55 protein-coding genes (2 of these 55 cut by a window edge) are annotated in these 57,671 nt (G+C 35.6%); 34 read left to right on the forward strand and 21 right to left on the reverse strand.

The features are described 5' to 3' along the window. Nucleotides 1-257, forward strand: the 3' portion of a protein-coding gene (locus tag HCX49_RS22540; RefSeq protein WP_132773465.1) for an ABC transporter permease. Its footprint begins 2,149 nt before the window's first position; the window shows 257 of its 2,406 coding nt (coding positions 2,150-2,406); its start codon lies off the left edge, out of view; the stop codon is at nt 255-257. A gap of 157 nt (nt 258-414) precedes the next feature. Here HCX49_RS22540 and HCX49_RS22545 read toward each other — a convergent pair whose 3' ends face one another. Next, the gene (locus HCX49_RS22545; RefSeq protein ID WP_132773463.1) at nt 415-1,098 is read right to left on the reverse strand and encodes a hypothetical protein; all 684 of its coding nucleotides are present in this window, start codon (nt 1,096-1,098) and stop codon (nt 415-417) included. 509 nt (nt 1,099-1,607) lie between these two features. Between HCX49_RS22545 and HCX49_RS22550 the strand changes: the two genes are divergently transcribed. The 7 genes from HCX49_RS22550 (at nt 1,608) to HCX49_RS22580 (ending at nt 12,984) form a co-directional block, all read left to right on the forward strand. After that, entirely contained in the window at nt 1,608-4,049 is a 2,442-nt protein-coding gene (locus HCX49_RS22550; protein WP_168128217.1) for an ABC transporter permease, read from the forward strand. Nucleotides 4,050-4,395: 346 nt separating this feature from the next. Next, entirely contained in the window at nt 4,396-4,617 is a 222-nt protein-coding gene (locus tag HCX49_RS22555; RefSeq protein WP_031289462.1) for a helix-turn-helix domain-containing protein, read from the forward strand. A gap of 243 nt (nt 4,618-4,860) precedes the next feature. Continuing rightward, a complete protein-coding gene (locus HCX49_RS22560; protein WP_168128218.1) occupies nt 4,861-7,305 on the forward strand; it encodes an ABC transporter permease in 2,445 nt (814 codons plus the stop codon). 221 nt (nt 7,306-7,526) lie between these two features. Beyond that, nucleotides 7,527-8,435: a DUF4097 family beta strand repeat-containing protein gene (locus HCX49_RS22565; protein ID WP_168128219.1), complete on the forward strand. Its 909-nt coding sequence runs from the start codon at nt 7,527-7,529 to the stop codon at nt 8,433-8,435. A gap of 496 nt (nt 8,436-8,931) precedes the next feature. Then, on the forward strand, nt 8,932-11,328 hold the full coding sequence (locus HCX49_RS22570; protein WP_168128220.1) for an ABC transporter permease: 2,397 nt from the start codon (nt 8,932-8,934) through the stop codon (nt 11,326-11,328). 69 nt (nt 11,329-11,397) lie between these two features. Continuing rightward, on the forward strand, nt 11,398-12,057 hold the full coding sequence (locus tag HCX49_RS22575; RefSeq protein ID WP_132773453.1) for an ABC transporter ATP-binding protein: 660 nt from the start codon (nt 11,398-11,400) through the stop codon (nt 12,055-12,057). Nucleotides 12,058-12,135: 78 nt separating this feature from the next. Beyond that, nucleotides 12,136-12,984, forward strand: a complete 849-nt coding sequence (locus tag HCX49_RS22580; protein ID WP_132773451.1) for a transglutaminase-like domain-containing protein — start codon at nt 12,136-12,138, stop codon at nt 12,982-12,984. A gap of 7 nt (nt 12,985-12,991) precedes the next feature. Here the strand turns inward: HCX49_RS22580 and HCX49_RS22585 are convergent, their stop codons facing one another. Continuing rightward, a complete protein-coding gene (locus tag HCX49_RS22585) occupies nt 12,992-14,119 on the reverse strand; it encodes a hypothetical protein (RefSeq protein WP_132773449.1) in 1,128 nt (375 codons plus the stop codon). Nucleotides 14,120-14,274: 155 nt separating this feature from the next. Between HCX49_RS22585 and HCX49_RS22590 the strand changes: the two genes are divergently transcribed. The 13 genes from HCX49_RS22590 (at nt 14,275) to HCX49_RS22650 (ending at nt 27,036) form a co-directional block, all read left to right on the forward strand. Then, nucleotides 14,275-14,925 carry an epoxyqueuosine reductase QueH gene (locus HCX49_RS22590; RefSeq protein ID WP_021192033.1) on the forward strand — a complete coding sequence of 217 codons (651 nt, stop codon included), beginning with the start codon at nt 14,275-14,277 and terminating at the stop codon, nt 14,923-14,925. A gap of 108 nt (nt 14,926-15,033) precedes the next feature. Continuing rightward, nucleotides 15,034-15,570, forward strand: a complete 537-nt coding sequence (locus HCX49_RS25630; RefSeq protein ID WP_132843715.1) for a YceD family protein — start codon at nt 15,034-15,036, stop codon at nt 15,568-15,570. A 14-nt stretch (nt 15,571-15,584) separates the two neighbouring features. Beyond that, nucleotides 15,585-15,776 (forward strand): 50S ribosomal protein L32, encoded by a 192-nt coding sequence (gene rpmF / locus HCX49_RS22600; protein WP_021192035.1) that lies wholly within the window; start codon nt 15,585-15,587, stop codon nt 15,774-15,776. 106 nt (nt 15,777-15,882) lie between these two features. Beyond that, nucleotides 15,883-16,821 carry a phosphate acyltransferase PlsX gene (gene plsX / locus HCX49_RS22605; RefSeq protein WP_168128221.1) on the forward strand — a complete coding sequence of 313 codons (939 nt, stop codon included), beginning with the start codon at nt 15,883-15,885 and terminating at the stop codon, nt 16,819-16,821. Between the two features lie 5 nt (nt 16,822-16,826). Beyond that, nucleotides 16,827-17,816 carry a beta-ketoacyl-ACP synthase III gene (locus tag HCX49_RS22610; protein ID WP_021192037.1) on the forward strand — a complete coding sequence of 330 codons (990 nt, stop codon included), beginning with the start codon at nt 16,827-16,829 and terminating at the stop codon, nt 17,814-17,816. 80 nt (nt 17,817-17,896) lie between these two features. Next, nucleotides 17,897-18,370, forward strand: a complete 474-nt coding sequence (gene accB, locus HCX49_RS22615) for an acetyl-CoA carboxylase biotin carboxyl carrier protein (protein WP_168128222.1) — start codon at nt 17,897-17,899, stop codon at nt 18,368-18,370. 82 nt (nt 18,371-18,452) lie between these two features. Then, on the forward strand, nt 18,453-19,802 hold the full coding sequence (gene accC, locus HCX49_RS22620; protein ID WP_031289467.1) for an acetyl-CoA carboxylase biotin carboxylase subunit: 1,350 nt from the start codon (nt 18,453-18,455) through the stop codon (nt 19,800-19,802). 75 nt (nt 19,803-19,877) lie between these two features. Continuing rightward, entirely contained in the window at nt 19,878-20,747 is an 870-nt protein-coding gene (gene tatC, locus HCX49_RS22625; protein WP_021192040.1) for a twin-arginine translocase subunit TatC, read from the forward strand. Continuing rightward, a complete protein-coding gene (gene rpiB / locus HCX49_RS22630) occupies nt 20,747-21,193 on the forward strand; it encodes a ribose 5-phosphate isomerase B (RefSeq protein WP_021192041.1) in 447 nt (148 codons plus the stop codon). Before tatC ends, rpiB begins: the two co-directional genes overlap by 1 nt. 87 nt (nt 21,194-21,280) lie before the next feature. Beyond that, nucleotides 21,281-22,855, forward strand: a complete 1,575-nt coding sequence (locus HCX49_RS22635; RefSeq protein ID WP_132773441.1) for a M28 family peptidase — start codon at nt 21,281-21,283, stop codon at nt 22,853-22,855. 256 nt (nt 22,856-23,111) lie between these two features. Then, nucleotides 23,112-25,799, forward strand: coding sequence for a carboxypeptidase regulatory-like domain-containing protein (locus tag HCX49_RS22640; protein ID WP_168128223.1), 2,688 nt, complete (start codon nt 23,112-23,114; stop codon nt 25,797-25,799). A gap of 45 nt (nt 25,800-25,844) precedes the next feature. Beyond that, nucleotides 25,845-26,741 carry a DnaJ C-terminal domain-containing protein gene (locus tag HCX49_RS22645; RefSeq protein ID WP_132843720.1) on the forward strand — a complete coding sequence of 299 codons (897 nt, stop codon included), beginning with the start codon at nt 25,845-25,847 and terminating at the stop codon, nt 26,739-26,741. 4 nt (nt 26,742-26,745) lie between these two features. Next, nucleotides 26,746-27,036: a chaperone modulator CbpM gene (locus HCX49_RS22650; RefSeq protein ID WP_132773437.1), complete on the forward strand. Its 291-nt coding sequence runs from the start codon at nt 26,746-26,748 to the stop codon at nt 27,034-27,036. Nucleotides 27,037-27,070: 34 nt separating this feature from the next. Here the strand turns inward: HCX49_RS22650 and HCX49_RS22655 are convergent, their stop codons facing one another. The 5 genes from HCX49_RS22655 to HCX49_RS22675 form a co-directional block, all read right to left on the reverse strand. Continuing rightward, nucleotides 27,071-27,952: a hypothetical protein gene (locus tag HCX49_RS22655; RefSeq protein WP_168128224.1), complete on the reverse strand. Its 882-nt coding sequence runs from the start codon at nt 27,950-27,952 to the stop codon at nt 27,071-27,073. A gap of 44 nt (nt 27,953-27,996) precedes the next feature. Beyond that, complete coding sequence (locus HCX49_RS22660; RefSeq protein ID WP_168128225.1) at nt 27,997-29,817, reverse strand: energy transducer TonB; 1,821 nt, start codon at nt 29,815-29,817, stop codon at nt 27,997-27,999. A gap of 27 nt (nt 29,818-29,844) precedes the next feature. Beyond that, nucleotides 29,845-30,219 carry a BlaI/MecI/CopY family transcriptional regulator gene (locus tag HCX49_RS22665; protein ID WP_021189331.1) on the reverse strand — a complete coding sequence of 125 codons (375 nt, stop codon included), beginning with the start codon at nt 30,217-30,219 and terminating at the stop codon, nt 29,845-29,847. A gap of 324 nt (nt 30,220-30,543) precedes the next feature. Further along, the gene (gene arfB, locus HCX49_RS22670; RefSeq protein WP_021189332.1) at nt 30,544-30,948 is read right to left on the reverse strand and encodes an alternative ribosome rescue aminoacyl-tRNA hydrolase ArfB; all 405 of its coding nucleotides are present in this window, start codon (nt 30,946-30,948) and stop codon (nt 30,544-30,546) included. Then, on the reverse strand, nt 30,938-31,654 hold the full coding sequence (locus tag HCX49_RS22675) for a DUF1003 domain-containing protein (protein WP_132773431.1): 717 nt from the start codon (nt 31,652-31,654) through the stop codon (nt 30,938-30,940). The genes arfB and HCX49_RS22675 overlap by 11 nt, the downstream gene beginning before the upstream one ends. A 159-nt stretch (nt 31,655-31,813) precedes the next feature. On the opposite strand from HCX49_RS22675, the gene bshA reads away from it, so the two are divergent. The 4 genes from bshA (at nt 31,814) to HCX49_RS22695 (ending at nt 35,437) form a co-directional block, all read left to right on the forward strand. After that, a complete protein-coding gene (gene bshA, locus HCX49_RS22680) occupies nt 31,814-32,950 on the forward strand; it encodes an N-acetyl-alpha-D-glucosaminyl L-malate synthase BshA (RefSeq protein WP_021189334.1) in 1,137 nt (378 codons plus the stop codon). A gap of 77 nt (nt 32,951-33,027) precedes the next feature. Further along, a complete protein-coding gene (pyrH, locus tag HCX49_RS22685; RefSeq protein WP_021189335.1) occupies nt 33,028-33,732 on the forward strand; it encodes a UMP kinase in 705 nt (234 codons plus the stop codon). A 30-nt stretch (nt 33,733-33,762) separates the two neighbouring features. Beyond that, nucleotides 33,763-34,326 (forward strand): ribosome recycling factor, encoded by a 564-nt coding sequence (gene frr, locus HCX49_RS22690; RefSeq protein WP_132773429.1) that lies wholly within the window; start codon nt 33,763-33,765, stop codon nt 34,324-34,326. 130 nt (nt 34,327-34,456) lie between these two features. Next, on the forward strand, nt 34,457-35,437 hold the full coding sequence (locus HCX49_RS22695; protein WP_132773427.1) for a sugar phosphate isomerase/epimerase family protein: 981 nt from the start codon (nt 34,457-34,459) through the stop codon (nt 35,435-35,437). 54 nt (nt 35,438-35,491) lie between these two features. Here the strand turns inward: HCX49_RS22695 and purE are convergent, their stop codons facing one another. From purE to glyA, 8 genes are all read right to left on the reverse strand, one after another. Then, nucleotides 35,492-36,001, reverse strand: coding sequence for a 5-(carboxyamino)imidazole ribonucleotide mutase (gene purE, locus HCX49_RS22700; protein ID WP_021188838.1), 510 nt, complete (start codon nt 35,999-36,001; stop codon nt 35,492-35,494). A 6-nt stretch (nt 36,002-36,007) separates the two neighbouring features. Further along, nucleotides 36,008-37,150 carry a 5-(carboxyamino)imidazole ribonucleotide synthase gene (locus HCX49_RS22705; RefSeq protein WP_132843726.1) on the reverse strand — a complete coding sequence of 381 codons (1,143 nt, stop codon included), beginning with the start codon at nt 37,148-37,150 and terminating at the stop codon, nt 36,008-36,010. A 24-nt stretch (nt 37,151-37,174) separates the two neighbouring features. Continuing rightward, entirely contained in the window at nt 37,175-37,678 is a 504-nt protein-coding gene (locus HCX49_RS22710; protein ID WP_021188837.1) for an NADH-quinone oxidoreductase subunit B, read from the reverse strand. Next, nucleotides 37,675-38,274 (reverse strand): NADH-quinone oxidoreductase subunit A, encoded by a 600-nt coding sequence (locus HCX49_RS22715; protein WP_168128226.1) that lies wholly within the window; start codon nt 38,272-38,274, stop codon nt 37,675-37,677. Before HCX49_RS22715 ends, HCX49_RS22710 begins: the two co-directional genes overlap by 4 nt. Before the next feature lie 259 nt (nt 38,275-38,533). Then, nucleotides 38,534-39,871 carry a signal recognition particle protein gene (gene ffh / locus HCX49_RS22720; RefSeq protein WP_132773420.1) on the reverse strand — a complete coding sequence of 446 codons (1,338 nt, stop codon included), beginning with the start codon at nt 39,869-39,871 and terminating at the stop codon, nt 38,534-38,536. A gap of 155 nt (nt 39,872-40,026) precedes the next feature. Further along, on the reverse strand, nt 40,027-40,710 hold the full coding sequence (locus HCX49_RS22725; RefSeq protein ID WP_132773418.1) for a zinc metallopeptidase: 684 nt from the start codon (nt 40,708-40,710) through the stop codon (nt 40,027-40,029). A 215-nt stretch (nt 40,711-40,925) separates the two neighbouring features. Then, on the reverse strand, nt 40,926-41,516 hold the full coding sequence (locus HCX49_RS22730; protein ID WP_132773416.1) for an RNA polymerase sigma factor: 591 nt from the start codon (nt 41,514-41,516) through the stop codon (nt 40,926-40,928). A 242-nt stretch (nt 41,517-41,758) separates the two neighbouring features. Continuing rightward, nucleotides 41,759-43,030 carry a serine hydroxymethyltransferase gene (gene glyA, locus HCX49_RS22735; RefSeq protein WP_132773414.1) on the reverse strand — a complete coding sequence of 424 codons (1,272 nt, stop codon included), beginning with the start codon at nt 43,028-43,030 and terminating at the stop codon, nt 41,759-41,761. A gap of 409 nt (nt 43,031-43,439) precedes the next feature. On the opposite strand from glyA, the gene HCX49_RS22740 reads away from it, so the two are divergent. The 7 genes from HCX49_RS22740 to HCX49_RS22770 all read left to right on the forward strand — a co-directional run bounded on the left by HCX49_RS22740 (nt 43,440) and on the right by HCX49_RS22770 (nt 51,008). Beyond that, a complete protein-coding gene (locus HCX49_RS22740) occupies nt 43,440-43,793 on the forward strand; it encodes a HesB/IscA family protein (RefSeq protein ID WP_021188834.1) in 354 nt (117 codons plus the stop codon). 235 nt (nt 43,794-44,028) lie between these two features. Next, entirely contained in the window at nt 44,029-47,442 is a 3,414-nt protein-coding gene (gene ileS, locus HCX49_RS22745) for an isoleucine--tRNA ligase (protein ID WP_168128227.1), read from the forward strand. A 3-nt stretch (nt 47,443-47,445) separates the two neighbouring features. After that, nucleotides 47,446-47,832, forward strand: a complete 387-nt coding sequence (locus tag HCX49_RS22750) for a TraR/DksA family transcriptional regulator (protein WP_021188833.1) — start codon at nt 47,446-47,448, stop codon at nt 47,830-47,832. A gap of 60 nt (nt 47,833-47,892) precedes the next feature. After that, complete coding sequence (locus tag HCX49_RS22755) at nt 47,893-48,543, forward strand: lipoprotein signal peptidase (RefSeq protein WP_021188832.1); 651 nt, start codon at nt 47,893-47,895, stop codon at nt 48,541-48,543. A 55-nt stretch (nt 48,544-48,598) separates the two neighbouring features. Beyond that, the gene (locus HCX49_RS22760) at nt 48,599-49,549 is read left to right on the forward strand and encodes a M20/M25/M40 family metallo-hydrolase (protein ID WP_168128228.1); all 951 of its coding nucleotides are present in this window, start codon (nt 48,599-48,601) and stop codon (nt 49,547-49,549) included. Beyond that, nucleotides 49,549-50,466, forward strand: a complete 918-nt coding sequence (locus HCX49_RS22765) for an SDR family oxidoreductase (RefSeq protein ID WP_237682877.1) — start codon at nt 49,549-49,551, stop codon at nt 50,464-50,466. Before HCX49_RS22760 ends, HCX49_RS22765 begins: the two co-directional genes overlap by 1 nt. Before the next feature lie 14 nt (nt 50,467-50,480). Continuing rightward, nucleotides 50,481-51,008 (forward strand): acyl-CoA thioesterase, encoded by a 528-nt coding sequence (locus HCX49_RS22770; RefSeq protein ID WP_021188831.1) that lies wholly within the window; start codon nt 50,481-50,483, stop codon nt 51,006-51,008. 60 nt (nt 51,009-51,068) lie between these two features. On the opposite strand, the gene HCX49_RS22775 is transcribed toward HCX49_RS22770, so the two are convergent. From HCX49_RS22775 to HCX49_RS22790, 4 genes are all read right to left on the reverse strand, one after another. After that, the gene (locus HCX49_RS22775) at nt 51,069-51,476 is read right to left on the reverse strand and encodes an EVE domain-containing protein (protein ID WP_021188830.1); all 408 of its coding nucleotides are present in this window, start codon (nt 51,474-51,476) and stop codon (nt 51,069-51,071) included. A gap of 10 nt (nt 51,477-51,486) precedes the next feature. Beyond that, a complete protein-coding gene (gene gldC, locus HCX49_RS22780; protein ID WP_021188829.1) occupies nt 51,487-51,837 on the reverse strand; it encodes a gliding motility protein GldC in 351 nt (116 codons plus the stop codon). Nucleotides 51,838-51,994: 157 nt separating this feature from the next. Next, nucleotides 51,995-52,234: a hypothetical protein gene (locus HCX49_RS22785; RefSeq protein WP_132843735.1), complete on the reverse strand. Its 240-nt coding sequence runs from the start codon at nt 52,232-52,234 to the stop codon at nt 51,995-51,997. Then, nucleotides 52,234-53,583 carry a DEAD/DEAH box helicase gene (locus HCX49_RS22790; RefSeq protein WP_168128229.1) on the reverse strand — a complete coding sequence of 450 codons (1,350 nt, stop codon included), beginning with the start codon at nt 53,581-53,583 and terminating at the stop codon, nt 52,234-52,236. The genes HCX49_RS22785 and HCX49_RS22790 overlap by 1 nt, the downstream gene beginning before the upstream one ends. A gap of 186 nt (nt 53,584-53,769) precedes the next feature. Here HCX49_RS22790 and HCX49_RS22795 point away from each other — a divergent pair, with 186 nt between their 5' ends. Together HCX49_RS22795 and HCX49_RS22800 are read left to right on the forward strand one after the other, a co-directional pair. Next, on the forward strand, nt 53,770-55,908 hold the full coding sequence (locus HCX49_RS22795; protein WP_168128230.1) for a S46 family peptidase: 2,139 nt from the start codon (nt 53,770-53,772) through the stop codon (nt 55,906-55,908). Between the two features lie 127 nt (nt 55,909-56,035). Beyond that, nucleotides 56,036-56,215, forward strand: a complete 180-nt coding sequence (locus tag HCX49_RS22800; protein WP_021188827.1) for a hypothetical protein — start codon at nt 56,036-56,038, stop codon at nt 56,213-56,215. A 134-nt stretch (nt 56,216-56,349) separates the two neighbouring features. Here HCX49_RS22800 and HCX49_RS22805 read toward each other — a convergent pair whose 3' ends face one another. Then, the gene (locus HCX49_RS22805; protein ID WP_031287608.1) at nt 56,350-57,144 is read right to left on the reverse strand and encodes a GLPGLI family protein; all 795 of its coding nucleotides are present in this window, start codon (nt 57,142-57,144) and stop codon (nt 56,350-56,352) included. A 10-nt stretch (nt 57,145-57,154) separates the two neighbouring features. Further along, on the reverse strand, nt 57,155-57,671 hold the final stretch of the coding sequence (locus HCX49_RS22810) for an outer membrane beta-barrel protein (protein WP_168128231.1). Its footprint extends 2,210 nt past the window's final position; only the last 517 of its 2,727 coding nucleotides appear in the window; the start codon falls outside the window, past its right edge — the gene reads right to left on this strand; its stop codon occupies nt 57,155-57,157.

Here is a 57,671-nt window from a genome sequence, read left to right on the forward strand (position 1 = left end):
CTTCTTTGATGCATTTAATTTTACTTTTTTCGAAAGAGTTTTATCTAATTTTTGTTATGGCTTTATTGGTAACTATACCTGCCAGTTATGTGATGATGAATGTCTGGCTACAGAATTATAACAATCGTATTGTTATCGATGTAGTGACATACCTGCTCCCATTGGGGTTTTTAGCATTATTGCTGGGTACACTGATTATCGGTATTATATACCGAGCTACGAAATTCAATCCAATTGAGAAGTTAAGGGATGAATAAAAAACAAAGCCGTAGGAGGTGCAAATAAGAAAAGTAAGCCGACTGAGAGATGGACGGTTTATAATTGGTGTGCTCCTACGGCTTAAGGTTTTAAAATGCTAATCTAAATTGTCATAAGCTTAGCTTACTCCTATTTTTCATAGTTTCTTGCTTCTATTTAAGATTTCACCTTATTTATCTGTAAATACGCAAATCCAGAAAAGTTCTTTTTACTGGATATCTTTTGCTCTAAATGATAGTCTTCCTTCTTATCTAAATAATCTTGTAAAACCAACATCAAATTTTTAGGAGATATAGATGTATCGATAGAATTTTGACATTTATTAAGTATTTCATAAGCGATTCTTTCTTCTGTAAAATAACCTTCTACAAACAACTGTCGCATAAGACTTCTTAATTGTTCAATTTTTGTAGCTGTTGAATTATTAAAGCAATCAATATCATGTCTTGAATCTATTAACAAGAAGATGGTTTTGATAGCTTTCTTGTTTTCATCCAACTGTTTGAGCTCATAAATTACACGATCACTACAAATAGTTACAAACATGTCATAGTCAAACTTTTGATGATCAACATCAACAGATTTAGGGTAAGCTGCTCCGGCATTATAATCTAACACCTGTGTAAATATGTAAAGATCATGCGCATAGACACTCTTTATTTTAAAAGTCTCTATTTTTTCAATAAAATCATGCTCTTTACCCATTAAAAATGAAACTTCTTCTGTTGATAAATGTTTTGCTGTCCGTAGTAGCATCATGCGGTAGATAATGGTGATTTCAATCTCACTACAGTGGATTGAATACACTTTGATTATTGGTTTGAATTCCTTCTTTTCCATAATTAAATAAATTTATATAGTTATTCTATACAAATAAACATAACAATAAGCAATATTCAAAACGATTGTATAGATAAATAATTCATTCTATATTTTTTTCTATACATAATAATATATTAAAAGATGTTTATAGCAACAACCCTCCATGTATTTTTAGTAAATAGGTAAAATCAATGACTACAGTTCTATTTACCACGCTAAAACACTCATTAACAAACTAATGACAAGTACTGATCAGGTTAAATCTAGACATCTCATTGAAAAATTTTGATCAACATAATAATCTCATAATCGATATTTACAATGGACATAGCCTAGGAATATTTTAAAATCTTAAAGCGCATTCGTACGAAAACGAACGAAAACTGTTCATTTTCGTACAAACCTCAACTGCGAAAAAACAACTAAACAACTACAAATCAAATACATAAATATTTGGCAATGCAATTGTTTTCAGATGTATGTCCAATACTATATTGATAGGACCCTGTGAAATAAAAACAATTATTATGTTGATCAATAATCTTAAAATCGCCTGGCGGAATATCACAAAGAATAAACTGTATTCCAGTATTAAGATTGGCGGCTTTGCCTTTGGTATTGCCATCTGCATTTTAATTGTTTTATATATTAAACATGAGACGAGCTATAATAAGTTTTATCCAGATGTAAGCCGGATCTATCGTATTGTATCAGAAATTCCGGATGGGGATGATGTGATGAGAGGACTATCTTTGACCGCACCAGCGGCAAAAGTAATTAAAGAGGAAGTCCCGTCAGTGGAACAATCCGGTCGGATATTGCCCAATCCGCTTTTTGGGGCTGGAGGTAATCAATTAACATTGGGATCTGGACCAGAAAACTATTATGACGATGGATTTGTGTACGTGGATCAGTCTATTTTGGAAATGTTTCCTTCACCCATGATCTATGGACAATTGGAGCATGCTCTGGATAATCCAAATTCTATCGTCCTGACCAAAAGTAAAGCTTCAAAATATTTTAAGGATAATCCTGTAGGTCAACAGATTTATCTGAACAATGATAAATCGAAGGCTTATACGATTAGCGCTGTTATCGATGATATCCCAAGCAATTCGACACTGTATGGCTACACATTTTTTATGTCTTTAGCAGGTGATCCTTTATATCCAGGGGAACAAAATAGTTGGATGGCTACAAATTACACTGTGTACGTCAAACTGAAAGAAAATAGTGATCCAAAGCAAACGCAAAGTATTATTCAGAAAGTATATATAGATGGTCATCTGATCCCTGAGACGCAAAAAGCAGGTGGAAGCATTAAACCTTGGTTTCGTCAGGTAAAGATGTATTTACAAAATGCTTCTGATATACATCTTTACTCAACGGGTATCCGTGATGACAAAGTCTCGATCTTAAATCGGGGAGATATTAAAATGATATGGGCATTTGCATCTATCGCGGCCTTTATCTTACTGATCGCCTGTATCAATTTCATCAATCTTTCTACCGCAAATGCGGCGACAAGAGCTAAAGAAATTGGTATTCGTAAAACCATTGGCTCAAACCGAAAATCTTTAATTGGTCAGTTTATGGTAGAAGCTATCTGTTATAGTTTAATATCACTGATCATAGGCCTTTTGTTAGCTTGGATCTTATTACCATTATTTAACAATCTGGCTAATAAAAGTTTAGAGATTCCAATATTTAGCTGGTATTTTATTCCGACGCTCCTTGTTTCTTTGCTGTTTATTGGAAGTTTAGCTGGTATTTATCCGGCACTTTATCTATCGGGATTCAAACCTATTTCAGCATTAAAAAATAAACAGGATTCTAATCCAAAAACTTCTTTATTACGCAATGGTCTTGTTACGTTTCAATTTGCAACTTCTATTATTCTAATCGTGAGTGCACTTATTGCAAATCAACAGGTCAATTTTATTTTAAACAAAGATCTGGGTTTCAGTAAAGATCAGGTGATTGTAGTACGTGGCATCACAACTTTATCTCAGGATCTAGCTAGTCTAAAGAATGAATTAAAATCACTTCCTTACGTTTCTGATGTTTCTGTGGGAGACTACCTTCCTGTACCTATTGATGGTGTGAAACGAAATGGAAATTCCTTTGCACTTGATGATAATAAAGATGTACAACTTGGTAGAGGAGCACAATTCTGGCTTGTTGACGATACTTATTTATCTACATTTGAGTTGCGCTTGTCTGAAGGCCGCAATTTCAATCCCAAATTGGCTTCTGACAGTTCGGCTACTATTGTTAACAAAACGCTTGTGGAACAATTGGGACTCACACATCCGATCGGTGCCAAAATCAATAACGGTCAGTCCTGGACTATCATTGGAGTGGTGGACGACTTTATATTTGAATCGCTAAAAGAGGAGTCTGGGCCAGTTTCTTTAGCTCTTGGAAACAGCCCTTCCCTCCTATCTATAAAAGTTAAAACTGGTCATATAGATCAATCTCTTGCACAGATTACTAAAGTCTGGGATAAATTTTCTCCCAATCAAAAGATCAATTATAGTTTTTTAGATGAAGGTTTTGAAAGTTTATATCAGGATGTTGAGCGTACAAAAAATATTTTTACAAGCTTTGCCTTTATCGCTATTTTCATTGCCTCATTAGGTTTATTTGGCCTTGCTACATACATCACCCAACAGCGTACAAAAGAAATCGGTATCCGAAAAGTACTTGGAGCGAGTAGCATTAGTCTTATCAAACTACTTTCCAGCAACTTTATCAAACTAGTATTCATCGCTATCGTAATTGCTGTTCCTATTTCCTGGTGGTCTATGAATACATGGCTACAGGACTTCAACTATCGCATCGAAATAAATTGGCTGTACTTTTTATTGGCAGGCTTCTCTGCCATTCTAATTGCTATCATTACAATCAGTTTCCAAACGTTAAAGGTTATTCGAACCAATCCTGTAGATAGCCTGCGCGATGAGTAAGATTCGTAATAAATATAATAAAGGATTTTAGTGTTTGTTTAAAATCTCTTTTTAAGAGATTAATATGTTTATGTTATGCCGGTTGTTCGATGATTGACAGCCGGCATTTTTTAATATAACGTCTAGTATGTACATTCTTCTTATGTAGAAATTTTCCTTCTTGTCAACATAAGTTTTTTTTAATTATCAGTTTTTCCTTTAAGTTTTTCTCATTTATAAATTTATTTATATACATATTCTATACAAACAAACCGAATAACTGGCAATATTCGCAATGATTGTATATTTAAATACAACATTTTGTATTTTTATCTATACAGATGAGCAGACAGTAAATAGTATTATAATGACAAAACTTGGAGAGATTTTAGCAAAGAAATCCGTCAATAAATCTATGGTGGCACGCAAGACGGGACTAAGTAAAGCACGTATCAATGAACTAACGATGAATGATACAGCAAAATTGCGGTTAGATGAAATGTATCTTATTGCTCTTGCAACGGATAGTGATCCAAATGAGATGATGCTTAAGTTATGTGAAGACCTACGCTTGAAAGAGCCTGAATAATAAAAATAAAATGATCGGTCATGTCCAATGACAATATAACCGATCGGTTTTTAGATCCTGACTAAAGTATTTGTACGGAAGCGAACGGAAACTGTTCATTTCCGTACAAATACAACCTACCAAAAACACACACAACAAACTAATTAACAGTGATATAACTATTTGGCAACACAATTGTCTCTATCAGTTACGCCCCCACTATTATCATGATAGGATATGGCTATGTAAATAAATACTGTTGTTATGTTGGTAAATAACCTTAAAATTGCCCTGCGCAATATTTCAAAGAATAAGTTTTATTCCAGTATTAAAATTGGCGGATTTGCTTTTAGTATTGCAATTTGTGTACTGATCGTTCTCTACATCAAACATGAAATAAGTTACAACAAGTCTTATCCGTCAATGGATCGTGTTTATCGTCTCATTGTCCAAGCTCCAGAGGGAAATAAAATCAATCGCTGGGTATCGCTTTCTGCTCCAGGAGCTAAAACATTAAAAGAAGAAATTCCTGCCATAGAGACCTCCGGGAGAATACTCCCAAATCCGCAATTAGGTGCAGGTAGTAATCAGCTATCGATTAATAATTTGCCCGATAGTCATTATGATGATGGATTTGTTTATATCGACCAATCCATATTGGATATGTTTCCATCCTCGATGCAATATGGTCAGTTACAGCATGCTCTAGATAAACCGAATACCATAGTGCTGACCAAAAGTAAAGCGCTTAAATACTTTAAGGGTAATCCTATTGGTCAACAGATCTATCTCAATAACAATAAGTCAAAGGCTTTTACCATTACAGGGGTCATCGATGATATTCCCAATAATTCGACCTTATCTGGATATAGTTTCTTTATGTCCTTGGCCGGAGAACCATTTCATCCCGGTGAACAGAACAAATGGACAAGCAATAATTACACGATTTATATCAAACTGACTCCACAGGCAAATATAGATCTTGTTGAAAAAGAGATTAATAAAATTTACATCACTGGCCATTACATTCCGGAACTGATAAAAGCGGGAAGAAAAATAGGACCTATTGTCCATCAAATTAAGATCAGTCTTCAAAATGCTTTGGACATTCATTTACATTCATCTGATATCGAAGATGATCAAGTATCGACACTAAATCGCGGTGATATTCGCATGGTGTGGACTTTTGCATCGGTGGCTCTGTTTATCCTAATGATAGCTTGCATCAATTTTGTAAACTTATCGACTGCCAATGCCACGACTAGAGCAAAGGAAATCGGTATCCGAAAAACAATTGGATCTAACCGAAAAAGTCTAATCAGTCAGTTTATGACGGAGGCATTAAGCTATAGCTTTATTTCTCTATTTTTAGCGATACTCATTGCCCACCTATTACTGCCTGTCTTTAATAATATCGCTCATAAATCAATTGAAATTCCGTGGTTCACGTGGTATTTTATACCCTGTTTATTCATGTCGGCTATTCTGATCGGGAGCATCGCAGGGACGTATCCGGCACTTTATCTTTCTGGTTTTAGACCTATCACGGCATTAAAAAATAAACTGGTTAACAATGCAAACCCTTCGTTGCTACGAAATGGTTTAGTCATTTTTCAATTTTCAACATCGATTATTTTAATCGTTGGGGCATTGATCAGTCATCAGCAAATTCAATACATGCTGCAAAAAGATCTAGGATTTAACAAGGATCAGGTTATTGTACTGCGAGGCCTAAATGTAATAGGCGATCAGCTTGGTCCATTTAAAAATGAACTAATTTCCATTCCCTCCGTGAGTCATATTTCCGTTAGCGACTATCTTCCAGTTCCAATAGATGGTGCAAAAAGAAATGGTAACGCTTTTTGGCTAGATGGAAGGCGCGAACTTGATCTTGCAACTCAAGGTCAGTTTTGGAGAGTGGATCAAGAGTATCTGGCTACTTTTGAAATTGAAATGGCTGAAGGACGTAACTTCAATGCGCAGATAGCCTCGGACAGCATGGGAATCATCGTTAACAAACAGATGGTTAAAGAAATGGGAATTAAGAATCCAATCGGCACAAAGATTACGAATGGTGAAACATGGACGGTTTTAGGGGTAGTCGATGATTTTATTTTCGAATCGCTCAAAGGTGAAGGTACTGCTCCAGTTGGTCTGGTGCTCCGGGATAGCCCCTCTTTGTTGTCAATTAAGGTAAAACCGCAACATATGGATGAGACACTGAATGCCATAGCAAAAGTCTGGGATCAGTTTAGTCCAAATCAAGAGATCAATTATAGCTTTATGGATGAGAGTTTTAAAATCTTATATCAAGATGTGGAGCGAACAAAAAATATTTTTACCTGCTTTGCAGTTGTCGCCATCTTTATCGCTTCATTGGGTCTTTTTGGACTGGTCACCTATATCACGCAACAGCGAACTAAAGAAATAGGTGTTAGAAAGGTTTTAGGGGCAAGTGATATACGCTTATTGAAATTATTATCGGAAGATTTTATGAAACTTGTCTTTGTCGCTATTGTCATTGCCACACCTATTGGCTGGTGGGCCATGAACACATGGCTTGCGGACTTTAATTATCGTATCGACATCGGTTGGATATATTTTATTATTGCTGGTGGATGTGCTATTCTGATTGCTTTGGCAACAATCAGCTTGCAAACGTTAAAGGTAATCCATACTAACCCTGTGGATAGCTTAAGAAATGAATAGGAATTTTCTGATCACCAGCTGTATTTGTTGCGGGATTGAGATTCATTATTGTTCAAAACCGAACGTAAACTGTTCGATAGCGAACAGGTAATTTTTAAATTAAAAACAACAAATCACTGACTACTAATTGATAAGGAGAATGGCAAAATGATTGTGTGTTTTAGTGAATACATTGTGATTGAACCTTAATAAGGTACGCTAATTAATATCTTAATAAAAATATGAAAAGATTTATTCAAACCACATTATTACTATTGTTGGTACAGGTTTCTTTCGGTCAAAAAATGGTATGGAAAGAAACTTTTCAGAACAGCAAAATTAAAGATCTCGAAGTCAGCACATCGGCAGGGGCAATCAAAGTAACCGGGTCTAATAACCAACCTGGTTCGGTTGAAGTCTGGGTGTCTCGCAACGGAAACTTACTCAATTCATCAGCGGACTTAGAAAAATTACTGCATGAAGAGTATGACGTTGTCATCCAGTTAGAAAGTGGAAAATTGACCGCATCTGCTAAACGTAAAAAAGGAAACAATGGTAACAGTTCGGTTTCTGTCGCTTTTTATGTAACAGTTCCTGAGTCTGTCAACAGCAATCTGAGCACTTCAGGAGGCAGTATACAGCTGAGTGCACTAAATGGCAAGCAGACATTCCGAACGTCGGGTGGAAGTTTACAAATTAAATCGTTAGCTGGAAATATTTCAGGTAAGACTTCAGGTGGCAGTATCACTGCTAGCAACAGTCAGGGCGATATACAGCTCAACACTTCTGGAGGATCTATAAATCTGGATAATTGTTCTGGAAATATCCGTATTGCTACAAGTGGCGGATCAATTAATGGTAAGAATGTAGAAGGATTAGTTGATGCACATACAAGTGGCGGAAGTATTACTATGGATATGAAGCGGATGTCGGATGACATTACATTAGCTACATCTGGTGGCAGCGTGAAGATTAAAGTACCAGAAGGAAAATATAACGTCGACCTAAAAGGTTCACGGGTCAATCTTCCGTCCGCTCAAAATTTTTCTGGCAAATCTAACAGATCTTTAGCTCAGGGTGCAATTAATGGAGGTGGCAAAAAAATAGATGCCCGTACTTCTTCAGGTTCTGTATCGTTAGATTTCTATTAACTAAATCTAAACCATAATTTTAACATATAAAAGTCAATAGATTACATGTTAATAAGAGTGTTGAATTTTTCGCTTGCTTTTCTAACGAAGCAAGCGAAAAATTACTGACATATCTTATGAAGTCCCCCTACAAATTGAAATGTCCCGCCTCCCCTATTTCCATCCTAATCACGCATTAGTACTGTCTAACGAACTAATTGATTTAACATACTCATTAAAATAAGCATAATAAAAATACACGGCAGTTTGATTAAGCTAGATGCTCGTCCTTACTGACAATGCATAATTTGTTTTAATATTCTGCTATTAACAAATGATGAGGATTTCTTGTCCAATACTGAACGGTTACTGTTCGATATTGAACAGTAATATAAATTCAGAATAAAATAACATACTGATAATCAAATATAAACCAAAATGGCAACGCAATTGCATCTTCCGCTTTTGTAATGACTTCATACATTTCATTTTTAACAACGAACTAAACAGGCGACATATGATCTTAAACGAAATCAAAATTGCATGGCGAAGCCTATTGAAAAATAAGTTCTTTTCATTGTTGAACGTATTCGGACTGATGTTGGGATTTACAGGTTTTATCCTGTCGTACCAATACATCAATAGAGAAACAAGCTATGATAAATGGAACCCCAATTATGATCGGATCTATCAGGTTGGACTGACCTCTTCAGAAGAATTTACTGATGCAACAAATGCCATGCTTGCGCCCTTATTGAAAAGAAGTTTACCCGAAATAGAAACTGCCGGCAGAAAAATAATTTATAGTTTTGGTACTTATCCAGTTTTCGGAGAAAATACGGTATTAATTAAAAATGCTGCGGTAATAGATTCTTCTGCAGCACATATTTTTCAAATTGAAAGTAAGACCGGTAACCTTTATAAGAGTAAAATTCAAAATGAGGCCACTCTAGTAAAGCAAGGTATCGCCGAGAAAATTTTCAAAAAGGGGGATTTAAATTTTGACACCCCTAAGTCTGTTCCAGTGCTTAGTTTACTATTAGATCACCATGAACGTATTTATGGAATTAGTAAGAATAATGGTTTATCTCTTATTGACCATGACTTACTCTTTATAAAAGAACCTGAGGATTTATTTACAGGAGAAATTCCATTTTCATATCAAACATACATTCAAGTAAAGCCCGGAACTAATATCGATGTTTTGACCCGTAAAATAGATAAACTCTACCACGATAAAATTGTTCCTCTATCTCAAACAGCAGCTTTATCGCAAGGAAAAATTTATTTAGATCCATTAACCAATCTACATTTAAGACCAAAAAATGGAAGTAATACGCCTTATCTCATGTTATGGATAATTGGCATCGTATCGATTATTATACTTGTATTAGCATCAGCAAATTTTGCCAACATGATCATGGCACAAGCTGACAAACGCATTAAAGAGTTAGCATTAAAGAAAATACTGGGAAGCTCGCGCTGGACGATCATTCGTCAATTACTTTTGGAAGTCTTTATTTTGACATTTACTGCAGCTGTGTTTAGTTTTTTTATGCTAAGTATTACCGGAAATGTATTGCAAAAGTGGTTCAATGATGACCTCAAACAGTACATTTTAAATCAAGATACGGTAATGTATCTTTTTCTAGGTGTAATTGGCACAACCTGTCTATCCGGAATTTACCCAGCCTTCGTACTTTCGGGATTCAAATCTGTTAGTTTATTGAGGGGCGGACTTGGTAAGACGCAACGAAAAAATACACTCCGTAATGGTTTACTGGTTTTTCAAATTGGTATTGCTTTACTATTTATGACAGGGATGCTCGTTATACATGAGCAAATCCGGTATATTCAAACCACAGACAAAGGATTTGAACCGGCACAGGTAATTACATATAAGGGCTTAGGAATGTATTATGATGGCACATTAAATGGTACATACTACAATCTTAAGGAACGACTGCAACAAGATCCCAGTATTTTATCGGTTGCTTCTGCAACAAATATGCCTGGAGATGGGGAGCTTCCTCCCAAAAAACAGTTTTCTCATAACCAAAAACAATTGGAATTCGATCACGTTGGGATCGATAAAAGCTATTTCAGCACACTGAATATAGCGGTATTAAAGGGAAATATTCCCACATCAATCAAGCAATTGCTACAAGATTCTACTTCGCATTATGCGGTTATCAATGAATCTGCGGCTATGGCATTAGATCTAGGACAGCCTATCGGAGCTAAGTTAGCCGGTTGTGATGTCAATTTTGAAATTATCGCTGTGGTAAAAGATAGTAAAGCTTATGGTTTTGAAAATGCCGTGAAGCCAACGGTCTATTCTTATAAAAATGAATGTGGATCTGCAAGACCCCAGGCAACATTAATTGTAAAAGCTGCTCAAGGAAAAGCAGCACAAGCTATCGAAACTGTAAAAAAAGAATGGCAACAAAATTCATCAACAAAATCATTGCCTCTGGAATATGCTTTTATGGATCAACAATATGCTTTGTTGCATAAAAAACAACAGGAGATGCAGACTGCTTTCAATAGCTTTACATTTTTAGCAGTTATTATTGCGGCTCTTGGTCTTTTTAGTATGGCCGCTTATCAAGTGACAATTCGTAAAAAAGAAATGAGTGTACGTAAAGTATTAGGTGCTTCTGTACAATCTATTTTCATGCAACTCAACAAACCGTTTTTCCGACTGTTTTTAACTGCTACTCTAATCTCTCTTCCTCTGACTTACTTTATACTCAATAGATGGTTGGACAATTTTGCTTACCGCATTGACTTGCAGTGGTGGTATTTTCTAATTGCAATCATGATAATTTTCATCATCATCTGCGTTTCGATCAGCTATCAGACTGTACGTGCAGCAAAAGTTAATCCGGTAGATAGTCTGAGAAATGAGTAAATTAGGATAACAACAGTTTAAAAAATTATATATTACATACAGTTAAAATAACCAACAAAAATAGATAAAATGATACAGTTAAAACACTTATTTAAATGGTATAATGTTGGAAGTACACGTTCATTTGTACTAAAAGATGTCAGTCTAAATATTGAAGAGGGGGATTTTATTTCAATCATGGGACCTTCTGGATCTGGAAAGTCAACACTATTGAACATCATTGGAATGCTTGATGAACCCGATGAGGGTGAATACCTATTTCAAGGTGAAAATGTGTTGGAGCTAAAGCCTAAAAAAAGAACGCAGCTTTTTCAGTCCCACATGGGCTATGTCTTTCAATCTTATCATCTGCTTGATGAAATGACTGTGTATGAAAACATTGAAACACCATTGATCTATAAGAATAAATCTTCGTCGGAGCGTAAGTCCATTGTCAGTGATCTATTGGACCGTTTTAACATTGTCGGTAAAAAAGATCTGTTTCCTTCACAGCTATCGGGCGGTCAACAGCAGATTGTAGGGATTGCAAGAGCTTTAGCCGGTTCTCCGTCGCTGCTATTGGCTGATGAGCCAACGGGAAACCTGAATTCTAAACAAGGAGAAGAAATCATGGAATTGTTTCAACAGCTCAACACGGAAGGTGTCACGATTATACAGGTGACCCACTCGGACAAAAACGCCACTTACGGAAAAAGAACGGTCCACATGCTGGATGGTCAATTAAAGTAACTCCATAACCATATACCTAGATATATCCCTGCATATGCTTCATTTGGCATATCGCGGGGATTTTTGTTAAATTTGTATATGGATGAAAAAGAATTACATGCTTTGGTTACTTTACTCGATGATCCGGATCAATTGATTTCTGAAGAAATCGAAAATAAATTATTGAGTTTAGGACCAGAGATCATACCTTCTTTAGAAGAGTATTGGGAATCTGCTTTTGATCCCTTCATACAGGAACGCCTGGAGAAAATTATCCATGCAATACAGTTTGATCAAATTAAAAGTGAACTTCTGATCTGGAAGATGAGCAACTCATTTAACCTCTTAGATGGCCTCATCATCATCAATAGCTATCAATACCCTTCTTACGACAATAACCTCATAAGGATGAGCTTAGAAGAGCTAAAGCGCGATATATGGATGGAGTTGCGGTATGAAATGACACCCTACGAAAAAGTATCACTGATGAATTATGTTCTATTTGATAAGTTTGGTCTTTCCGGAAATACAAATGATTATCATAATCCGCAGAATTCGTTTATCGGTAGGGTTTTGGAAACAAAAAAGGGAAATCCCCTGACCCTTTCATGTATCTACAGTATCGTTGCTCAAAAACTGGATATCCCGATCTTCGGCATTAATCTTCCTAAGCATTTTATTTTATCTTATCTGGATGAGGATCAGAACGCTGATCATTTATTGTTCTATCTAAATGCGTTTAATAAAGGTCAAGTGATGCAAAAAGCAGATGTTATTTCATTCTTAAAACAACTGAACCTCCCGCTCTCAAAAGAATTTATGTTGCCCTGTGATAATGTGACGATACTAAAAAGAGTATTACGTAATCTTGTTACAGCTTACGAACAAAATGAAAGTGTCAATAAGAAACAAGAAATCGAAATACTCTTTAAACTCTTAGAGGAATAATATAATCTTAATCGTTCTCACTTGGCCCTCTCGCATCTAAAGATAATGCAACAGGTGTTAAGGTATATTGTTTTTTCTTGTTGGGTTCTACATTATCTTTATCGGTAATCAAAAAACGGGAAACAATCTTAGTATCGGCATCGGCGACATATAAATATTTCGCTCCATCACGATTGTCAATAGCAACATCTAGTGGTCTTTTTAATCCTGTTAATGCCCCTGTAATGATACGTGTTGGTTGAATAGCACGGTCTCCTGAGACTGCTAATAATGCTCCTGCTCCTTCAAATAATAAAATTCTTCCGACACTAGTGCCGCCGGTAGAGGTATAACTAGCAACAGCAAGTAAGTCCTGACGGGCGGAATAACTAAATCCTCTGATTTCCCCCTGATCTGCTATAGTTAGAACAGCTTTGGGTGGAAATGCTGTCTCACTCAAAACTGAATCTGCGGGTTGATTTTTTCTTAAGATATCCTTAAATATCGCAATACCTTTCTTTTCTCCATTGACAGCGACATATAAGTCTGAATTATCTTCAGCGTTTTTAAAAGCCATTGTCCATGGGACTAATTTCCCTAGGGATATCTGTTGATTTCTTTTTGCTTTTCCTCTGTAACTTCCTGGTCGTTGAAACAGATAGATACTCGGAGGTCTAGTACCTTCACCAAGATCTGCTACATATAAATTTTCTGTACCCTTATTATAATGGTAGGCTAATCCTCTGACACGGGTTAACAATCCATTTGAAATTAAACCATTAGATGCGGGAGCTCCTGTTACAGGATTTACAGACATTACCTGAATGCTTGTATCTTTTACAATACCACCATCATTAGCACTGCTTTGAAAAATATATTTTGCGATTGGGTTAAATAATATTGCTGCCCCACCTTTTGTACTTGAATTATAGGATAAAGAAGGTTCAAAATGAGTCAATGAGTCAGCAGGATCAATAATATCGACATTGTTATAAGGTGTCTGCCCCTCATCCAATTGATAATCCGAAAAAGAAACATACAGCCTCGAGATTGCTACCTTAGCCAATGCTGGCTCATCATCCTCTCGTACACATGAAGTCAAGCATGTTACAATAGCCAATAAAAGTAAAGTTATATACGTTGTTAGTGATTTCATTTTTAATCTGATATAGGTACAAATCTACAAATATGATCCAATATAAAGATAAAAAAAGAGAGATTGGCGAGGGTACAATAAATTCTGTTTATCAAATATTTGCTAGTTCAGTACTTTTTGAGTAAAATTGCCAAACTTTTATCAGTAAAATAGCAATGGAAGAGAAGGAGTTCATCAGAGAAAAGTTAACATTACCTAACGAAGGCAAAAATCTGCTTTTACATTCGTGCTGTGCACCCTGTGCTGGTGAAGTAATGGAGGCTTTGATCAGCTCGGATATCAAATTTACAATCTATTTCTACAATCCTAACATTCATCCTCGTAAAGAATACGATTTACGAAAAGAGGAGAATATCCGTTTTGCAGAAAAACATAATATTCCTTTTATTGATGCCGACTATGATGTAGATCATTGGTTCGACTTAGCAAAGGGAATGGAAAACGAACCTGAGAAGGGAATTCGTTGTACGATGTGCTTTGACATGCGCTTTGAGAAAACAGCAGAATATGCTGCTGCGAATGGATTTGATGTTATATCAAGTTCTTTAGGAATCTCAAGGTGGAAAAACATGGATCAAATCAATGATTGTGGTGTACGTGCCGCCTCCCGCTTCGAGGGAATGGACTATTGGACATTCAACTGGAGAAAAAAAGGTGGTGCTATCCGCATGTTAGAAATATCTAAAAAAGAAAAGTTCTACATGCAAGAATATTGTGGTTGCGCTTACTCTTTACGGGATACCAACCGTTGGCGAATGGAAAACGGTCGGGAAAAAATAGAATTAGGTAAAAATTATTATGAATAACCGCTTGCTATAAGGCATATAAATGAAGTCGAAATTGAAATATATTTTAAAAAAAAATTTCAATGCTAACTTATTTATACATACCTTTGCAGGCTCAAATGCAAGATTGTGAAACATCTAATACAATACAAAATACCGTTTTCGGGGCTAAATGCAGGGAAGCACAATTTTGAGTTTGAGATCGATAAAAAGTTCTTTGATTGTTTTGAGCATTCCATTGTTAAAGATGGTCATCTAACAGCAAATGTTGAATTACAGAAGCAAGAAAATCTGCTTATTTTAAATTTCACAATTGTTGGAGATATCGGATTGACTTGTGATGTTTGTTTAAGCGAATTTCCATCGCCTATTACAGTAAAAGAGCGGATATTGGTCAAATTCACCGCTGAGGACTGGACTGATAATACGGAAGAAGTATTGGTTTTATCCAAAAGCGATCATGAGCTAGACCTGACTGAATTGCTATATGAATATATCAATTTGGCAGTTCCTTTGTTTGCTAAATGTAGTGATCAAGGAAAAGATATTACCTGTGATCCGATTATGTTAGCGCATATATCAACTGAGCAACAGAAAGAAGAGCAAGTAAAAGAAGAGAACATTGACCCACGTTGGGCCGCATTAAGAAATATTAAAAATAACTAAAACAGAAATACGAGATGGCACATCCAAAGCGTAAGACTTCTAAATCAAGAAGAGACAAGAGAAGAACACATTATAAAGCAGACAGACCTAGCTTAAGCATTTGTAAAGAAACTGGTGCAGTTCATTTACCACACCGTGCATACACTGTAGATGGTAATTTGTACTACAACGGTAAATTGATCATTGAAAATACGGCTGTTGTCTAACTTAGATCTTTCAAAACATAAAACATCCCAAAACGAGTATAATTTTCAGATTATACTTTAATTTGGGATGTTTTTTGCGTATTATTGACTTGAAAAATAATCACGAATGAAGATTGGTTTAGATATTTTAGGTGGCGATTATGCCCCTAATGCAACAATATTAGGTGCGATAGAAGCTCAACAACTCTTGACAGAAGATCAAAAACTTGTTCTTTTTGGTGATGAGGAGGAGACTAAATCGCTTATTGAAAAAGCTGGGGGTAATCCTTCGGACTTTGAATATATACATGCACCTGAAAACATTAGTATGGGTGAACACCCTACTAAAGCGATTACACAAAAACCCAACTCTAGTATAGCCAAAGGCTTTGAATTACTAAAAAACGGTGAAATTGATTCTTTTGCTTCTGCTGGTAACACCGGAGCAATGCTTGTCGGATCTATTTTTAGTGTAAAAACGGTACCTGGCGTACTAAGACCTGCTATAACGACAATTGTACCCAAACTGAAATCCGGTTTTGGACTACTCCTTGATGTCGGAGCTAATGCAGACTGTAAACCCGAAATGCTCAATCAATTTGCGATTTTGGGAAGTTTGTATTCGCAACATATGTTTGGTATTTCTTCTCCGAAGGTTGGTTTATTAAATATCGGTGAAGAAGAAGAAAAAGGAAATATCCTAACCACAACCACCTATCCCCTTTTAAAAAATAACGAACGCATTAATTTCATCGGAAATGCCGAAGGCCGTGATCTGTTTTCAGATATTGCCGACGTGTATGTTTGTGATGGTTTTACAGGGAATGTTGTTTTAAAGCTAGCAGAATCATTTTACGTAGTAACATTGAAAAAAGGACTTAAAGATGAGTTCTTCGACCGATTCAACTACGAGCAGTATGGAGGTAGTCCTGTTTTAGGAGTTAATGCTCCTGTTATAATAGGCCATGGAATATCAACTCCTCAGGCTATTAAAAATATGGTTTTACAATCTAGAGATATGATCCAGTCAGATTTTATTGACAAAATCAGATCTGCTTTTAATTAAATTTTATGTCAAAAATTCATGCTGCGATTACAGCAGTTGGTGGATATGTTCCTGATTATATCCTCACAAATAAAGAGCTGGAAACTATGGTTGAAACCAATGACGAGTGGATTGTATCTCGTACAGGTATCAAAGAACGTAGAATCTTAAAAGGAGAAGGTAAAGCTACTTCAGACCTTGCTGTACCTGCGGTGCAACAATTATTAGAAAAAAGAGGAATTACTGCAAAAGATATTGATTTGATCATCTTCTGTACAAGTACTCCAGATATGCTTTTTCCTGCCACAGCTAATATCTTAGCCGATAAAATTGGGGCTACAAATGCTTGGGGATATGATTTACAAGCGGCATGTTCAGGTTTTCTTTTTGGCTTGACAACTGGTGTCCAATTTATTGAATCGGGTAAACATACAAAAGTATTGGTTGTCGGTGCCGATAAAATGTCTTCAGTAGTCAACTATCAAGATCGTAATACGTGTATTTTATTTGGAGATGGTTGTGGTGTAGTGCTACTCGAACCTAACACTGATGGCAATGGTATTCAAGATGCAATCTTGAAAACGGATGGTTCAGGTGGTCAATATTTAAATATCAAAGGTGGCGGTTCTCTAAATCCGGCATCCCATGCTACTGTGGACGCTGGTTTACACTATGCTTATCAAGAAGGAAAAACGGTATTTAAATTTGCTGTTACCAATATGGCTAATGTAGCAGCCGAGATTATGGAGAAAAATAATCTTCAAGCTTCGGATATTGCTTATTTGGTACCCCATCAAGCAAATAAACGTATTATCGATGCAACAGCAGAACGTGCTGGATTACCGGAAGAAAAAGTAATGATTAATATTCAGAAATATGGGAACACCACAAGTGCCACTATTCCTTTATGTTTATGGGAATGGGAAAGTAAACTGAAAAAAGGTGATAACCTGATTTTAGCAGCTTTTGGCGGTGGATTTACTTGGGGATCTGTATACTTAAAATGGGCTTACTAAGTACAAATATTATTTTGTAGCTTTGAAGGCTGTTTTAAGAATTTTAAAAATTAACACTAAAATATTTAACCTGCATAACTATGGGTATGGACATTAAACAAATTCAAGACTTGATTAAATTCGTTTCAAAATCAGGTGTGAATGAAGTAGCAATCGAAGAAAAAGATTTCAAAATTACGATAAAAACAAATCAGGAGCCTACATATGTAACCGCTTCGGTTCCAGTTGCAGCAGCACCAGTGGCAGCGGCTCCTCAACCGACTGCAGTTGCTCCAGCAGCGGCAGCTCCTGCAGTAGTTTCTGAAGAAGCTAATTTTATCACGATTAAATCGCCAATGATCGGAACTTTTTACCGTTCTGCGGGACCTGGTAAACCGACATTTGCTAATGTTGGCGACGAAATTAACAATGGTAATGTATTGTGTATCATTGAAGCGATGAAATTATTCAATGAAATTGAATCTGAAGTTTCAGGTAAAATTGTTAAAATCTTGGTAGAAGATGCTCAACCAGTTGAGTTCGATCAACCATTATTCTTGGTAGATCCTAGATAAACAATCGTCAATATTTTTATTGTCGATCAACATGAGCGCACAGTTACTGTGCACTCATACCTCAAAACTTACAGAAAATACAATGTTTAAAAAAATATTAATAGCTAATAGAGGAGAAATCGCTTTACGTATCATCCGCACATGTCGCGAAATGGGTATCAAAAGTGTAGCTGTTTATTCAACAGCTGATAAAGATAGTTTACACGTTCGTTTTGCGGATGAAGCTGTTTGTATCGGTCCTCCTGCCAGTAAAGATTCTTACTTAAACATCCCAAATATTATCTCAGCTGCAGAATTAACAAATGCAGATGCGATTCATCCTGGATATGGTTTCTTAGCAGAAAATGCGAGATTTTCTTCAATATGTGCACAGTATGGTATCAAATTTATTGGTCCCACTGCAGAGCAGATTGAAAAAATGGGCGATAAATCACAAGCAAAAGATACAATGAAACAAGCTGGCGTACCTACGGTACCTGGTTCTGATGGTCTTTTGAGCTCATTGCAAGAAGGTGTTAAACTTGCTAAAGAAATCGGATACCCGGTTATCATTAAGGCTACGGCTGGTGGTGGCGGTAAAGGTATGCGCATTATTTGGAAAGAAGAAGAATTTGAACATGCTTGGGATTCTGCACGTCAGGAATCTGCTGCAGCCTTCGGTAACGACGGTATGTATCTGGAGAAATATGTAGAAGAACCAAGACATATCGAAATTCAGGTAGTAGGTGATCAATACGGTACAGTATGTCACTTATCTGAAAGAGATTGTTCTATTCAACGTCGTCACCAAAAGTTATTGGAAGAAGCTCCTTCACCTTTTATTACGCCAGAATTACGTCAGAAAATGGGCGAAGCGGCTATCAAAGGTGCTAAAGCTGTTAACTATGAAGGTGCTGGTACAGTAGAGTTTTTAGTTGATAAAAACCGTAACTTCTACTTCATGGAAATGAATACACGTATTCAGGTTGAGCATCCAGTAACAGAGGAAGTCATTAATTTTGATTTAATCAAAGAACAAATCAAAGTTGCTGCCGGTATCCCTATTTCAGGTAAAAACTACGAGCCGACCATGCACGCGATCGAATGCCGTATCAATGCTGAAGATCCATTTAATAACTTCCGCCCATCACCAGGAAAGATTACTAATTTCCATTCACCAGGTGGTCACGGTGTACGTATCGATACACATGTATATGCGGGTTACACGATTCCTCCATATTACGATTCGATGATTGCTAAAGTAATCTGTGTTGCGCAAACACGTGAAGAAGCTATCTCAACAATGGAAAGAGCTTTAAGTGAATTTGTTATCGAAGGTATTAAAACAACAATACCTCTTCATTTACGTTTAATGCGCGATCCTAACTTCAGAGCTGGTAACTTTACTACGAAGTTTATGGAAACTTTTGACCTTTCAGAAGATAATGTATAATAAAATTATCTTTACATAGATAAAAAATACCATTCTTTTCAATAAGAATGGTATTTTTGTTTACAAACAATTTTTATGAGTACTACAGAACGGAAAAGCCTAGTCGAATCTATAAAAGATAAAGGAAAAAATTTAGAAGCAGAAATGTCATTCTTTGATCATCTCGAAGTACTGAGATGGCATTTGGTTCGTTCGGTGATTGCAATTTGTATTTTCGCAGGTTTATCATTCACTTTCTATGATTTCGTATTTAACGAAATCATTATGGGGCCAAAAAGTCTTAATTTCTGGACATATAGAATGATGTGTCTTGTTGGTAACAAGTTTAATATCGATGGATTCTGTGTCGAACATATTCCTTTCAATATTATCAATACTGAACTAGCGGGACAGTTTATGTTGCAAATCAACTCTTGTTTGCTCATGTCTTTACTATTGGGTTTCCCTTACATCTTATTTGAAATCTGGCTTTTTATCAAACCAGCTTTAACAGATATTGAACGAAGATCTGCTCGAGGATTTGTTTTTTATGCTACCCTATTGTTTGTATTAGGAGTATTATTTGGTTATTATGTAGTCGTTCCGTTATCTGTTAACTTCTTAGCCAATATTTCATTAAGTATCGAAATTACGAATCAGATTACCATTGACTCTTACCTTTCAACGATCGCTACATTATCGTTAGGCTGTGGTATTGTGTTCTTATTACCAATTCTGATCTTTATCTTATCAAAATTAGGTATTATGACTCCAGAGTTTATGCGTGCAAGCAGAAGATATGCAACGGTTATTATCCTTGTTGTGGCAGCGATTATTACTCCTACAGCGGATGTCATCACCATGTTGACGGTAGCTACCCCAATGTTCCTTTTATACGAAATTAGTATCTTAGTATCAGCGAAAGTTAAAAAACAAAAATTAGCACAAGAAAAAAACAATATATAATGAGTACTGTAAAGACAATTGCAATAGGAAGTGACCATGCAGGTTTTGAATACAAAACGGCTATCGTAGCTTTATTAAAAGAATTAGGTTACGAAGTAAAAGATTTCGGACCATATAATACGGATTCTGTTGATTATCCAGATTATGCTCATCCGGTTGCAAGTGAAGTGGAAGAAGAAAAAGCAACATTAGGTGTATTGATATGCGGTAGCGCAAATGGTGTGGCAATTACAGCAAACAAACATCAAGGGATCCGCGCTTCAATAGCGTGGTTAGAAGAAATTGCAGCATTGGCACGTCAACATAATGATGCTAACATTGTGTGTATTCCAGCAAGATTTATTGATCTTGATCTTGCAAAATCAATCGTTAAAACATTTGTAACGACAGATTTTGAAGGTGGTAGACATGCTACACGTGTTGGTAAAATTGCCTGTGGTTGTTAATTTTAACATAATTTAATAGACGGAGAAAAGGTATATATATACTTTTTCTCCGTTTTTTTTGTTCTATTTGTTCTAAATGAAAAAACAATGAAAAAATTATTCAGTTTAATTTGTCTTATTTCGTCCATTTACAGCTGTGCAGTTGCACAAAATCCAGCTGCAAAATATGCTGATCTGATTACTGAAGAGTCTTCCAGAAAGCATCTTACTATCCTAGCATCTGCAGATCTTGAGGGACGTGGCACAGGTCAAAAAGGTGGTCGTTTGGCTACTGAATACATTGCAAATGAATTTAAAAAATTAGGATTAACACCACCTGTTGCAGGTAAATATTTTCAACCGGTAAGTTTACTAAAAAACAGTTATCAGGTTAAGAGCTTTAAAATTGGAGGCCGTCCTTTTGTCAATGGACAAGATCTACTGGCGTTAGGTAATAATGAGTTGAAATCAATCGACGATAAAGAGATTATTTTTATCGGTTACGGTATTGATGACCCCAAATATTCTGATATCAAAGGAATTGATTTGCAAGACAAAATTGTGATGCTGATCAATAACAAAGAACCTGTTGATGCAAAAGGGAATTCTGTGATCACTGGAACGACAAAATTATCGGAATGGTCCACCGTGCGCAATAAAAAGATTAGAGAGGTGCTAAAACATAAGCCTAAACTTATTCTTGCATACACTGAGGATCTCGGTACATGGCTGGAAAGTGCAGGAGATCGTGCAACCGAAGGACGCTTTAATTTAGCTCAGGATCAAACAGCTCCTGAAACTAATCCAATGCCTATTGTTGTCAATATCACCGATCATGTTGCTAACTATATCCTGAATCAGGGAAAAACAAGTCTTGCAAATATTACATCAAAAATCAATCAGAGTCAAAAGCCTCAATCTTTTGCTATCAATACAAGTTTTAATGCACAATTGGGTATGGTGGCTGAACAATTCACGGATCCTAATGTACTGGGCTTGCTTGAAGGGTCTGATCTGAAAGATGAAATAATTGTTATAGGTGGCCATTATGATCACGACGGCAAAAGTTCAAATGGCACTATCTTTCCTGGAGCTGATGATAATGCTTCAGGAACTACTGCTGTTCTTGAGTTAGCGAAAGCATTTAGTCAGGCTAAAGCTGAGGGCAAAGGTCCTCGGAGAAGTATCTTGTTTATCACATATGCTGCAGAAGAAAAGGGTTTATTAGGGTCTAAGTATTATACCGAAAACCCGGTCTTCCCTCTTGAAAATACCGTTACTTGTATCAATATTGATATGATAGGACGCATTGACGATAAGCATTTAAATGGAAATCACAACTATATTCATTCCATTGGAGCAGATAAATTAAGCTCTGAATTAGCAAGAATCAATAAGGAAGCAAATGATAAATCCAGCAAACTGGAATTAGACTTCATGTACGATAATCCAAAAGATCCAATGCGTCTTTATTACCGATCTGATCATTATAATTTTGCCAGTAAAGGTATTCCTTCAATTTTTTACTTCTCAGGTTTACATCCGCATTATCACACGCCTGAAGATACTGTTGATAAAATAGATTTCCCGATTATGGTCAAAAGAGAAAAATTTATTTTTCAAACGGCTTGGGATGTTGCCAATAGTGCTACAAAACCTGCTGTAGATAGCAAGAAGGATTAAAAATTAGTTGCGTAAGATTTTTAAAGTGGTTCTCCTGAATAAGGAAACCACTTTTTTTTATGTGCTTATTGCACCTAATTAAACGAGTAAAACTGCTTCCTATTTTGATAACCGATCCAACTGATTAAATCGGATAAACAATTTCATGCAGCATAAAACAAAGTGAATGTGTTAAAAATAAGTTAATTAAAAATCGATATCTAAAAAAGTAATTATCTTAGCGAGCAATAAACCAACCATTCCTAAAAAGTCAATTATGAAGCTATATGTATTAAGCTTGCTATTTTTATGCATTAATTTTGCCTATTCCCAAAACTCAGGAAGTTTGAAAGGGACTGTTATTGATCATACAAATAAACCGCTTGAAAAAGCAACAGTTTCCATTCTTATGCAACAGGATTCTTCGGTACTCTCCTATTCTCTGACAAATGATAAAGGAGAATTCAACCTCGTTAAACTGCCTGCAAATAAAAATCTGATCTTATATATCTCGCACGTCAATAGCAGCAACTATCATCAGGACATTCTTTTAAATCCTGACGAAAAAAAGCAATTAGATTCGATTAAACTGGGGGGAAAACTATTGGACGAGGTCGTCATTTCTGTTGCACCACCTGTGCGCATGAATAAAGATACATTAGAATATAACACTGATTTTTTTAAGACTAGACCGAACGCCAATGCTGAAGAACTTTTAAAACAGTTGCCTGGTCTACAAATTAATATGGATGGTACTATTTATTATGAAGGTAAAGAAGTTTCTCAGGTAAAAGTAAATGGTAAAGATTTTTTTGCCAGCGATCTGCGAATTGCTACACGCAATCTAGATGCTTCCTTAATTAAAACGGTACAGGTATACCGCGATAAAGGCGAATCAAAAAAAACAGTGGAGGATGAAGAAAAATTACCTATTACCATCAATCTGAAATTCAAAAAAGATTTTCTGAAAGCAAGTTTTGGTAAATTATATGGCAGTGTCGGAACTAGAGACCGCTATGAAGCTGGTGGTCTGTTCAATACTTTTCAGGATACTTTGCAATTGAGTTTAATCGGATTTGGTAATAATATCAATCGAGAAAGTTTTGATTACAATGAACTTAATCAACACGGTGGATTAGGAAGAGCTGAAAATTATGGTTTTAATGACTTTGGTGGCAGAAATTATAATGGCAAAGCAAATGATATTGCCGGTGGCTTTAACCTCAATAATGATTGGGGAAAGAAAACAAAACTAAACCTCATGTACATGTTAAAGTACAAAAATGAAGAAGGCCAAAACCAAGGAAGTCAAACCTCGCTGTATGATAATGTTAAGCAATTTGGCGAAAACGAATATAATAGCTATCGGAAGTCGCTTGCGCACAATATCAATACGCTTTTCAGACACCGAATGGATACAACAGCATACGTCGAGTTTACACCTAAGCTTTCAATTACCAATAATGATGGTAAAACTGATAGCTGGATGAATACCTATACCGAAGACAAAAAAATAAATAACAGCAAAAGCAATAACACATCAGATGGGTATAATATTAATTACGATCATAATTTCCACATTGAAAAACAATTAAGTAAGAAACATCTTGTATCTCTAAAAAATACCATCAATATTAGAAATGATAAATCAGAAGAAATTGGCAATCAATTAACAGAGATATTCCAGAACCCGATCCCAAATACTAGTCTATGGGAAAACAGAACGAATCGAGAGAAATCCAGCAGTATCAAAACTTTTGCTGGGTATAATAATACCAGTATCGAAAAACTAAATTTTGATTTCTATATTTCTTATAATACTTCGAGTAGCAGACCTACACAAAGTTTATTCTATAACAGAGATAATACAGGAACTATCCATGGTGAGCAGTTTGAAAACAGCTATAGTTTTAAATCACAGGAATATGTGACTGCCATGAAATTTTACTGGAAACCTTTCAAAAAATTAGCGGTAAACTTCGGTACAGCATATGCAGTTAAGGATAATCAATTTGATTTATTCAAAATCAATAAACGAAAAACAACTTCGAATGGTTACTGGCTACCTAATATCAATATTCGCTATAAAGATTTTGATCTTTCTTGGTCTAAAGATTTAGAATCACCTGCAACATATCAGATCCAAAGTATTAGGGATACACTAAATCCTCTGATGACGCGACTGTCAGCTTTTTTCTATGAGAATAAACTGCAACAAAGTACGCGCTTTTCATTCAATAAATACACACAAAAATACCAACTGGGATTTAGTTCCGGTGTAAACTATAAAGATAAAAGTGAGGGTCATAGAAGTTGGCGTAATGTGACAAATGGACATTATACCATACAGGCATTTCAAGCAGGATCAACGACTAATTATAATGGCTATTTATATGGTAGATATAATTTTAAAGCTGGTAACGATTGGGTATTTTATATATCTCAAAACAGTAGCTTATATACCTACCAATATTATTCTTCGATCAATGATGTGGACAACAAATTAACAAACCTCGGCATCAATCTAACACAGGAATTTTCTATTACTTGGAAGAATTTAATCGGCCTAACGCCTAAATATACCTACAGCTGGAACAAGGCTCAGAATTCGGTTAAAAACAATCCCGATTTTATTGCTACCGCTAATAGAACACACAATGTTGGCGTAGGATTAAATATAAATCCTATAAAAGGTTTTTCTCTAGAGACCTCCTATTCACTAGAGAATAGGGCAAGTGGCCTAAGTGGAAGAGACAATTATCATATACTGAACTCTTCTATTTATTACACGTTGAAAAATAATTCCCAGATCAAATTAACGGGTTTTGACATCTTAAATCAAAACAGACAGAACTACTGGGGTACCAGTGGCAATACAACCTATTTTCAAAACACGGTTACTTTAAGACAGTACTTTTTGTTAGGATATATTTATAAATTTAAAGTAACAAAACTGAAAAATTAAACAAACAGGCTTCACAATTGTTGAAACTATAGCAACTAAAATAATATGGCATTTGAAGATTACTATAAAGTACTTGGCATAAGCAAAACGGCATCTGTTGATGATGTAAAAAAAGCTTATCGAAAATTAGCCCGCAAATATCATCCCGATCTCAATCCTAATGATGAGGCTGCAAAACAGAAGTTTCAAGAGATTAATGAAGCCAATGAGGTATTATCCGATCCGGAAAAACGTAAGAAATATGATCAATATGGTGAAAACTGGCAGCGAGGAGAGGAATATGAGCGGTCTCAACAGCAGTACCGACAGTCGAATGAAAATCCTTTCGGAGGTTCGCAGGGCTATACAGGAAATTTTGATGATGGACAATTTTCAGATTTTTTCGAACAAATGTTTGGTAACCGCTCCGGGGGCGGAAGAAGAAATAACTTTCGTGGACAAGATTTCAATGCTGAATTGGAGTTAACACAACAACAAGCTTATACGACTCATGCACAAACTTTTACGATTAATGGTAAGAACATCCGAATCAACATACAGGCGGGTGTAGAAGATGGTCAGAAAATTAAACTTAAAGGCCTTGGTAGTGAAGGTGTAAATGGAGGGCCAAAAGGAGATCTTTATATTACTTTCCACATCATTGCTGATCCCAAGTTTAAACGTCAGGGTAATGACCTCTATACAACATTAGATATCGATCTGTATACCGCTATTTTAGGCGGGGAAGCCATCATTGATACATATGGTGGTAAAATAAAACTTAAAATTCAACCTGAAACACAAAACAATGCCAAAGTCAGGTTAAAAGGAAAAGGTTTTCCTGTCTATAAAAAAGATGGTGAATTTGGAGATCTGTATGTCAGTATGAACGTGATGATACCAACCAATTTAACCGACAAAGAAAAAGAACTATTCAAACAGTTGGCCGATTTAAAGAAATAATCCTATGGAAAGGACCCTAATTAAACTATCTGATTACTGCTATTCAAGGAAAGCGGAGATTACTTTTATAGAAACTTTAAATGAGTATGGTCTTCTCCATATTATCATCCAACAGGAAGAAAAATATATTGAAGAGGAACAGCTTCGGGATCTGGAAAGATTTTCGGACTGGTATTATGAGCTAGATGTAAATCCTGCGGGTATTGAGGTAGCACATCATCTCATTCAGAAAGTGGAAGCATTACAAAGTGAATTGCAGCGCATAAAAAATCAGCTTAAAGCTTTGGAATCATAATTCAAAGCTTTAAGCTGATTTTTACAATCTGGTATTAATTATCTAAGTCTTGATCAACTGTTATTATATCTTTCCAAATCACATTATGGCGTAAATCTGTTAATTCAATTTGATAATTACCTTTGCAAACAACAAACGAACCATATGATTGTCCTGGTTGAACAAGCCGGTAAATAATCAACTGTTTTTTTCCTTCATCTCTATCCGCAGAAAAGCCCTTCATTAATGTGTAATTTTCCTTTTGTATATATTGATCAGGGATACGGTAATCAAAATGCCCCCTACTGCTATCATCAGGACATAAAATTTCTGTACGGCTTGGTGTAAAAATATAATGCTGTCTATACATAGAAGCATTTGATATCGCCAGATCTTCAATGTGAGCAAAATTCTTAAAGTACTTCTCAGGGATAATGTAAATCAAACTGACATACTCTTCTCTTCCCAATTGCTGCTTAAAGGGAACCATAGCATGATAAATAACTTGTTTGTTTAAGGTCGTAGTTCGATAATAATATTTCCCTTCTGCTGTCTTTTTAATTTCGAATCCATCTCTTGACAACAATTCTTTTGTATTTTTAAAACGCTCATCCGATTTATTATTGATTAAGCTGATCAATCTAAATGTCGTATCTCCGATACTTTTTCCATTGAACAAAACAGTATACTTCGTGGCATCATAGCCTAATTTCTTTATGATCTTCTGATCGTCATGTGAAAGATAAGCTGTCTGCAGTCCAGTTTTCGTCCTTTCATCATAATTTGAAAAATTATCACCGACATATACAGACAGATTTCGTTCGACATTAACAAAATACTCATCCCCATCAACAATAAAACCTTTTGGAGTGAATTGATAAGCTGACCGACAAGACGTTAATAAGAATAGTACAAATAAAATATAAATAGCTTTCATAACATTATTCAAAAAAAGCGCCATCGCATAAAACGTTATTTTAATTATTGGGCAGCTGTATTTAATCGGATAGGCATCGTATAAGCAACCCTTACATGCTGTCCATTTTGTATTGCAGGTTTCCATTTTTCAGGATAATTCTTCAAAACATTCACCGCTTCTTGTCCAGTTCCGTACTTTAAATCTCTTTTTATATCAAAGTTAGATAGGCTACCATCTTTTTCAACGATGAATGATACTTCTACGACACCGTTAATATTATTTTCTAAGGCCTCCTTTGGAAAATTGTAATTTTCTCCCACATAATTCATAAAATCACGCATCCCCCTTGGTGGCGCTGGTTTAACTTCAACAGCTGAAAATATAACCGTATTTTCCGCTGGTTTCTTGGGTTCCGGAAAACGAACTTCATCAGGAGACGATTTAACAGGTTTCTTCTGTGGCACTTCATCTTTCGTTACTTTCGGTGGAAGGAAACGAACGACATCCTCCGAAGATTTTGTAGTCTGTCTCTTAATAACAGCTTGCTTATTTGATTTTTTAGGCTCTGGAAAGTGGACGGTAGCGTCTTTAGATCCATCTGAATTGTTCACATTATTACTTTTCGAATTTTCCGATCCAAATCTACCTGCAGCCAATTTCACAGGAAGTGTGTAGGAAGACCGAACTGATTTACCATTTTGAATCGCAGGTTTCCATTTTTTTCCATTTTTCACGAGATTCTGAATCATAACCCCAGCACCAAATCCAATATCATTCTTCGTTTTAACATTTGTAATACGACCATCCTTCTCGACTACAAAATCAATTTCAACAGTACCATTGATGCCTTTATCCAACATCTCATCTGAATATTTGAAATTTTGACGTATATAGCTCATGTAAGCTCTCATACCACCCGAAGGAACTGCCGGCACTTCCGGATTACTAAAAATCTTTTCCTGCTGTGGTCCTTGTTCCTCAATCTCCATCAGTTTTGTAACAGCCTCAGATACCACCGGTAGTTTCACATCGATCACTTTATCAATCAGTTCTGTTTTTGCGTCAACGGTATTGTTTAATACGAGCCCCACCAAACCTACTAAACCAGCAATTGGAATGATCAACATATATTTCCATTGATTTGATTTCTTTGATTTATTTTGAAATAACATCATAATTCTCTTTTTTAAAATGGACTCTCTGGCAAAGCCATGTGATAACACATCAGTCGATACCCGGAGCGCATTTGCAATTAATAATTCTGCATAAGATGCTTTATCTTTTGCAGCACAAAGTTGATCAGCAATACATTCATGCTGAAATTTCAATTCTCTGATATAAAAAAAGAATACAGGATTAAACCAATTAAAAACTCGAACAATTTCTAAAAAAAGAATATCATAAGAATGCCCTTGCTGTACATGAACTAATTCATGACGGTGGATGATTTCATTTTCTTTCACTTCCTCACCGATATAAACAAAATTCAAAAAAGAAAATGAGTCGTTGCCATCAGCTTTATTAAACCTACGGTATAGCTTATACAATCTAATTAGTAAAAACGAAGTAGCAATGATGATGGAGACCCAATAAATGAGTTCAACATTCGAATGCAGTTGCCAAAATTGCTGTTTACCCACAATTTCAATTTCAGGTATACTAAATTCTGTTAATTCCAGCGAAATAGCAGGAATTAACGTAGTCTTATAATCCATTTCAGATAGATCTACAAATTGTATTGCTGGTAATGTAAAAGATAATAATACAGCAACCAATAAATAGATCCGATTTCCTTGGAAAAATGTGAGTTTTCTCAGGACTAAATGATAAAGTAAATAGCATATGACGAGGCTTGTGTTTGCTAAAATCAGATAAGCTATCATAATTCAGGTGTTAAGTGATTGAAATCTTTAAATTTTCTTTTGTTTGGCAATCATCTCTAATAATTCGTTGACTTCGCCGAGATCAAGTTTATTCTCTTCAAGAAAATAAGATAACATGCTGCTCGCTGAATTATCAAAATAATTATTTAAAAGTTTCCCTGTAATCAGTTTCTTATACTCTTCTTTTGTAATCTTAGGGATATATCGATGACTTTTCCCATAAGATTCGTGCACTAAGAAACCCTTGGTTTCTAAAATCCGCACTATGGTCGAGACTGTATTGTAAGCTGGTTTGGGCTCTGGTAAACGATCTATCACTTCTTTAACAAAGGCTCCATCCATTTCCCAAAGCTCATGCATGATTTGCTCTTCAGCTTTTGTAAGTTCTTTAATTTCGTTCATAACTCTATTTATTAAAATGGCACGTCTGCCGATAATCGATTATATAACAAGTATAAAACTAAAAACCTAGTTATCAAACTAATTTTTTAGTTTACAACATATTGCACTGATATACAATGAATTAAAATTAACAATAAAGTTACATTGTCATATTGTAAGAGACTATTGCTAAATTGAATCATTTGGGATAACTGTAATTTAGGTTCATTAAATTCCTATAAATACTGAAGAATTACCTTCAATATTTACAGGAATATACTAGCATAGGCCTAAGTGGCTATATTTTAAATTTGAGTTTTAAGCTTGAATGATTTTTAATAGCCATTATTCAGCACTCCAACGTCGGTTACTCTTCTTTTCTGATTGTTTCGCCTTTCTATCTAGCCTATCTAAAACTTTCCGATAAGGTATTTTTGTTTTTTTCCGTGCTTTTACGGGTGTCAATGTCGTTTTGATAATATGTAAAAATCGTTCGATTGCAATTTCTTTGTTTTTCAATTGAGAACGATCTGTATCACATTCTAATTGAAAGATACCATCTTTATTGATACGGTTACTTAATGTTTCCATAATGAGACTCTTCATATCCTCATCAACGCATGTACTGGCCAAAACTGGCCATTGTAACAGGACCTTAGTTGAAACTTTATTGACATTTTGTCCCCCTGCTCCACCCGAACGTGCAAATTTAAAGGTTAATTCTCTTAATAATAATTCTTTATTTACCATTGTTACTTCTTTCCAACTTATCTATTTTATTGATTAGATCTTTTATGATATCTAACTGGAACTGCTGCATCTCGATGAGCTCCTGTTCTTTATGAATCAATAAATGATCTATCTTTTCATGTAAAGTACGTATTTCCAACTCTGCTTTAAGATTGACCATATAATCATTCTGCGCTCTTTTACGGTCTTTATCCTCTTGTCTGTTTTGACTCATCATAATAACGGGAGCCTGTAAAGCAGCAATACAGGATAACAACAAATTGAGCAATATAAATGGATATGGGTCAAATCCTTTGTTACTCAACCAATACATATTTAACACAATCCAACAAACTAAAAATCCTAAAAAGGATAAAATGAATGTCCAGCTCCCTCCAAACCCAGCAACTCTATCTGCAATACGTTCCCCAAAAGAATCTGCAACTTCCTCTTGGTCAATAGATGCGCTAATCATCTGATTATTATTCATACTCTCAATCACCAGCTGATCTAAACGTGTAAGCTCTCCCAACTCATTTTTCAAGATTGTTGAGATATACTTTTCTTTATATCCATCCAGTTCGCTAGCGGCAATGAGAGATTCTTTTGAAAATTCTGGAAAATCCTCCTTGACAAGATCAAAAATAGAAGTTCTTAATGTAGATCCCAACACTTTACTGGTAATGGGAAATGTCTTTCCAGATATACTGCTTACAAAAGTCTTCATAATAAGTTTAGTTAATATATAACAAGATAATTTATTTCCAGCAATAAACCAGCAATACCGATTCATAATACCTGAAAATAGTCCTTCACAAATTATTGCATTCGTGTGATTGGCTGTTTTACAAATTAATCTTTAATTTGCAGTAAATAAATAAGCATTATGAAAATAGGGATTGTATGTTATCCAACATTCGGCGGTAGTGGCGTCGTAGCAACAGAACTTGGAAAGGCTTTAGCTACGCATGGACATCAGGTTCACTTCATCACTTACCGGCAACCTGCCCGCTTGGATTTTTTTTCGGAAAATCTATTTTATCACGAAGTTGCTGTTTCACAATATCCTCTTTTTGATTTCTTGCCATACGAATCTGCCTTAGCAAGTAAACTTGTTGATGTTGTTCGTTTTGAAAAACTAGACGTCATCCACGTTCACTACGCCATTCCACATGCTTCAGCTGCTTTTATGGCTAAACAAATCTTATTAACTTACGGCATCAATATCCCTGTTGTAACGACATTACATGGCACTGATATTACTTTAGTTGGTAAAGATAAAAGCTTTAGCCCTGTCGTTACTTTTTCAATTAATCAGTCTGATGGTGTAACAACCGTATCACAGAGTTTAAAGGATCAAACGCTTACTTATTTTGATATTAAGCGAGACATTCAAGTTATTCCTAATTTCATTGATCTGGAACGCTTTAGTATAAAAGACCGTTCTCATTTTAAACGAGCTATTGCTCCTGGAAATGAACGCATTTTGATTCATACCTCCAACTTTCGAAAAGTTAAAAATACCGGAGATGTGATTCGCATATTTCAAAAAGTAAATGAACATATCCCCAGTAAACTATTAATGGTTGGTGATGGACCAGAACGGACGAATGCTGAAGAATTATGTCGTGATCTTGGTGTATGTCAAGATGTTCGCTTTCTGGGTAAACAAGATGCTGTTGAAGAAATTCTATCCGTATCCGATCTTTTCTTAATGCCATCGAGTTCTGAAAGTTTTGGTCTAGCCGCTTTGGAAGCAATGGCCTGTAAAGTTCCTGTTATTTCAACCAATACGGGAGGTTTACCAGAACTGAATGTTAATGGAGAAACAGGATTCTTAAGTGATATTGGTGATGTTGATGAAATGGCGAAAAATGCAATCTATATTTTAGAGGATAATGATCGCCTAGAAAAGTTTAAAGATGCTGCATTAGAGCGAGCTAAAACATTCCAGCTTAGTAATATTATGCCCCAATACGAGGAATATTATAGGCAGGTGATAGAAAAAGTTAAAAATTCCTAATAAATATGACATTCGTCCTTATCGGATGAAAAAAAAATTTTATCTTTGGCCTTTGGAGAATTTCCAAAAAAACAATTATGAAATACAAACGTATCCTATTAAAACTTAGCGGCGAATCCTTAATGGGAGATCAAAGCTATGGCATTGACATCAAGAGAGTTGCACAATATGCAAAAGACATCAAAGAGTTACATACTCAAGGCTTAGAAATTGCTATTGTTATTGGTGGAGGTAATATCTATAGAGGTTTAAGTGCAGAACAGTCTGGTATGGACCGTGTACAAGCGGATTATATGGGCATGTTAGCAACGGTTATCAATAGTATGGCGTTGCAAGATGGTCTTGAAAAAGTAGGTTTGAAAACCCGTTTGTTGACAGCTATTAAGATGGAGCAGATCTGTGAGCCTTTTATTCGCAGAAGAGCTGTGCGTCACCTTGAAAAAGGTCGTATTGTTATCTTTGGAGCCGGAACGGGTAACCCATATTTTACGACAGACACCGCAGCTTCACTTCGTGCGATTGAAATTAATGCAGATGCAGTTTTAAAAGGTACTCGTGTTGATGGTATTTATACTGCAGATCCTGAAAAAGATCCTTCAGCTACACGTTTTGATGAAATTTCATTTACAGAAGTGTATCAAAGAGGTTTGAATGTAATGGATATGACAGCATTTACACTGTGTCAAGAAAACAACTTACCAATTATTGTGTTCGATATGAACAAGCCTGGTAACTTGTCTAAATTAGCAAACGGAGAGCCTGTAGGTACTATCGTACGCTAATCATAAAAAAGAAAAAAACGATATTAAGATATGAATGAATTGATTTCACTTGAATTGGACGATTGTAAGGAGAATATGTCCAAAGCTGTTTCTTTTACAGAATCAGAATTAACAAAAATTCGTGCCGGAAAAGCTTCACCATCTATGTTAGATGGCATTTCGGTTGATTATTATGGATCTCCAACTCCGTTGGCTCAAGTTAGTAATATTAATACAACTGACGCACGTACTATTGTTATCCAACCATGGGAAAAACAATTGATCAATGCTATTGAAAAAGCTATCACAGATGCTAACTTAGGTGTTAACCCACAAAATGATGGTATTGTGATCCGTTTGGTAATTCCTGCTTTAACAGAAGAAAGAAGACGTGATTTAGTAAGAAAGGCAAAAGAAGAAACTGAAAAAGGTCGTGTTGTTGTTCGTAATATCCGCAAAGAAACAAATGAGTCTTTGAAAAAATTGAAAAATGACGGTGCTTCTGAAGACGAAATAAAAGTTGGTGAAGCTGAAGTTCAGAAATTGACTGATTTATATATTGCAAAAGTTGATAAATTAGCAGAATTAAAAGAAAAAGATATCATGACGGTATAATTTTCTTTTCTGAGAATATTAAAATGGGGATGTATGCTATACATCCCCATTTTTTATTTTATAATAATGGTTTTCTTTAAAATTAGTTGTAACTTAATCCTTAAACTAAACTACAAACAAATTAAACAGTATGAATAATTCACGCCGTCAATTTATCAAAAAAGCTGGTCTTGGACTTTCTGCAGCATATTTCCTACCACAGCTCCTTTCTTGTGAAAGTAAGAAACCAGGTATTGATTCACCTTTTGCTAATATAGGTGTACAACTATATTCGATTCGAGATCTGATGACTGCAAACCCGACCGATTCTTTACAGCAGGTTTCTAAAATAGGTTATAAGCATGTTGAAACATATGGAATAGATACTGTAGCAAAAAGTTTTTGGGGTTTAGATTATAAAAGTTTAAAAAAAGTATTAGACGATAACGGCCTAAAATCGCATAGCGGTCATTACGATATGTCAAAATACTTCAGCCGAAACCATCAAGATAAAGAGGATCTAAATATCTATTTTGATGCGGCAAAAGAGTTAGGACAAGAATATGTTATCGCTCCTGTCTCTCCAATGTTTGATATTTCTGCCTTAAAGAAGGATGATTTTCTTTACATAGCTGAACAGCTAAATAAAGCGGGTGAAGCGGCTAAGAAACATGGTTTAAAGGTTGCTTTCCATAATCATTTCTGGGAATTTAGAGATTTAGGAAATGGCACCAAAGGGGAAGAAGTATTGTTGGCTTTTACAGAGCCCGACCTTGTTGATTTTGAACTTGATTTATACTGGGCAGAAAAGGCAGGAATTAATCCGGTCAGTTTATTTGAAAAATTTCCGAACCGATTCAAATTATGGCATATCAAGGATATGGATAAAGCATTTACAAAAACTATTGTTGGACCTGAATTTGACAAATTAGACTTTGGCGCAATTTCAAAAGAGGTAAAATATACAGAAGTTGGAACTGGCCATATTGATTTTATTGCTATCGCACAGGCAAAAGCAAAAGCTGGTTTAAAATATGCTTTTGTTGAACAAGATGATATCTATCTACCTAATAAATTTGAGAGCTTAAAGAAAAGCTACGATTACGTAGAACAGCATTTAGCTAAAATATAATTATAAAAATAAAGGGGGCTTAAGCCCCCTTTATTTTTATAATTATATTCACACTTAAAAAGTCATTTTTTCGACTTCTTCAGCTGTTTCAATCACTTTTGCGGCTAATTCAGCTTTAAAAGCGATGATATTTTTTTCGATTTCTTTATCTTGTGTTCCTATTATCTGTGCTGCAAGGATACCTGCATTTTTCGCTGCATTCAATGCCACTGTCGCTACAGGAATACCATTTGGCATCTGTAAGATCGATAATACAGAATCCCATCCATCAATTGAATTAGATGACTTTACCGGAACGCCGATAACAGGCAAATGCGTAATTGATGCTACCATACCTGGTAAATGTGCTGCTCCACCTGCACCAGCAATAATAACTTTCAAACCTCTTTTCGCCGCATCTTGCGCATAATCAAACATTCGTTGCGGCGTACGATGTGCGGAAACAATCGTTACTTCGAAAGGAACTCCCAATGTTTTTAATACATCTACTGCATCTTGCATTACAGGTAAGTCTGATTTACTTCCCATAATAATTCCAACTAAAACCTGGTTCAATGTTGACATATATTTTTAAGCTTTTACTTTTAAAATTTCTTGTACTTTTCTAGCATTACTGATGGCTAATTCACGGTCGTCATTGATAATACACACGTGTCCCATCTTACGGAAAGGTTTAGTGAATTTTTTGCCATACAAGTGTACATATACACCTTCCATAGCCAGAATCTCTTCTACACCCTCGTATTTTGCTAATCCTTCATAACCTTCTTCACCAAGAAGATTTATCATCACTGCATTAGTTCGACAACGTGTATCGCCTAATGGCAAATTAAAGATCGCTCTCAAATGTTGTGCAAATTGAGAAACATAGTTCCCTTCTATTGTTTGATGACCACTGTTATGTGTACGTGGCGCAAGTTCATTGACTAATATCTCACCGTCTTTTGTTAAGAACATTTCAACAGCTAGAAGTCCGACAATCTGTAAATCATTGGCAATCTTCTTGGCTAATTCTTCTGCTCGTTGCTGAATATCGAAACCATATGTTGAAGGTGCTATTAAAAACTCCACCAGGTTAGCTTCAGGATTAAACTCCATTTCTACCATTGGAAAAGTTGCAACATCACCATCATCATTTCGTGCGACTATAACAGCTATTTCTTTTTCGAAATCAACCCATTCTTCAATTAAAGAGGGTTCATCAAAAGCAGTTTCTAAATCATCAACTGTGTTTATCTTCTTCACTCCCTTACCATCATAACCATCTTTACGCAGTTTTTGAATATAAGGAATAGTCAAATTTGTATTTTTAAGATTCTCTTTGGTAGAGATCAGCTGAAATGCAGAAGTTGGAATATCATTTTGTTTAAAAAACTGCTTTTGCAATCCTTTATCTTGTATAAGACGAATGATACGCGATTGTGGATAGACAAGTACACCTTCTTCTTCCAATTTTTCTAAGGCATCCACATTTACCTTTTCGATCTCAATGGTAATCATATCAAGATCTTTCCCAAAATTGTATACAGTTTCAAAATCGCTCAGAGAGCCACATTCAAAACGATTGCATAATTTACGGCAAGGAGCATTCTTATCTGGATCAAGAATGTGAACATTAACGTTATAATTAATGGCCTCTTGAATCAACATACGGCCCAATTGACCACCGCCAAGAACACCTAATTGCAAATCACCATAAAAATCTTTTCCCATGTCTATTTTTCTATTTCTATTCTATTAAGCTTTTTGGTTAAACAACTGTTCTCCCAATAAACTTTCTTTTTCAATTTTCTTTTGTAGTTCTAAAAATGCACCAATCAATGCTTCTGGTCTCGGAGGACAGCCTTGCACATATACATCCACCGGTATAACGCGATCAACTCCCTTTACAACATGATATCCATGTTGCCAATATGGCCCTCCACAATTTGAACATGATCCCATCGAAATCACATATTTTGGTTCTGGCATCTGTTCATATAGCTTCCGAATACGATCGGCCATTTTAAAGGTTACCGTCCCTGCTATAATCATCACATCCGACTGTCTAGGTGAAGGGCGAGGAAAAACCCCTAATCGATCGAGATCATAATTAGCAGCCATGGCTCCCATCATCTCGATGGCACAGCAGGCTATACCAAAACTAATCGGCCACATCGATGATAGTCTTGCCCAATTCAGGAGATCGTCCAATTTGGCTACAATAACACCATTATTCTGTATTTGACTTTCTAAACTCATGATGTTGCTCCTGGTTTTTTGAATCTGGGTTTAAAAGCTATTTTTGGGGCTACAGGCATTTCTTCATTAGCTTTTTCTGCAGTTGCTTTATCGTCTAACTGCACTGTATACGCCCTTAAGGGATAATTTGCTTGATTAAGGCCATCATAAGCAGTACTTGGAATACTGACATTGACCTTTGGTCGTTGATGTATCGGCTTTACCCATTCGAGATCGCCCTTTACCCACACAAAAATCAACCCTATAATAAGTATACCTACAAACAATGCCATTTCAATCAGAGTAAACCACCCCCATCTTCCATCGGCGGCAATGTATTCGGCCTGTCCAAATACAGTAGCCCAAGGAAATATGAAAATGAGCTCTACATCAAAAAGTAAAAATATAAGTGCAATAACATAAAATCTTGGGTTAAATTGAACCCAAGAAGAGCCTACTGCGTCTTCACCACATTCATAAGTACTTAATTTTTGAGGAGTAGGTTTATTTACAGAAAGCATTCTTCCTGCCATAATGGTCATCGCAACTAAAAATATGCCTACCAAAATTATGATAAGTATCTTTCCGTATTCCGATAATTGCCCGGGGTCATCCATTGTTTTACAAAGTTAAAAAATAATTCTATTACAATCAGAACTAAGTCTAAAATACAAAAAAATAAATACGAATTGTCAAAAGATATCAGAGAATCCAGGCCCTTATAGCTCATTTATTTCATCTTTGATAACTCTATGACAATGGGCCAGCTACAACACCCCATTTACAATCGAACTGGCATTTTTTATATCTCTAAAAAAATACCCTAAAAATTATGCATTTTTAGGGTATTAAAGGATATAAAAAATAATTTCTATCTTATTTCCCTGGCATTTTAGGCATGCTTTTCATTAATTTCGCTGCCATTGCCGGGTTTGACATCTGCTTCATTACTTTTCGCATATCGCCAAACTGCTTCATTAACTTATTCACTTCATTGATATCAGTACCTGAACCTTTGGCAATACGAGAACGTCTTTTTTGATCGATCGCATCTGGATTTTCTCTTTCAAATGGAGTCATTGAATCAATAATTGCTTCAATTGGCTTGAATGCATTATCATCCACTTCAATATCTTTCATCGCTTTACCGACTCCAGGAATCATGCCCATCAAATCTTTCATGTTACCCATTTTTTTGATTTGCTGAATCTGCGATTTAAAATCGTTGAAGTCAAATTTATTTTTGCGAATTTTCTTTTGAAGCTCTGCGGCTTCTTTTTCATCAAATTGTTGTTGCGCTCTTTCTACTAAAGACACAACGTCACCCATACCCAAAATACGGGAAGCCATACGATCCGGATAAAACACATCTAATGCATCCATCTTCTCGCCTGTACCGATAAATTTGATTGGTTTGTTTACAACAGATTTAATTGATAATGCGGCACCACCACGAGTATCCCCATCTAGTTTTGTTAATACTACACCTGTAAAATCCAAACGGTCATTGAATGTTTTAGCTGTATTCACAGCATCTTGACCAGTCATCGAATCTACAACAAAGAGAATTTCATGCGGTTGAGTAGCTTCTTTTACGGCAGTAATCTCCACCATTAAAGGCTCATCAATAGCCAAACGACCTGCAGTATCAATGATCACTACATTATGTCCACTTCTTTTTGCCTCCTCTACCCCTGCTTTTGCTATAGCGATTGGATCTGTAGAATTACGGTCTACATAAACCGGAACACCTACCTGTCCTGCCAATACTTCCAATTGGTCAATTGCCGCAGGACGATACACATCACCAGCTACTAATAAAGGCTTTTTACCTTTTTTATCTTTTAAGTATAAAGCTAATTTCCCTGAGAATGTTGTTTTACCAGCACCATTTAATCCGGCGATTAATATAACAGTCGGATTTTTAGAAGCTTCTAATTCAGTAACAGAGCCTCCCATTAACGCTGTCAACTCATCATTCATGATTTTGGTCAACAATTGGCCGGGTGAGATACTTGTTAATACATTTTCACCTAACGCTTTTTGTTTAACATCATCTGTAAATGTCTTTGCAGTTTTATAATTCACATCGGCATCTAATAATGCCTTACGAATTTCTTTCATCGTTTCTGCAACGTTGATCTCGGTAATACTGCCTTGGCCTTTTAAAACCTTAAAGGCTCTATCTAATTTATCCTGTAAGTTCTGAAACATGATAATTGTAAGTCTATGCTATTATAAAAAGCAAAGTTAAAAAAATAGTCGGAAGCTGAAGCATATAGAATTCAATTCCAAGGATTAATACATAAAAAAAGCGAATATTTATAAAAACATTCGCTTTTTTGTGCTTTTAAGTATCCGTAAAGCCCTTAATCTCTTCTTCCGAATAATAGGGAAGCATAATATAATAGGGTAACCAAAGCACTTAATGCTGCTACTACATATGTCATTGCAGCCCATTTTAATGCATCTTTTACACCTTCATCTTCTGTCGAGCTGTAAGTTACACCATTATTGCTTAACCAGGCTTTCGCACGATTTGAGGCATCAAATTCTACCGGAAGCGTCACGAAACTAAAAATTGTTGTAATCGCTAATGCCGCAACTCCTATTGCTAGAACAATGTAGTTCTGTGAAAAGGCCATTAATATAACACCCAACATCAAAACCCAAGATGTCAATTTTGAAGCGAAGCTCACCATGGGTACCATGGCAGATCTAAATCCTAACCATTTATATGCCGTAGCATGTTGCACAGCATGACCACATTCGTGAGCAGAAACTGCCGCTGCGGCAATACTTCTTCCACTGTAAACTTCAGGGCTTAGATTTACTGTTTTATCTGCTGGATTATAGTGGTCACCTAAACGATCAGGGATCGAAACGACCTTCACATCATAAATACCATTATCATGAAGCATTTTTTGTGCAATCTCTGCCCCTGTCAATCCACTCGTTAAAGGAATTTCAGAATATTTTTTAAACTTATTTTTAAATCGGGTTTGAACGATCAGGCTTATAACCATGATCCCTATAAATAAAATCCAATACATAATATTTTCTTTGTTTTAATAGTTACTTATCAAAATACATTCCACCTTGTCATAACAGACAAAATTTCACATACTAATGTACTAAAATCATTCATTAATACATAAAAGAACAATAAGTGAAACAAAAATATGACATTATTACATAGAAAGTCAAAAAACAAAAGGGATGCCCCTCATCGGTTCATCCCTTTTAAATAGTAGTATATTGTGTGATACTAACCGATCTGCAACATCAGACTTTGGCCTTCGATCATCTTACGAAGGTTGGCTAATGCATACCGCATACGTCCCAATGCAGTATTGATACTCACTTCAGTGATATCAGCTATATCTTTAAAGCTCATATCGCAAAAATGTCTCATAATCAATACCTCTTTTTGATCATCAGGAAGTTTTTGAATCATTTTCTTCAAATCGATATCACGTTGTTCTCTTAACATTTTTGATTCCACATTTTCATCACTGAAATCCAATACATCGAAAATATCAAAACCTTCTGTATTGACAATACTCGGAGCTCTTTTCTCTTTTCTAAAATGATCGATAATCATATTATGGGCAATGCGCATAACCCAAGGCAAGAATTTACCCTCGTCATTATATTTCCCTCCTTTTAATGTATTGATTACTTTTATAAAAGTTTCCTGAAAAATATCTTCTGCAAGATATTCATCTTTTACTTTCATATAAATGGATGTGTATATTTTTGATTTATAACGTTCTAACAAAGCTGCTAACGCTGTTTCTTTACCATCTAAATATATATGGATTAATTCTTGATCCGTCTTTTTATTTAAAATACTCATACTTCACCTATTTTTAGCAGTTACCAAATTAATTTTAATTACAACCTGTTTAAAAAGTAGATGTCTGTCGTATAGTATTTCGTTTATATAGTGATCAATTTTCGTATACTCAAAACAAGAGAAAATTATCGAGTAATCAAATTATTACAATGGAATTTAAGACTTTTTAACATTTGCACAAAAAAAGTGCCCTGATTTTAAATCAAGGGCACTTATTATGTTATGATATGTTAACGTACTGCTTATTTATAAAGAGGGAAACCTGCCATCATCTCTTTTACCTTAGCGTGGATTTTAGCAAGTTCTGATTCGTTTGATGCATTTACGATAGCTGCATCAATTAATTCACCGATTTGTACAATCTCTGTTTCCTTGATACCGCGAGTTGTAATGGCTGCTGTACCAAAACGAACACCTGAAGTAACAAAAGGAGAACGAGAATCAAAAGGAACCATATTTTTGTTAGTTGTGATACCCGCTTTTCCTAAAACTGCCTCTGCTTCTTTACCAGAAATATCTTTATTACGTAAGTCAACCAACATTAAATGATTGTCTGTACCGCCAGAAATAATTTTGTAATCTCTTTCTACGAAGAACTGTGCTAAAGCCGCTGCGTTTTTCTTTACTTGAACAATATACTCCATATATTCGTCAGAAAGAGCTTCACCGTAAGCAATAGCTTTAGCAGCGATAGTATGCTCCAAAGGTCCACCTTGTGTACCTGGGAATACTGCTAAATCTAACAACTGTGTAATAGTTCTTGTTTCTCCTTTTGGTGTTTTTGCACCCCAAGTGTTTTCGAAATCTTTCCCTACCATAATCATACCGCCACGTGGTCCACGAAGTGTTTTATGGGTAGTAGTTGTTACGATATGACAATGTGGAAGTGGATCATTCAACAATCCTCTTGCGATAAGTCCTGCAGGGTGAGAAATATCCGCTAAAACCAAAGCTCCAATTTCATCAGCAACTTTACGGATACGCGCATAATCCCAATCACGAGAATAAGCAGAAGCACCACAAATAATCATTTTTGGTTTTTCACGAAGTGCTGTTTCTTCTAATTGCTCATAGTCAATTAGTCCTGTATCTTCTTTTACACCATAAAACAAAGGTTGGTAAATTTTACCTGAAAGATTTGCTGGAGAACCGTGTGTTAAGTGACCACCATGCGATAAATCAAGACCTAGAATTTTATCACCTGGTTTAATTGTTGCTAAAAAAACTGCTGCGTTGGCCTGTGCTCCTGAATGTGGTTGTACGTTTACCCATTCTGCACCGAATAATTGCTTTGCACGGTTGATGGCAATAGTCTCAATTTCATCGACTACCTCACAACCTCCATAGTAACGTTTTCCCGGTAAGCCTTCAGCATATTTATTTGTCAAAACTGAACCTGCAGCTTCCATAACTTGTTTTGAAACGAAGTTTTCTGATGCGATTAATTCGATACCCTCCTCTTGGCGTTTCAGCTCATCAGCTATCAAATTGAAAATGGCTTGATCTCTTTCCATTGTTTTAATCTAGTGTAAAATATGAATATTATGATTTTAGTCTACAAATATAGTATAATACTTAAAAAAGGCCTCAAAAAACAGGCTTTATTATTACGAAATTTCACAAAAACCCCTTATTTATTAAAATTCATTAAAATGAAAAATTCAAATATTTCCTGATTCTTTCCTGCATATGATGCACATAAAATCAATAAAAGAAAGTTGCTCATCCACAAATAAATATCAATATCAGGAATCCCATGACGATCAAATTGATGTTAATACATATTACTTTGTAACATGTTACGAACGAACCTATGTCCGATATTGGCAATCAATGTGTTTAATCAATGTCATAAATCAGAAGCAGTCCTATTTTCTATTAAAATTATGTAATTTTGTTTAAGTTGGTTAAAATATTATCACGATGAGTACAGAGACTATAACAGAAAAAGCTCCCTTGACATTAACTGAAGGAGCGATAAAGGAACTAAAAAAACTGAAGGATCAACAAGAAATTTCAGATGATTTTGGATTACGTATTGGTGTTGAAGGTGGCGGTTGTTCTGGGATGAGCTATATTTTAGGATTCGACCAGAAAAAAGAAGGTGATAGCGAATACAGTATTTCGGGAATTAGGGTATTTATGAACAAAGCACATGGTTTATATTTAGCTGGGATGGAAGTTGATTTTAGAAACGGTTTAGATGCACGTGGTTTTACCTTCAACAATCCAAATGCTTCCAGCACTTGTGGTTGTGGAAGTTCTTTCTCTGCATAAAGAATTAAAAATATACAGACAAAGCCCAATATTCAGTGAATATTGGGCTTTTTTTATTTATGAATCCTATTGATACGATCACTCCTTCAAGTTTAAATATCACTTTTTAGATTGATTATGCTATACAACCTGATGTTAAAGGTTGTATTTACCTTAAAAGGGTTGTTTTTTAGCTTTTACCTTTCAGCTTAATTGATTAAATTAGCGACCTTTAGAAAAAGAATACGAGACACTGATGTATAAAGAATATAAGCAGCTTAATTTGCCGGAAATAGGCAAAGAAATATTGACCCGTTGGGAACAGGAAAAAATATTCGAAAAAAGTATCACAAACCGTCCAGGAAATAAAACGTACACCTTCTATGAAGGTCCTCCTTCTGCCAACGGTATGCCTGGTATTCACCATGTAATGGGGCGCGCAATCAAAGATATCTTCTGTCGTTATAAAACTTTAAAAGGATTTCAAGTAAAACGTAAGGGCGGATGGGATACGCACGGCCTTCCAATTGAACTTGCTGTTGAAAAAAAACTTGGCATTACTAAAGAAGATATTGGAAAGAAAATATCTGTTGAAGAGTACAATGATGCCTGCCGTACAGAGGTAATGAAATACACTGATGTATGGAATGATTTAACTATAAAAATGGGGTATTGGGTAGATCTTGAAAACCCTTATATTACCTATGAAAATGAATATATTGAAACACTTTGGTACATCTTAAAAGAATTTTATAAAAAGGGTCTTTTATACAAAGGGTATACCATACAGCCTTATTCACCTGCGGCAGGAACAGGATTGAGCTCACATGAACTAAATCAACCTGGTACTTACAAAGATGTAAAGGATACGACAATTGTCGCACAATTTAGATTAATCAAAAATCAATTGCATCCAGCAATTGCCACTTTAGTGGAAGATGACTCTGAAGATGTTGCTTTCATTGCTTGGACAACTACGCCTTGGACATTACCTTCCAATACGGCGTTGGTCGTTGGTAAAAAAATAAACTATGTAAAAATTAAAACTTTTAATCAATATACAGGAACACCGGTTTCGGTTATATTGGCTAAAGATTTAATCCCTAAACATTTTAAAACTGAAGGAAAAGACGCATCGTTTCAAGATTATAATTTAGGTGATAAGGTTATTCCTTGGGAAGTTGCGGCAACTTTCACGGGCGAAGAGCTTGTTGGTTTACGCTATGAGCAGTTGATGCCTTATATCACGTCAGATGAACTACAGGAAAAAGCTTTCCGTGTAATCCCTGGAGATTTTGTAACTACAGAAGATGGTACAGGTATCGTGCATGCTGCACCAACATACGGCGCAGATGACTTTAGAGTAGCTAAAGAGCAAGGTGTACCCGGAATCTTGATCAAAGATGAAAATGGCAAAGAAGTACCTACTGTGGATCGTACTGGTCGATTTGTTAAGGAAATCACTGACTTTGCAGGTCGTTTTGTTAAAGAGGAATATTATTCGGATGCTGAACGTGCCGATAAAGATTTCCGTCCTACAGATGTGCTTATCGCCATAAAATTGAAAGAAGACAACAAAGCTTTTGATGTTAAAAAATATGAGCATACTTATCCACACTGCTGGCGTACAGACAAACCTGTTCTGTACTATCCATTGGATAGCTGGTTTGTTAAATCGACCGCTGTTAAAAATGATTTAGTTGCACTAAATAAAACCATTAACTGGAAGCCTGAAGCGACTGGTACTGGACGCTTTGGTAATTGGTTGGAAAATCTAGTTGACTGGAATCTATCACGCTCACGTTACTGGGGGACTCCCCTACCTATCTGGCGCTCTGAAGATGAGAATGAAGAAATCTGCGTTGGTTCTATGCCTGAATTAAAGGCTTTATTGGAAGCATCTCTGGTTTCTGATGTATTATCTGAAAAAGAAAAAGAAACTAACAAAGCATATTTGGATAAATTCGGAACTGAAAAACTTGATCTGCATCGTCCTTATGTAGACGATATTGTATTTGTATCGGATGCGGGTCAAAAATTATTCCGTGAACCTGATTTAATCGATGTTTGGTTTGATTCTGGTGCTATGCCTTACGCACAGTGGGGTCTAGACTATGAAAAACTTGCAAAAGGAGAAGCACTTCCATTTAAAGAAGGTTATAAAGAAGCATTTCCGGCAGACTTCATTGCTGAGGGAGTTGATCAGACACGTGGCTGGTTCTTCACACTTCATGCAATCTCAACGATGTTACAAAAATCGGTTGCATTCAAAAATGTCATTTCGAATGGATTGGTTTTAGATAAAAATGGTAATAAAATGTCTAAACGTCTTGGTAATGGGATTGATCCATTTACCATGTTAGATAAATATAGTGCTGATGCAACACGTTGGTATATGATCAGCAATGCTTCACCATGGGATAATTTAAAGTTCAATGAAGAGGGACTGGATGAGGTACGTCGTAAGTTTTTCGGAACTTTATATAATACCTATGCATTTTTTGCTCTGTACGCGAACATTGATAAATTTAGTTATAGTGAAGCGGATATTGCTTTAGAAAACCGTCCTGAAATAGACCGTTGGGTAATATCACTATTGAACAGTTTAATTAAAGAAGTCGATGAATTTTATGCGGACTTCGAGCCCACAAAAGCGGCACGTGCCATACAAAATTTTGTTGACGAGCATTTAAGTAACTGGTACGTTCGTCTTTGCCGCCGTCGTTTCTGGAAGGGAGAATATTCTGAAGATAAGATCTCTGCTTACCAAACTTTATTTACTTGTTTGGATACGATAGCGAAATTGATGTCTCCTATCTCGCCTTTCTTTTCAGACCAGTTGTATCTAGATTTGAACAACGCTACGGGTAGGGAAACTTTTGAATCTGTGCATTTAGCAAATTTCCCGAATTATCAGGAAAAATTGATCGACAAGGATTTGGAGGAGCGTATGTCATTGGCTCAAGATATTTCATCCCTTACCTTATCACTGCGCAAAAAAGTAGGCATCAATGTACGACAACCGTTAAACAAAATCTTACTTCCGGTACTGGATAATAGCTTCCAAGAACGTGTAGAAAAGGTAAAAGATTTGATACTTTCCGAAACGAATATTAAAGATATTCAATTCATTACGGACACGACAGGTATCATCAAGAAAAAAATTAAACCGAACTTTAAAGCTCTTGGCTCGAAAGTTGGTAAAGACATGAAGTTAGTGTCTGCAAAAATCAATGCACTTTCTACAGAAGAGCTTGCAAAATTGGAAAGCGATGGTGAAATTTTATTAGCCGATACACCTTATACAATTCAATTGAGCGATGTAGAAATTATAGCAGAAGATGTTGCTGGCTGGCAGGTCGCTAATTTAGCTAAATTAACCGTAGCCCTGGATATCCATATTTCTGAGGAATTAAAACAAGAAGGATTGTCAAGAGAGTTGGTTAACCGTATCCAAAACCTAAGGAAAGACAAAGGTTTTGAGGTTACTGACCGTATCCGTGTTTTAGTTAGCAAAGATGCTGATATTGAGAGCGCAACGAATGAAAATTTATCTTATATTTGTACCGAAATTCTAGCGGATTCATTGAGTTTCGAAGAATCACTAACTACCGGAGATAGCATTGATATTGACGGAAAGGAATTGAATGTTTTAATCGAAAAAATTTAAATTATGGCAACTAATAACGAAAAGACACGCTATAGCGATTCAGAGCTACAAGAATTTAAAAGCATTATCTTAGAAAAACTAAGAATTGCAAAAGAGGAACTTGCTGCCTTAACAGCCTCTCTAAATAATAGTGATGCAAATGGTACGGATGATACTGCTGGTACTTATAAAACTTTGGAAGATGGTTCTGCCACTTTAGAAAAAGAACAAACGAATCAGTTAGCTGCTCGCCAACGAAAATTCATCGACAACTTAGATGCGGCTTTAGTTCGTATTGAGAACAAAACTTATGGTATTTGTAGAGAAACGGGAAAATTGATCCAAAAGGAAAGATTGAAAGCTGTTCCTCACACTACGTTAAGTATCGAAGCTAAAAATAAACAGTATTAATATTTTTTAAATACAAAAACATAATGGTCTTTACCAAAAGTAAAGACCATTTTTACAACTATGAAAGGCTATACTAAACCAGTAATTCTGATTATTCTCGTTCTTTTAATTGACCAGATATCAAAAATATGGGTCAAATTAAATATGACCATTGGTCAAAGTTATGAGGTGATTGGTAAATTTGTACAAATCCATTTTATAGAGAATAATGGAATGGCCTATGGAATGGAATTTGGTGGCGAATTTGGGAAACTGATGCTAACACTTTTTCGTATTATCGCTGTCGGAGCAATCGGCTATGGCCTGCATTACATGGTTAAAAAGAAATATAATCGCGGATTTATTCTCAATATTGCCTTAATCTTTGCAGGAGCACTTGGAAATATTATCGACTCTACTTTTTATGGTATGATCTTTAGTGAAAGCACCTGGTACGATAAAGCTTCATTATTTCCTGCAGATGGAGGATATGCAACGATTTTCCATGGAAAGGTCGTTGATATGCTCTATTTTCCACTGATTAATGGAACATTCCCATCTTGGCTCCCGATTTGGGGTGGTCAAGAATTTCTATTCTTTCGACCGGTATTCAATATTGCTGATTCTGCAATATCGGTGGGGGTTGTGCTGATTCTACTCTTCCAAAAGAAATATTTTAAAGAAGAGAAAGAAGAAAAAACAAGTATACATAGTGAAATCGTAGAAGATTAATAACGACTTCTAAAAAGTCTTGAATTTTCAAGGCTTTTTTTATGAACAACTACAAATGATAAAATTATATATTAAATGCACCCTTTTAACACTTTTCAGTGTTCTAAGTTTACAAGGAATTGCACAATACAGCAATCCTGAACTCGTAAAAAAACATATCAACTATCTCGCAAGTGATAAGATGAAAGGTCGCGGTACAGGAAGCAAAGAAGTATTCAAAGCGGCAAATTATATTGAAAAATATTTTAAAACACTTAAACTTCAACCGTTAGGTGAAAAAGGATTCAGACAATCGTTTGATGCTAAAGTATGGAAAGTTAAAGTGAGTGACAGCATTCGCAAAGCAGATAACATCATTGCATTTTTAGACAATGGCGCTCCACTTACTATTGTAATCGGGGCACATTATGACCATTTAGGAACTGGTCATCAAGGCAGCTCAAAAGACTCTCTCGGTGTTGGTAAAATACACAACGGAGCAGATGATAATGCCTCAGGCGTAGCCGGTTTACTGGAATTAGCACGTTATTATAGTACGAATAATTTAAAGGAAAGTTATAATTTTCTTTTTATCGCATTTGGTGCTGAAGAGTTAGGATTAATCGGATCAAAATATTTTACCGAACACCCAACTTTGCCACTTGATAAAATAACAGGTATGTTAAACATGGATATGATCGGCAGGTTAAATCCTGAACAGGGTGTTGCTGTAATTGGATATGGAACAAGTAAAAAATGGCCGGAAATATTTAAGGGTATCACACCTAAAATTAAGTTTTATACAGGTCATGATGGTAATGGTGGTTCTGACCAGACCTCATTCTATAAGAAGAATATTCCAGTTCTATTTTTCCACACAGGAGGTCATCCTGATTATCATATGCCAACAGATGATCCAGAAAAAATCAACTATTCAGGACTTACTGGAATTATCGATTTCGAGGTAATGGTTATCAACAATATGTTAAAACAAAGTGAGAAACTCGAATTCCAATTCACAAATTAATGATGGTTACCAACAAAGTGTTAATAACTGGGTCAAATGGGTTTTTAGGACAAAAACTAATCGATCTACTTAGTAAAAACCTCAATTATGAAGTTTTTGCTATTTCCATGAATAAAAACGACAATCCGAATGTAGCGAATTATCATTTTCAACAATTGGATTTGATGAATTCGGACCTTTTAAACACCTATCTGTCAGAAGTTAAACCAAATTACATCATTCACACTGCTGCAATCACAAGTGTTGAAGGGTGCGAAGCTGATAAAGTGCTCTCTGAAAAGATGAACGTTGAGGTAGCGAAGCAATTGGCCGATTATTGTAAGCAGACAAATGGTTTTTTAGTACAGTTATCCACAGATTTTGTTTTTGATGGCCAAAATGGTCCATATAAAGAGGATGATTCAACCAATCCATTAAGTGAATATGGTAAAAGCAAATTACGTTCAGAACAAGTTATCCATAACTCTGGATGTGAATATGCGATCTTAAGAACTATATTGGTGTATGGAATAAATGCTAATCCAAACCGCTCTAATTTAGTGCTTTGGGCAAAAGAAAAACTTTCAAAAAATGAACCGATAAAAGTGGTGAAAGATCAATGGCGCATGCCAACGTTTGTTGATGATTTAGCTGAAGCCTGTCTTTTAGCTATTGAAAAACGTGCAACAGGAGTTTTCCACATCAGTGGGGAGGAAATGTTTACAATTGCAGAAGCAGTCTATCAAATTGCAGATTTTTGGAAATTTGACAAATCCTTAATTTCAGAAATTACGGCGGCATCAATAAGTCAATCTGAAAACAGACCACAAAAAACAGGGTTTATATTATCAAAAGCCAAGTCGATTTTGGGCTTTCAACCAACTCCTTTCAAAGCGAGTTTAGAAATAATCGATAAACAATACGGAATCTTCCGTTAATAATAAAAAAAGAGATGAAGGAGAAATGTGCTAAAGAGTCTACTACGGTAATGAATGAATTAGTATTACCGAATGATACGAATACTTTTGGTAATTTAATGGGCGGTAGATTGTTGTATTGGATGGATATCTGTTCTGCAATGGCAGCGCAGAAACACTGTAATAGTCCAGTAGTAACCGTATCGGTCGATAACGTTTCATTCAAAAGGTCCATTCGACTAGGAGAAGTTGTGACCATTGAAGCGAAGGTAACGCGTGCCTTTAATACTTCAATTGAAGTAAGAATGGAGGTGTTTGCTCAAAATCTTCCATTGGGAACAAAAGAAAAATCAAATGAAGCTTATTATACATTCGTAGCGGTAGACGAGCATGCCAAACCGCAGCCAATTCCGAAAGTAGTTCCTGAAACGGAATTGGAACATAGGCTTTACGACGAGGCAATGAGACGTCGTGAGTTACGCTTAATATTAAGTGGTAAGCTAGATCCAAGCAAAGCTACTGAATTAAAAAACCTTGTCAATTTATTTGATCACAAAGGCTAATTAAAAATGCCTCAGATGGTGTATCTGAGGCATTTTTAATTTTAATTAGTGCAAACGCTATTATTCAGAGCCTAAAGCCACTATACGATCAAACTCTTCAGCCTTTAGTGGCATTACAGATAATCTTCCTTGACGTACTAATGCAACATCCTGTAAAAATTCATCTGCTTTGATCTGCTCTAGTGTAACTGATTTTTTAAATGTTTCGACCGGAGCTAAATCTACGACTACCCATTTCGGATCTTCAGTTGTAGGATCCTGATAGTATTCTTTTACAACTTTTGCAATACCCACCACTTCTTTTCCTTCATTGCTATGGTAAAATAAAACAAGATCACCCTCTTTCATTGCTTTAAGATTGTTACGGGCTTGATAATTACGTACACCATCCCAAAACGTCTGACCATCTTTATTAAATTGCTCCCAGCTGTATTTGAAAGGTTCAGATTTGACCAAAAAGTAATTCATATCGAAAAAATTAGTTTTGTTGTTCTAATACTTCCATTTTATCAGCAAAGTGAGCGCAATAATCACGTAAATCTGCGATTACTTTCTCTGCCATAGGATCACCGCCTGAAGAACGTAGAAATGAATCTCCTAATGTCTGTAAGGTCTCATAGAAAAAACGTTTCATCTCATCATAAGGCATATCTTTAGTCCATAAATCGATACGCATTGAGTTTTTATATGCAGAATCCCATAATGCTAAAAACATGGCTTTGGCAGGAAGTTCATCAGAAGATTCACCATCATTAGAAGACCAAGTAATTTTGTCAGGCACGTTTGCATCATCCAATTCAACCTGTAATTTTATTTCTGCTTTTTTCATTAGAATATGATTTGTTTTAATAATGAGTGTTAGCTTTTACTAATTATTAAGCTGGTTTCACTCGGTTTTTAAAGGCTATGAAGCTACTCTGAACATGTTGATTTCTATATGATATGCTCAAGACTGTTTCATATTAATAATGCTTTTTACAAAAGGCTTACGCTATTTTTATAATAAGTGTTAAGATCGCGACTACCACTATAAAACCCAACTCATAGAGCCAAAGCTTTTTATTTTGTTTGACAATAATCCGGAAGAAAATATCCACCAATAGTAATACCACCATTAAGATCAACAGCGCGGTCATAGACAGTAATGGTTTCGTATCGGACATATCCTCTACAAAATACCAAGCTACTAAGCATGCCGATACGATATTAATTGGTGTAAGTCTCACTATTTTGTTCTATAATTTCTTTTAGTAGAAGTTTTAGGACCTTGTTTATTAGACTTGAACCCCGATGCACGCTGTGATGCTTTTGCTTCTTTCTGCTTGATTGCAAATTTCTTCTCGTGGAACGCTCCTTTAAAATCTGGATCTTCTTTTCGTTTTTGAATATCGATTTCTTTGGCAATAGCCTGGCGTTCGAAATATGGTGTTTCTTCGATAAAAACTTCATCTGGTAGTGGAGCAACATCAACAGACTGACGCATTAACTTTTCAATTTTTCTGAAATAATATTTTTCTGCATCATTGCAAAAAGTAATAGCATCACCAGAATTAAATGCACGGCCGGTACGTCCGATACGGTGTACGTAATCTTCTGTCACTATGGGAACTTCAAAGTTAATCACATGAGAAACATTTGAAACATCAAGACCACGTGCTGCTACATCAGTCGCTACTAAAATTCGTATATTTCCTTCTTTAAAGGCATTAATAGAATTGATACGTGTATTTTGACCTTTATTAGCATGTATAACTCGTACTTGATCTTTACCATATTTACGTTCTAAAAAGGCAAAAACATTATCCGCAACTGTTCTTGTTTTGCAAAAAACAATTAAACGATGAAATGATTCATCATCTTTCAATAGATGTTGCAATAAATTGAGTTTTGTTTTTTGGTTAGGAACGAAATAAACTCTCTGACTCACCGTCGAAGCTGGCGTTGCTTGCTCAGAAACTTCTATAACCGTTGGAAAAGCTAAGAAATCACCAGCAATTTTCCGAACCAGCTCTCCCATTGTTGCGGAGAATAATAAATTTTGTCTTTTTCGAGGCACGACTTCCAAAATACGGTGCAATTTAGAAATGAATCCCATATCCATCATTTTATCGGCCTCATCCATCACCAAAAATTTCAATGATTTCACATTAATATGACCTTCTAAATATAAATCTAAAAAGCGCCCCGGTGTCGCGACAATTATGTCTACTCCTTTTTCAAGGTTTTCAATTTGGGTTTTAGGCCCCAAACCACCATATAAAACGACTGTACGTAAATCAAGATATTTTGAAAATGTCTGGATATTTTCCTCGATCTGCATAGCAAGTTCGCGGGTTGGCGATAAAATTAAAGCGCGTGCATCTTGACCTTGCGCATATTTCAATTTCATTAATATAGGTAAGACAAATGCAGCCGTCTTTCCAGTGCCTGTTTGCGCTACTCCCATGATATCTTGACCAGCTAGAATCGGTGTAATAGCTTTTTGTTGTATTTCTGTTGGAACCGAATAACCTGCTTCTTCAATTGCGTTCAAAAGCTGCTTATTCAATTTAAAATTTTCAAATGTTTGCTGCATTTTACAAAGATAATGAAAAGCATCCACATGCTTATCTTATGCATTAAATGATTATCAGATTGACGTAAAACTGACATAACTGTTTCATTATTATTGTTAAAAAGATGCTTCATTGGTCGCATTTTGATTTAAAGCAGAATTAAACCACCTTTGTAGTAAATAACTAAACTTTTTTATCAAGTTTGTATGAAAAAATTATGGATCTTATTGCTGCTTATCACAGCAAGTATGACCACATTCGCAGATGAAGGAATGTGGTTCTTAATGCACTTGAAGCGACTTAATGAAGCTGATATGCAAAAGAAAGGATTGAAACTGACGGCTGAGGAAATCTACAGCATCAACAATTCAAGTTTAAAGGACGCAATCGTACAATTCAATGGTGGTTGTACTGCAGAAATCGTTTCTGACCAAGGCTTAGTATTCACAAATCACCACTGTGGATATGGTGCAATTGCAGAATTATCAACTCCTGAAAATGACCACTTAACAAATGGTTTCTGGGCAAAAACAAAATCTGAAGAACTAAAACCGAAGTCTTTGTTCGTTCGCTTCTTTGTTCGTATGGACGATGTTTCAAAAAGAATTTTGTCATTAGTAAATGATAAAATGTCTGAATCTGAACGTCAAAAAATCATTAATCAGGAAATCGCTAAAATCGAAAAAGAAAACAGCGAAAACGGTAAATACATCGTCAATGTAAAATCATTTTACAATGGCAATGAATATTACTATTTCGTTTATCAAGATTTTAACGATGTCCGTTTAGTAGGAACTCCTCCTAACAGCATAGGTAAATTTGGTGGTGATACAGACAACTGGGAATGGCCACGCCACACAGGAGACTTTTCTATCTTCCGTGTATACGGGGACAAGAATGGTAACCCAGCAGAATATGCGAAGGAAAATGTTCCTTTAAAACCAAAACACTTCTTACCGATCAGTTTAAAGGGTTTTAAAGAAGGTGATTTTGCTATGATATTGGGATACCCTGGCCGTACCAATCGTTGGATGCCTGCAGGAGGAATTGATCAAAATGTAAAGTTTGCTTACCCTGCTTGGGTAGAGGCATCAAAAACAGGAATGGATGCCATGAAAAAATACATGGACAAAGATCAAGCTGTTAAAATCAATTATGCTTCTAAATATTCTCAAGTAGCTAACTACTGGAAAAATCGCCAAGGAATGATCGACGCTTTAACGTTGCACAAAACTGCGGTGACAAAAGCTCAAGATGAGGCTAAATTTAACAAATGGGCTAATAAAAAAGAGAATAAAGCAGAATATGGTGATGTAATTGCTACGATTAATGCTTATTATGCTGCTACGAATGAAAAAGCGCGTCATGATAACTATTTAAGTGGTATGATCCGTTCAAGTACATTAGCCGCTTTACCGTTTTCAATCGGAAATGGATTGGATTTATATGTAAAGTCTAATGAGGCGAAACGTAAAGAGTTATTACCGAAGTTGCAAGGAGCAATTGCTTCCAGTTATGAGAAATTATACTTACCTCTAGAGGAAGATGTATTGATTGATGAATTGAACTTATATGCAAAAAAAGGTGGCAACATCGCTCCTTATGTTGCAGAACTAGCTGGTAAAAACAACAATGATCTAACATCATATATTCGTGAAGCTGTCAAAAATAGTATTTTTGCTTCCGAAGAAAGACTTAATAACTTTTTAGACAATCCGACAGCGTTAGCGTTGGATAACGATCCATTGTACAAATTATCGACAGCATTATTAAATAAATACCGTGAGTCTTCGCCTTCAGATAAAGAAGCAACGGATAAATTCGAGGCTGCACACCGTAAATATGTTGCTGGCGTATTAGCTTCTAATCCAAAAGGAAAATTCTATCCAGATGCAAACAGCACGTTACGTTTAACATATGGTTCTATTAAATCATTGCCTGCAGATAAACGTAATGATGCTGCACAAAACTTCTATACGACTTTGAAAGGCACTATTGCTAAGTACAAAAAAGGAGACGAAGAGTTTGATTTGCCTCAGAGATTGATTGATTTGCAAAACAATAAAGATTACGGTCGCTATGCAGATAAAGCTGGATACCTTCCGGTTAACTTCTTAAGTGACAACGATATAACTGGCGGAAATTCAGGTTCTCCTGTAATAAATGGAAATGGCGAACTAATTGGCTTGGCTTTTGATGGTAATATTGAAGCGATGGCAGGTGACGTTATTTTTGATCACAAATTGCAACGCACGATATCTGTAGATATTCGTTACGTTTTATTTGTAATTGACAAATTTGCTGGAGCTACCAATATCATTAGTGAATTAAAAATTGTAGAATAATCATATTTCACAATTTTTAACAGAAATTTTTCTGAAAAAATATTTTCTATTAAATTGGTTTTTGTATATTTATTGTGTTAATTAGAGTAATAAACAAGACCATAAAACTAAAATTATAATTATTAAAATGGAAAACTACGTAAAATTAAAAGAGTTAGTAGCATCAATCGAAGGAGATGCAGACAAATTTTTCAACAATGGTAACTCTGCTGCAGGTACTCGTGTACGCAAAGGATTACAAGACATTAAAACATTAGCACAAGAAATTCGTAATGAAGTTACTGCTAAGAAAAATGACGGTAAATAGTTTTTATTTATCTTAATCAAAATAAAAGGCGCTTTAAAAGCGCCTTTTATTTTGCTATTATTTTTTTATATTAATAAAGCCCTTAAATGTAATATTTAAGGGCTTTATTAATAATATACAGCTTTCTTACTCAATTACAAAGTAGCTAATTGCATAATATATTTTACGGTATCTTTGTTCAACCACTGCGAAATAGTGGATGTAAATTGATCAATCATTTGCTTACGGCTCATTGTTTTAGTCTTCTTATTTTCAAAAACCTTCTTATCCATTACAATAGTATTGCTCAATTCTACCTTCGTAGCAAAATAAGATACGTGTTGACTTGGTACCACGAGACCCAAAATCATACCCGGCAAGCCACTTATAGACTCAGGGCCTCCACTAACTGGAATTTCATTTGCATAGAAACCTATTACATAAGTTGAATCGGAAGTAAATCCATTTGCCCGTCGACATGTATAACCTGCTATATCGCGGTACTCATCAGTAATACGCCATTGAATTTTTTTAACGGAGTCCTGAATGATAATTTTATCACCCATCATATCATTAAAACGTTTATAATCCTTCGTTGCTAAATTTGATAAAGTCTGCGCATCAAAGTCCAGAGCAAACATCATAATTAGTTGCTTTGCTTTCATATCCAATTCCTGTCCAGCGACCGGTTGAAATAGTGTTTCATTTCCATTGAATTTAAGGGTCTTCTTTAAAACAACATTCTCTGGAATATTTGGAAGCATCTGTTCAAACTGAGTTCTGGAATTACCATCAGCTTTGGCAATAAACTGTTTATTAACGATGTTCTTCATATACATCGTTTTATCAAACGAGATGGTACCGACCTTAGAAAAAAGTGTATACTGTGCTTTAGCGAGCGTACTGCAACATAAGAGTATAAAAAGTATTCCGTAATTTAGTATTTTCATGTGTTTCATCTTATAAAAACATTTTTGTAAAATCCCATGATAGCTTTAACATATAGTAACGTCTGATCGTATCATATCTTCTTTGCGTAAATACAGAGCTTGAGGCCGATCTGCTAAAGCCTTTATTTTGATTCAGAACATCATTAACTGTAAAATCTAAAATCAAAGATTCATTTTTCAAGAATTTCTTACTAACTCCTGGATGAAGTAAAAATTGATCAAACTTCTGGTCAAACGCTTTCGTTGCTGCCTCGTAAGTATAATCGTAGTTGGTATATACCTTAAGTGTTTTTGTAAAAAAGTATTCTACACTTCCAGAGGAACCGAATACAAAACCATTACTGTTTGTATTTTGCTGTAAGTTAGACTCCATAACACGGTATTGTGGACTTAGATTAATATTAAAGTTTAGCCCGGTTTTTGTATCACGAGTCAACGTGTAAGTAAAATTATAATTGGTTGTATTTACTTTATTCAGTTCACCATTGAAGAAATTATAATTTTCCGATGTTGACAATGATAATTGT

It is taken from the genome of Sphingobacterium sp. B16(2022) (assembly GCF_012030425.1).
In the GTDB taxonomy this organism is placed as follows: Bacteria; Bacteroidota; Bacteroidia; order Sphingobacteriales; family Sphingobacteriaceae; genus Sphingobacterium; species Sphingobacterium anhuiense.

Bases quoted from the DNA above. Each gene is read 5' to 3' on its own strand.
- HCX49_RS22545 (WP_132773463.1), bottom strand. From the start codon at position 1,098: ATGGAAAAGAAGGAATTCAAACCAATAATCAAAGTGTATTCAATCCAC.
- HCX49_RS22550 (WP_168128217.1), top strand. From the start codon at position 1,608: ATGTTGATCAATAATCTTAAAATCGCCTGGCGGAATATCACAAAGAAT.
- HCX49_RS22555 (WP_031289462.1), top strand. From the start codon at position 4,396: ATGACAAAACTTGGAGAGATTTTAGCAAAGAAATCCGTCAATAAATCT.
- HCX49_RS22560 (WP_168128218.1), top strand. From the start codon at position 4,861: ATGTTGGTAAATAACCTTAAAATTGCCCTGCGCAATATTTCAAAGAAT.
- HCX49_RS22565 (WP_168128219.1), top strand. From the start codon at position 7,527: ATGAAAAGATTTATTCAAACCACATTATTACTATTGTTGGTACAGGTT.
- HCX49_RS22570 (WP_168128220.1), top strand. From the start codon at position 8,932: ATGATCTTAAACGAAATCAAAATTGCATGGCGAAGCCTATTGAAAAAT.
- HCX49_RS22575 (WP_132773453.1), top strand. From the start codon at position 11,398: ATGATACAGTTAAAACACTTATTTAAATGGTATAATGTTGGAAGTACA.
- HCX49_RS22580 (WP_132773451.1), top strand. From the start codon at position 12,136: ATGGATGAAAAAGAATTACATGCTTTGGTTACTTTACTCGATGATCCG.
- HCX49_RS22585 (WP_132773449.1), bottom strand. From the start codon at position 14,119: ATGAAATCACTAACAACGTATATAACTTTACTTTTATTGGCTATTGTA.
- HCX49_RS22590 (WP_021192033.1), top strand. From the start codon at position 14,275: ATGGAAGAGAAGGAGTTCATCAGAGAAAAGTTAACATTACCTAACGAA.
- rpmF (WP_021192035.1), top strand. From the start codon at position 15,585: ATGGCACATCCAAAGCGTAAGACTTCTAAATCAAGAAGAGACAAGAGA.
- plsX (WP_168128221.1), top strand. From the start codon at position 15,883: ATGAAGATTGGTTTAGATATTTTAGGTGGCGATTATGCCCCTAATGCA.
- HCX49_RS22610 (WP_021192037.1), top strand. From the start codon at position 16,827: ATGTCAAAAATTCATGCTGCGATTACAGCAGTTGGTGGATATGTTCCT.
- accB (WP_168128222.1), top strand. From the start codon at position 17,897: ATGGGTATGGACATTAAACAAATTCAAGACTTGATTAAATTCGTTTCA.
- accC (WP_031289467.1), top strand. From the start codon at position 18,453: ATGTTTAAAAAAATATTAATAGCTAATAGAGGAGAAATCGCTTTACGT.
- tatC (WP_021192040.1), top strand. From the start codon at position 19,878: ATGAGTACTACAGAACGGAAAAGCCTAGTCGAATCTATAAAAGATAAA.
- rpiB (WP_021192041.1), top strand. From the start codon at position 20,747: ATGAGTACTGTAAAGACAATTGCAATAGGAAGTGACCATGCAGGTTTT.
- HCX49_RS22635 (WP_132773441.1), top strand. From the start codon at position 21,281: ATGAAAAAATTATTCAGTTTAATTTGTCTTATTTCGTCCATTTACAGC.
- HCX49_RS22640 (WP_168128223.1), top strand. From the start codon at position 23,112: ATGAAGCTATATGTATTAAGCTTGCTATTTTTATGCATTAATTTTGCC.
- HCX49_RS22645 (WP_132843720.1), top strand. From the start codon at position 25,845: ATGGCATTTGAAGATTACTATAAAGTACTTGGCATAAGCAAAACGGCA.
- HCX49_RS22650 (WP_132773437.1), top strand. From the start codon at position 26,746: ATGGAAAGGACCCTAATTAAACTATCTGATTACTGCTATTCAAGGAAA.
- HCX49_RS22655 (WP_168128224.1), bottom strand. From the start codon at position 27,952: ATGAAAGCTATTTATATTTTATTTGTACTATTCTTATTAACGTCTTGT.
- HCX49_RS22660 (WP_168128225.1), bottom strand. From the start codon at position 29,817: ATGATAGCTTATCTGATTTTAGCAAACACAAGCCTCGTCATATGCTAT.
- HCX49_RS22665 (WP_021189331.1), bottom strand. From the start codon at position 30,219: ATGAACGAAATTAAAGAACTTACAAAAGCTGAAGAGCAAATCATGCAT.
- arfB (WP_021189332.1), bottom strand. From the start codon at position 30,948: ATGGTAAATAAAGAATTATTATTAAGAGAATTAACCTTTAAATTTGCA.
- HCX49_RS22675 (WP_132773431.1), bottom strand. From the start codon at position 31,654: ATGAAGACTTTTGTAAGCAGTATATCTGGAAAGACATTTCCCATTACC.
- bshA (WP_021189334.1), top strand. From the start codon at position 31,814: ATGAAAATAGGGATTGTATGTTATCCAACATTCGGCGGTAGTGGCGTC.
- pyrH (WP_021189335.1), top strand. From the start codon at position 33,028: ATGAAATACAAACGTATCCTATTAAAACTTAGCGGCGAATCCTTAATG.
- frr (WP_132773429.1), top strand. From the start codon at position 33,763: ATGAATGAATTGATTTCACTTGAATTGGACGATTGTAAGGAGAATATG.
- HCX49_RS22695 (WP_132773427.1), top strand. From the start codon at position 34,457: ATGAATAATTCACGCCGTCAATTTATCAAAAAAGCTGGTCTTGGACTT.
- purE (WP_021188838.1), bottom strand. From the start codon at position 36,001: ATGTCAACATTGAACCAGGTTTTAGTTGGAATTATTATGGGAAGTAAA.
- HCX49_RS22705 (WP_132843726.1), bottom strand. From the start codon at position 37,150: ATGGGAAAAGATTTTTATGGTGATTTGCAATTAGGTGTTCTTGGCGGT.
- HCX49_RS22710 (WP_021188837.1), bottom strand. From the start codon at position 37,678: ATGAGTTTAGAAAGTCAAATACAGAATAATGGTGTTATTGTAGCCAAA.
- HCX49_RS22715 (WP_168128226.1), bottom strand. From the start codon at position 38,274: ATGGATGACCCCGGGCAATTATCGGAATACGGAAAGATACTTATCATA.
- ffh (WP_132773420.1), bottom strand. From the start codon at position 39,871: ATGTTTCAGAACTTACAGGATAAATTAGATAGAGCCTTTAAGGTTTTA.
- HCX49_RS22725 (WP_132773418.1), bottom strand. From the start codon at position 40,710: ATGTATTGGATTTTATTTATAGGGATCATGGTTATAAGCCTGATCGTT.
- HCX49_RS22730 (WP_132773416.1), bottom strand. From the start codon at position 41,516: ATGAGTATTTTAAATAAAAAGACGGATCAAGAATTAATCCATATATAT.
- glyA (WP_132773414.1), bottom strand. From the start codon at position 43,030: ATGGAAAGAGATCAAGCCATTTTCAATTTGATAGCTGATGAGCTGAAA.
- HCX49_RS22740 (WP_021188834.1), top strand. From the start codon at position 43,440: ATGAGTACAGAGACTATAACAGAAAAAGCTCCCTTGACATTAACTGAA.
- ileS (WP_168128227.1), top strand. From the start codon at position 44,029: ATGTATAAAGAATATAAGCAGCTTAATTTGCCGGAAATAGGCAAAGAA.
- HCX49_RS22750 (WP_021188833.1), top strand. From the start codon at position 47,446: ATGGCAACTAATAACGAAAAGACACGCTATAGCGATTCAGAGCTACAA.
- HCX49_RS22755 (WP_021188832.1), top strand. From the start codon at position 47,893: ATGAAAGGCTATACTAAACCAGTAATTCTGATTATTCTCGTTCTTTTA.
- HCX49_RS22760 (WP_168128228.1), top strand. From the start codon at position 48,599: ATGATAAAATTATATATTAAATGCACCCTTTTAACACTTTTCAGTGTT.
- HCX49_RS22765 (WP_237682877.1), top strand. From the start codon at position 49,549: ATGATGGTTACCAACAAAGTGTTAATAACTGGGTCAAATGGGTTTTTA.
- HCX49_RS22770 (WP_021188831.1), top strand. From the start codon at position 50,481: ATGAAGGAGAAATGTGCTAAAGAGTCTACTACGGTAATGAATGAATTA.
- HCX49_RS22775 (WP_021188830.1), bottom strand. From the start codon at position 51,476: ATGAATTACTTTTTGGTCAAATCTGAACCTTTCAAATACAGCTGGGAG.
- gldC (WP_021188829.1), bottom strand. From the start codon at position 51,837: ATGAAAAAAGCAGAAATAAAATTACAGGTTGAATTGGATGATGCAAAC.
- HCX49_RS22790 (WP_168128229.1), bottom strand. From the start codon at position 53,583: ATGCAGCAAACATTTGAAAATTTTAAATTGAATAAGCAGCTTTTGAAC.
- HCX49_RS22795 (WP_168128230.1), top strand. From the start codon at position 53,770: ATGAAAAAATTATGGATCTTATTGCTGCTTATCACAGCAAGTATGACC.
- HCX49_RS22800 (WP_021188827.1), top strand. From the start codon at position 56,036: ATGGAAAACTACGTAAAATTAAAAGAGTTAGTAGCATCAATCGAAGGA.
- HCX49_RS22805 (WP_031287608.1), bottom strand. From the start codon at position 57,144: ATGAAAATACTAAATTACGGAATACTTTTTATACTCTTATGTTGCAGT.